At 69.3% G+C, this 56,322-nt stretch carries 52 protein-coding genes and 1 pseudogene (1 of these 53 only partly in view); 33 read left to right on the forward strand and 20 right to left on the reverse strand.

Annotated elements, in window-relative coordinates; all coding sequences use genetic code 11:
* The 11 genes and pseudogenes from F8M74_RS17940 to F8M74_RS17990 all read left to right on the forward strand — a co-directional run.
* Window positions 1–205: pseudogene (locus tag F8M74_RS17940) on the forward strand (hypothetical protein); the annotation flags it as partial.
* 15 nt (window positions 206–220) lie between these two features.
* Entirely contained in the window at window positions 221–706 is a 486-nt protein-coding gene (locus F8M74_RS17945; RefSeq protein WP_141258746.1) for an ATP-dependent helicase HrpB, read from the forward strand.
* 10 nt (window positions 707–716) lie between these two features.
* Window positions 717–1,520, forward strand: a complete 804-nt coding sequence (locus tag F8M74_RS17950; protein ID WP_141258745.1) for a flagellar M-ring protein FliF — start codon at window positions 717–719, stop codon at window positions 1,518–1,520.
* Window positions 1,521–1,635: 115 nt separating this feature from the next.
* A complete protein-coding gene (locus F8M74_RS17955) occupies window positions 1,636–2,019 on the forward strand; it encodes a hypothetical protein (protein ID WP_228559418.1) in 384 nt (127 codons plus the stop codon).
* A gap of 147 nt (window positions 2,020–2,166) precedes the next feature.
* Window positions 2,167–3,312 carry a type III secretion system cytoplasmic ring protein SctQ gene (gene sctQ, locus F8M74_RS17960; protein WP_163884477.1) on the forward strand — a complete coding sequence of 382 codons (1,146 nt, stop codon included), beginning with the start codon at window positions 2,167–2,169 and terminating at the stop codon, window positions 3,310–3,312.
* Between the two features lie 8 nt (window positions 3,313–3,320).
* Complete coding sequence (locus F8M74_RS17965) at window positions 3,321–3,743, forward strand: flagellar biosynthetic protein FliO (protein WP_216620735.1); 423 nt, start codon at window positions 3,321–3,323, stop codon at window positions 3,741–3,743.
* Window positions 3,740–4,471, forward strand: coding sequence for a type III secretion system export apparatus subunit SctR (sctR, locus tag F8M74_RS17970; protein ID WP_141258742.1), 732 nt, complete (start codon window positions 3,740–3,742; stop codon window positions 4,469–4,471). Before F8M74_RS17965 ends, sctR begins: the two co-directional genes overlap by 4 nt.
* Before the next feature lie 4 nt (window positions 4,472–4,475).
* Window positions 4,476–4,745 carry a flagellar biosynthetic protein FliQ gene (locus tag F8M74_RS17975; RefSeq protein ID WP_141258741.1) on the forward strand — a complete coding sequence of 90 codons (270 nt, stop codon included), beginning with the start codon at window positions 4,476–4,478 and terminating at the stop codon, window positions 4,743–4,745.
* Complete coding sequence (locus F8M74_RS17980; RefSeq protein WP_141258740.1) at window positions 4,742–5,536, forward strand: EscT/YscT/HrcT family type III secretion system export apparatus protein; 795 nt, start codon at window positions 4,742–4,744, stop codon at window positions 5,534–5,536. The genes F8M74_RS17975 and F8M74_RS17980 overlap by 4 nt, the downstream gene beginning before the upstream one ends.
* On the forward strand, window positions 5,533–6,582 hold the full coding sequence (locus F8M74_RS17985; protein ID WP_141258739.1) for a flagellar biosynthesis protein FlhB: 1,050 nt from the start codon (window positions 5,533–5,535) through the stop codon (window positions 6,580–6,582). Before F8M74_RS17980 ends, F8M74_RS17985 begins: the two co-directional genes overlap by 4 nt.
* On the forward strand, window positions 6,579–8,645 hold the full coding sequence (locus F8M74_RS17990) for a flagellar biosynthesis protein FlhA (RefSeq protein ID WP_141258738.1): 2,067 nt from the start codon (window positions 6,579–6,581) through the stop codon (window positions 8,643–8,645). Before F8M74_RS17985 ends, F8M74_RS17990 begins: the two co-directional genes overlap by 4 nt.
* Window positions 8,646–8,656: 11 nt before the next feature.
* On the opposite strand, the gene F8M74_RS17995 is transcribed toward F8M74_RS17990, so the two are convergent.
* From F8M74_RS17995 to ligA, 6 genes are all read right to left on the reverse strand, one after another.
* Entirely contained in the window at window positions 8,657–9,010 is a 354-nt protein-coding gene (locus tag F8M74_RS17995; RefSeq protein WP_141258737.1) for an HU family DNA-binding protein, read from the reverse strand.
* Window positions 9,011–9,135: 125 nt separating this feature from the next.
* The gene (locus F8M74_RS18000; RefSeq protein ID WP_228559416.1) at window positions 9,136–10,509 is read right to left on the reverse strand and encodes a YhjD/YihY/BrkB family envelope integrity protein; all 1,374 of its coding nucleotides are present in this window, start codon (window positions 10,507–10,509) and stop codon (window positions 9,136–9,138) included.
* A 355-nt stretch (window positions 10,510–10,864) separates the two neighbouring features.
* Window positions 10,865–13,663 (reverse strand): Rne/Rng family ribonuclease, encoded by a 2,799-nt coding sequence (locus F8M74_RS18005; protein ID WP_141607748.1) that lies wholly within the window; start codon window positions 13,661–13,663, stop codon window positions 10,865–10,867.
* Between the two features lie 551 nt (window positions 13,664–14,214).
* On the reverse strand, window positions 14,215–14,658 hold the full coding sequence (locus tag F8M74_RS18010) for a DUF3052 family protein (protein WP_141258981.1): 444 nt from the start codon (window positions 14,656–14,658) through the stop codon (window positions 14,215–14,217).
* Window positions 14,655–14,954 carry an acylphosphatase gene (locus F8M74_RS18015; RefSeq protein WP_141258980.1) on the reverse strand — a complete coding sequence of 100 codons (300 nt, stop codon included), beginning with the start codon at window positions 14,952–14,954 and terminating at the stop codon, window positions 14,655–14,657. The genes F8M74_RS18010 and F8M74_RS18015 overlap by 4 nt, the downstream gene beginning before the upstream one ends.
* 3 nt (window positions 14,955–14,957) lie before the next feature.
* Window positions 14,958–16,976 carry an NAD-dependent DNA ligase LigA gene (gene ligA / locus F8M74_RS18020; protein WP_141258979.1) on the reverse strand — a complete coding sequence of 673 codons (2,019 nt, stop codon included), beginning with the start codon at window positions 16,974–16,976 and terminating at the stop codon, window positions 14,958–14,960.
* A 530-nt stretch (window positions 16,977–17,506) separates the two neighbouring features.
* On the opposite strand from ligA, the gene rho reads away from it, so the two are divergent.
* On the forward strand, window positions 17,507–19,135 hold the full coding sequence (gene rho, locus F8M74_RS18025) for a transcription termination factor Rho (protein ID WP_194858729.1): 1,629 nt from the start codon (window positions 17,507–17,509) through the stop codon (window positions 19,133–19,135).
* 25 nt (window positions 19,136–19,160) lie between these two features.
* The gene (locus F8M74_RS18030) at window positions 19,161–19,475 is read left to right on the forward strand and encodes a hypothetical protein (RefSeq protein ID WP_141258433.1); all 315 of its coding nucleotides are present in this window, start codon (window positions 19,161–19,163) and stop codon (window positions 19,473–19,475) included.
* Between the two features lie 3 nt (window positions 19,476–19,478).
* Here F8M74_RS18030 and F8M74_RS18035 read toward each other — a convergent pair whose 3' ends face one another.
* The 4 genes from F8M74_RS18035 to F8M74_RS18050 form a co-directional block, all read right to left on the reverse strand.
* Window positions 19,479–20,705 carry an AI-2E family transporter gene (locus F8M74_RS18035; protein ID WP_141258432.1) on the reverse strand — a complete coding sequence of 409 codons (1,227 nt, stop codon included), beginning with the start codon at window positions 20,703–20,705 and terminating at the stop codon, window positions 19,479–19,481.
* Between the two features lie 119 nt (window positions 20,706–20,824).
* Window positions 20,825–21,283: a hypothetical protein gene (locus F8M74_RS18040; RefSeq protein WP_141258431.1), complete on the reverse strand. Its 459-nt coding sequence runs from the start codon at window positions 21,281–21,283 to the stop codon at window positions 20,825–20,827.
* Window positions 21,284–21,298: 15 nt separating this feature from the next.
* Window positions 21,299–21,766: a hypothetical protein gene (locus F8M74_RS18045; RefSeq protein WP_141258430.1), complete on the reverse strand. Its 468-nt coding sequence runs from the start codon at window positions 21,764–21,766 to the stop codon at window positions 21,299–21,301.
* Window positions 21,767–21,783: 17 nt separating this feature from the next.
* On the reverse strand, window positions 21,784–22,539 hold the full coding sequence (locus tag F8M74_RS18050) for a glutamine amidotransferase (RefSeq protein ID WP_141258429.1): 756 nt from the start codon (window positions 22,537–22,539) through the stop codon (window positions 21,784–21,786).
* Between the two features lie 203 nt (window positions 22,540–22,742).
* Here F8M74_RS18050 and F8M74_RS18055 point away from each other — a divergent pair, with 203 nt between their 5' ends.
* A complete protein-coding gene (locus tag F8M74_RS18055) occupies window positions 22,743–24,206 on the forward strand; it encodes a glutamine synthetase family protein (protein ID WP_216620756.1) in 1,464 nt (487 codons plus the stop codon).
* A 23-nt stretch (window positions 24,207–24,229) separates the two neighbouring features.
* Window positions 24,230–25,414 (forward strand): iron-containing alcohol dehydrogenase, encoded by a 1,185-nt coding sequence (locus F8M74_RS18060; protein WP_141258428.1) that lies wholly within the window; start codon window positions 24,230–24,232, stop codon window positions 25,412–25,414.
* A 49-nt stretch (window positions 25,415–25,463) separates the two neighbouring features.
* Here F8M74_RS18060 and F8M74_RS18065 read toward each other — a convergent pair whose 3' ends face one another.
* The 8 genes from F8M74_RS18065 to F8M74_RS18100 all read right to left on the reverse strand — a co-directional run bounded on the left by F8M74_RS18065 (window position 25,464) and on the right by F8M74_RS18100 (window position 34,332).
* Entirely contained in the window at window positions 25,464–26,039 is a 576-nt protein-coding gene (locus tag F8M74_RS18065) for a hypothetical protein (protein ID WP_140794657.1), read from the reverse strand.
* A 202-nt stretch (window positions 26,040–26,241) separates the two neighbouring features.
* A complete protein-coding gene (locus F8M74_RS18070; RefSeq protein WP_141258427.1) occupies window positions 26,242–27,120 on the reverse strand; it encodes a hypothetical protein in 879 nt (292 codons plus the stop codon).
* A 186-nt stretch (window positions 27,121–27,306) separates the two neighbouring features.
* Window positions 27,307–29,157, reverse strand: a complete 1,851-nt coding sequence (locus tag F8M74_RS18075; protein WP_141258426.1) for a glycosyltransferase family 39 protein — start codon at window positions 29,155–29,157, stop codon at window positions 27,307–27,309.
* Entirely contained in the window at window positions 29,154–30,104 is a 951-nt protein-coding gene (locus F8M74_RS18080; protein ID WP_141258425.1) for a hypothetical protein, read from the reverse strand. Before F8M74_RS18080 ends, F8M74_RS18075 begins: the two co-directional genes overlap by 4 nt.
* Entirely contained in the window at window positions 30,091–30,603 is a 513-nt protein-coding gene (locus tag F8M74_RS18085) for a hypothetical protein (protein WP_141258424.1), read from the reverse strand. The genes F8M74_RS18080 and F8M74_RS18085 overlap by 14 nt, the downstream gene beginning before the upstream one ends.
* Window positions 30,604–30,661: 58 nt before the next feature.
* Window positions 30,662–31,615, reverse strand: coding sequence for a CarD family transcriptional regulator (locus F8M74_RS18090; protein ID WP_141258423.1), 954 nt, complete (start codon window positions 31,613–31,615; stop codon window positions 30,662–30,664).
* An 82-nt stretch (window positions 31,616–31,697) separates the two neighbouring features.
* Window positions 31,698–31,904 carry a hypothetical protein gene (locus F8M74_RS18095; RefSeq protein ID WP_141258422.1) on the reverse strand — a complete coding sequence of 69 codons (207 nt, stop codon included), beginning with the start codon at window positions 31,902–31,904 and terminating at the stop codon, window positions 31,698–31,700.
* A gap of 88 nt (window positions 31,905–31,992) precedes the next feature.
* Window positions 31,993–34,332, reverse strand: a complete 2,340-nt coding sequence (locus tag F8M74_RS18100; RefSeq protein WP_141607747.1) for a serine/threonine-protein kinase — start codon at window positions 34,330–34,332, stop codon at window positions 31,993–31,995.
* Between the two features lie 324 nt (window positions 34,333–34,656).
* Between F8M74_RS18100 and F8M74_RS18105 the strand changes: the two genes are divergently transcribed.
* From F8M74_RS18105 to F8M74_RS18120, 4 genes are all read left to right on the forward strand, one after another.
* Window positions 34,657–35,481, forward strand: a complete 825-nt coding sequence (locus tag F8M74_RS18105) for a hypothetical protein (protein WP_141254416.1) — start codon at window positions 34,657–34,659, stop codon at window positions 35,479–35,481.
* Window positions 35,482–35,583: 102 nt separating this feature from the next.
* Window positions 35,584–36,243, forward strand: coding sequence for an SRPBCC family protein (locus tag F8M74_RS18110; RefSeq protein WP_141254382.1), 660 nt, complete (start codon window positions 35,584–35,586; stop codon window positions 36,241–36,243).
* Window positions 36,244–36,251: 8 nt separating this feature from the next.
* Window positions 36,252–36,605, forward strand: a complete 354-nt coding sequence (locus F8M74_RS18115) for a helix-turn-helix transcriptional regulator (RefSeq protein ID WP_141254383.1) — start codon at window positions 36,252–36,254, stop codon at window positions 36,603–36,605.
* Between the two features lie 225 nt (window positions 36,606–36,830).
* Window positions 36,831–38,636 (forward strand): acyl-CoA dehydrogenase family protein, encoded by a 1,806-nt coding sequence (locus F8M74_RS18120; protein WP_141254384.1) that lies wholly within the window; start codon window positions 36,831–36,833, stop codon window positions 38,634–38,636.
* Window positions 38,637–38,657: 21 nt separating this feature from the next.
* Here the strand turns inward: F8M74_RS18120 and F8M74_RS18125 are convergent, their stop codons facing one another.
* Complete coding sequence (locus tag F8M74_RS18125) at window positions 38,658–39,368, reverse strand: PilZ domain-containing protein (RefSeq protein WP_171410318.1); 711 nt, start codon at window positions 39,366–39,368, stop codon at window positions 38,658–38,660.
* 264 nt (window positions 39,369–39,632) lie between these two features.
* Here F8M74_RS18125 and mraZ point away from each other — a divergent pair, with 264 nt between their 5' ends.
* From mraZ to F8M74_RS18195, 14 genes are read left to right on the forward strand one after another with little or no spacing between them, the layout of a single operon-like run.
* Window positions 39,633–40,085 carry a division/cell wall cluster transcriptional repressor MraZ gene (gene mraZ, locus F8M74_RS18130; RefSeq protein ID WP_090490200.1) on the forward strand — a complete coding sequence of 151 codons (453 nt, stop codon included), beginning with the start codon at window positions 39,633–39,635 and terminating at the stop codon, window positions 40,083–40,085.
* Between the two features lie 46 nt (window positions 40,086–40,131).
* On the forward strand, window positions 40,132–40,518 hold the full coding sequence (locus F8M74_RS18135) for an STAS domain-containing protein (protein WP_011555567.1): 387 nt from the start codon (window positions 40,132–40,134) through the stop codon (window positions 40,516–40,518).
* A 6-nt stretch (window positions 40,519–40,524) separates the two neighbouring features.
* Window positions 40,525–41,439: a 16S rRNA (cytosine(1402)-N(4))-methyltransferase RsmH gene (gene rsmH / locus F8M74_RS18140; RefSeq protein ID WP_141254386.1), complete on the forward strand. Its 915-nt coding sequence runs from the start codon at window positions 40,525–40,527 to the stop codon at window positions 41,437–41,439.
* Window positions 41,436–41,855: a cell division protein FtsL gene (locus F8M74_RS18145; protein WP_140865690.1), complete on the forward strand. Its 420-nt coding sequence runs from the start codon at window positions 41,436–41,438 to the stop codon at window positions 41,853–41,855. The genes rsmH and F8M74_RS18145 overlap by 4 nt, the downstream gene beginning before the upstream one ends.
* Window positions 41,852–43,870, forward strand: a complete 2,019-nt coding sequence (locus tag F8M74_RS18150) for a penicillin-binding protein (protein WP_141254387.1) — start codon at window positions 41,852–41,854, stop codon at window positions 43,868–43,870. Before F8M74_RS18145 ends, F8M74_RS18150 begins: the two co-directional genes overlap by 4 nt.
* A gap of 51 nt (window positions 43,871–43,921) precedes the next feature.
* A complete protein-coding gene (locus F8M74_RS18155; RefSeq protein ID WP_140865686.1) occupies window positions 43,922–45,445 on the forward strand; it encodes a UDP-N-acetylmuramoyl-L-alanyl-D-glutamate--2,6-diaminopimelate ligase in 1,524 nt (507 codons plus the stop codon).
* A 48-nt stretch (window positions 45,446–45,493) separates the two neighbouring features.
* Complete coding sequence (gene murF / locus F8M74_RS18160; protein WP_141254388.1) at window positions 45,494–46,894, forward strand: UDP-N-acetylmuramoyl-tripeptide--D-alanyl-D-alanine ligase; 1,401 nt, start codon at window positions 45,494–45,496, stop codon at window positions 46,892–46,894.
* The gene (mraY, locus tag F8M74_RS18165) at window positions 46,894–48,072 is read left to right on the forward strand and encodes a phospho-N-acetylmuramoyl-pentapeptide-transferase (RefSeq protein WP_090490193.1); all 1,179 of its coding nucleotides are present in this window, start codon (window positions 46,894–46,896) and stop codon (window positions 48,070–48,072) included. Before murF ends, mraY begins: the two co-directional genes overlap by 1 nt.
* Window positions 48,073–48,091: 19 nt before the next feature.
* Window positions 48,092–49,459, forward strand: coding sequence for a UDP-N-acetylmuramoyl-L-alanine--D-glutamate ligase (gene murD / locus F8M74_RS18170; RefSeq protein ID WP_141254389.1), 1,368 nt, complete (start codon window positions 48,092–48,094; stop codon window positions 49,457–49,459).
* A 4-nt stretch (window positions 49,460–49,463) separates the two neighbouring features.
* Window positions 49,464–50,630: a putative lipid II flippase FtsW gene (gene ftsW / locus F8M74_RS18175; RefSeq protein ID WP_141254390.1), complete on the forward strand. Its 1,167-nt coding sequence runs from the start codon at window positions 49,464–49,466 to the stop codon at window positions 50,628–50,630.
* The gene (murG, locus tag F8M74_RS18180; RefSeq protein ID WP_140865674.1) at window positions 50,627–51,778 is read left to right on the forward strand and encodes an undecaprenyldiphospho-muramoylpentapeptide beta-N-acetylglucosaminyltransferase; all 1,152 of its coding nucleotides are present in this window, start codon (window positions 50,627–50,629) and stop codon (window positions 51,776–51,778) included. The genes ftsW and murG overlap by 4 nt, the downstream gene beginning before the upstream one ends.
* Entirely contained in the window at window positions 51,775–53,193 is a 1,419-nt protein-coding gene (murC, locus tag F8M74_RS18185; RefSeq protein WP_141254391.1) for a UDP-N-acetylmuramate--L-alanine ligase, read from the forward strand. The genes murG and murC overlap by 4 nt, the downstream gene beginning before the upstream one ends.
* Window positions 53,194–53,197: 4 nt before the next feature.
* Window positions 53,198–54,130, forward strand: coding sequence for a UDP-N-acetylmuramate dehydrogenase (gene murB / locus F8M74_RS18190; RefSeq protein WP_141254392.1), 933 nt, complete (start codon window positions 53,198–53,200; stop codon window positions 54,128–54,130).
* Window positions 54,127–55,083, forward strand: a complete 957-nt coding sequence (locus F8M74_RS18195; protein ID WP_141254393.1) for a D-alanine--D-alanine ligase — start codon at window positions 54,127–54,129, stop codon at window positions 55,081–55,083. Before murB ends, F8M74_RS18195 begins: the two co-directional genes overlap by 4 nt.
* A gap of 123 nt (window positions 55,084–55,206) precedes the next feature.
* Here F8M74_RS18195 and F8M74_RS18200 read toward each other — a convergent pair whose 3' ends face one another.
* Window positions 55,207–56,322, reverse strand: partial view of a hypothetical protein gene (locus F8M74_RS18200; RefSeq protein ID WP_228559414.1) — the 3' portion only. Its footprint extends 510 nt past the window's final position; only the last 1,116 of its 1,626 coding nucleotides appear in the window; its start codon lies beyond the right edge, outside the window; the stop codon is at window positions 55,207–55,209.

Genomic DNA, 56,322 nt, shown 5'->3' on the forward strand with positions numbered 1-56,322 from the left:
CGCGGGGGCCGCGGCGGGCAACCAGGAGGCGTGGGACCTGCTGGAGGCGCAGAAGGTGCTCGCCGCGGAGGGCCAGAAGTTCAACATGGCCTACCTGCAGCTCCAGAACGAGATGCAGAAGGAGAGCCGCGAGCACACCGCTGTCTCCAACATCATGAAGGTCCGCCACGACTCCGCGAAGGCGGCCATCAACAACATCCGCTGAGGAGCGACACCAGCCATGGCCATGGACACGTTGGGGCCGGTGGGGGGAGCGGGCGCGTCGCCTGCGGTGGAGCCCAGCCGGGAGCGATTCAGCAAGGTGTTGGACGAGGTGCAGGGGCCTGCGAAGGGCACTGGGGTTCCGGTAGCCACGGAGGGGCCGCCGAAGCCCGCGCCCACGGCGGCGCCGCGGGGTGTCTCCCGGGCCGAGGGGGTGGGACCCGCCGCGCCGGGCTGCGCGGATGTGAAGCCGGGCACTCGCGTGGACTCGGTGCAGGCGGCGAGAGCGCAGCAGGCGGCACAGGTGCTGGACCGGGTGGGGCAGGCGCAAAAGCGGCTGGACCACATCCTTCAGCTGGCGCAGTCCGGCCGCAGCTTCACGCCCGCGGAGTTGCTCGCGTTGCAGGCCCATGTCTACCGGGCGAGCCAGGAGCTCGACCTCGCCGGCAAGGTCGTCGAGAAGGCGACTGGCGGCGTCAAGCAGGTCCTCCAGACCCAGGTTTGAGGAGCACCCGATGCATTTGCTTTTCCGTCGCGCTTTCTTCCTCGCGCTACTCGTGAGCGTCACCGCCTGCCGCGAGCGCATCCAGCATGGTCTGGATGAGCGGCAGGCCAACGAGCTTCAATCCGTGCTCGTCGAGCGAGGGCTCGACGCGCGCAAGGTCCCCGAGGCGGGCAAGAAGCCCACATGGTCCATCGAGGTGGCGGACGAGCACGCCTCGGACGCGGTCCGCATCCTGTCGGAGCTGGGGCTGCCGAGGCTGAAGGAGGAAGTGGGGTGTGACGTCTTCGGTGGTGGCGGGCTGGTGCGCACGCCGGTGGAGGAGAGCGTCTGCCGAGTGAGGGTGATGGAGCGGAGCCTGGAGAAGACGCTCCAATCCGTGGAAGGGGTTCTGCTCGCGCGCGTCCACCTGGTGGTGCCCGCGCCGCCGAGAGTGGGACAGGCCCCGGGTCCATCGAAGGCATCGGCCATGCTTCGCGTGGCGCCGGGCAATGCGGCACGGGTGCGGCAATCCTCTGAGACGTTGAAGGTCCTCCTCGCGGGTGGTGTGGAGGGCCTGTCGCCGGAAGCCGTCTCGCTGTTGGTGGACGAGGTCTCCACCCGAGTGGAGGCTCCGACGGTGGTGGGCGTGTCTCCGCTGACCCGACTGCGTGCCCTCTTGGCGGTGTTGGGCCTCATGGTGACGGGGCTGTCGGTGGCGTTGGTGCTGGTGACGCTCCGGATGCGGCACTACCGCGACCGGACACCGACTCCGTCCGCGCCGCCTGGACCCGCGCGGCCCGTGTTGTCACCAGGACCGGCGCGCAAGGTGGCGTGAGTTGTCCATGGAGAGCGAACGCATGGATGCGACACGCGTAGGGCGCAAGCCTCGGCCAGGCCGGAGCTCCGCGTCCGTCAGGGCCGCTGCACCGACCGAGGAGGTGCCCCGTCTCGTGGGCCCCTTGCCGATTCCATTCGAACGCCTCGCGCTCGTCGCGTGGGTGCTGGGGCGGGAGCGGGCGGGCCCCCTTCTGGGCGAACTGGGCGAGGAATCGGCGGTGCGTGCGCGGGAGCACCTCCAGCGTCTGTCCGCGCTGCCCTCCGCGCAGCGACAGGCGAAGGTGGCGGTGGAGTTCGGGGAGCGAGCTGATGCCGCTGCTCGGCTGAGGCTCCTCATGAGTGACGCGCCTCCCATGCTTCGCCGGGAAATCTTTCGGCGTCTGCCTCCGTACCACCGGACCTTGTTTCCCGACGGAAGTCTGGCGCCTCCGGCGTCAGAGGTGCCTCCCGCGCTGGGGGCACTGGCCGAGCGCCTGATTCGCGAGGCCACGCGCTGAGTCTGAAAGCGGCGCCGTCCCGGCCCGCGTACCCGGCGTCCCGCGCCCGGATGCCATGCCTTCCCAACCCCGCGACTCCACGAGCCCGGCCACTGGCGGGGGGCCTGCACGGGAGGAGTGCGTCTCGATGCAGCAGCGGAGCCACCGATGAATACCCGTATCGAACACGCCGCCAGCCGGAAGGTCCGCCCCCTGCGCCGCTTGGGGGCGCGCCGGCTGACCCGGGCGCACCTCGTGCTCGCGGAGCGGCCCCATGCCGGGGGCCTCGGAAGGGAGGCGCTGGACGCGGTGATGGCGGCCCTGACTCGGGAACTCGGCTGTTCGGTGAACGCGGAGGCCCGTTTCCTGGAGTCCGTCATCTCGCCTTCGGTCGGACTGGGCGAGCCCGCGATTTTCGCGCTGCTGGAGCTGTCGGCGGTGGGGGGCACGGCGGTGCTGGAGCTGGAGCCCGCGCTCGCCTTCATGGGGTTGGAGCGCATCGCTGGCGCGGGGCAGCGGCCCGGCGTGGTGACGGAGTTGGCCCGGTTGGAAGAGGCGACGTTGGCCTATGTCCTGCTGGTCGCGCTCTCCGCGGTGAGGGCGGCGGGCGGGGCATACCCGTGGCTCGGTCCACGACTCGCGGGCGTGACGATGTCCAGGTCGGACGTGGTGGCGCGCTTGGACCCTCGCGAACCCTTGGTTGGCATTGAGTTGATGGTGACCGTGGGCGAGTCGCGCGCGGGCGCGCGGTTGCTGCTGCCGTCACAGGTGGTCCAGACGGTGTTCCAAGCGCTTCCGGTGGAGCGTGCGCCGGGCATCGCGCCAGAGGTGCTGGCCGCCTCGCTGGATGCCCGGTGCCTCGTAGGCCAGACGCCGCTGTCCGCGAACGCGCTGGACGCGCTCGTGGTGGGGGACGTCGTCGTCTTCGAAGGCGTGCGTAAGCAGGCCGGCCAGCTCTTCGGGCCGGGGCGGCTGGTGACGCGCGGATTCGCGCTCTCGGGAGACTTCCTCGCCGAGGGCTTTTCACTGACCCGCGCGCAGGGGCGCGGGATTCCCCAGGAGTCGGACATGGTGGCCGTGAACAAGCAGGAGGAGGGCATGCCTCCGCTGCCCGTGGATGTGGAAATCGAGCTGACGCGGGTGATGATTCCCCTGTCGGAGCTCGCGGCGCTCAAGCCGGGCGCGTTGCTTCCCCTGCACATCAACGCCAGTGAGCCGGTGGTGCTGCGCGTGGGAGACCGCGCGGTGGCCCGCGCCGAGTTGGTGGAAATCGAGGGCGAGGTTGGAGCCCGCGTCCTGGCGCTGCTGCCGTGAGTCCCGTCATGAATGCACAGCGTTTCGTTCATTCGCCGCGCTCGCGCTTGCTGTTGGCGGGGGCTCTGGTGCTGGGGTTGGCGGTGATGGGCCCGGTGGCTGGGGTGTCCACCACGGTGGCCGCGCGGTGGCTGCTGGGCATCGTGGCGCTAGCCGTACTGGGGTGGTGGTTGCACCGGCGTGGCGCTGTCGTCACGGGCGCACCCACGGCGCCACGGCTGAACGTCGTATCGCGAGCGGGGCTCTCGCAACGGTGCGGTGTTGCGCTCGTGGAGGTGGATGGGCGCAGCTACCTGGTGGCCTTCGGTGACGCGTTCGCGGAGATTCGCGAGACGGCAACGCCTGCGCCGGAGTTCGGTCATGTCCTGGCTCAGGCCCGGCGGCCCATGCCCAGGTCCCGCACGATTCGGGGCCGGCGGGAGGGGCAATGAGCCACGGCTTGTTGGGAGCGCTCCTGCTGGTTCCTGCCGCGGCCGCCGCGGCGGAGAAATCACTGTCGCGGATGTCGTACGCGGGCAGCCCGCTGTCGATGATGGGCATGCTCGCGGTGATGTCGCTGCTGCCGTTCGCGGTGCTGATGCTGACGAGCTTCTCGAAGATTGCCGTCGTGTTGTCGCTGGCCCGCTCGGCCATGGGCACGCAGCAGGCGCCGCCTACCATCGTGCTCACGGGCCTGGCGGCGGTGCTCACCGGGCACATCATGGCCCCGGTGATGGAGCGCATGTACGACGCGGGGCAGGTGGCCTACGCGGAGGTGGCGTCGGGCTCCGGCGCGGAGATGCTCTCCGCCGCGAGCCGCGTGTCGGAGCCGCTGCGCGCCTTCCTGGTCAAGCACGGGAGCGCTGAGGAGCGCGCGCGCTTCGTGGACCTGGCGCGCGAGCTACGTCCGGTGGAGGAGATGGACGCGGTGCGGGAGACGGACCTCTTCGTCGTCATTCCGGCCTTCGTCATCACCGAGCTGAAGGAAGCCTTTCAGATTGGCTTCCTCGTCTTCCTCCCGTTCCTCGTGCTGGACATGGTGATTGCCAACGTGCTGCTCGCGCTGGGCATGCAGACGTTGTCACCCAGCCAGGTGAGTCTGCCCTTCAAGATTCTCCTCTTCGTCGCCGTGGATGGCTGGTCGCTGCTCGCGCGGGGCCTCATCCTCGGCTACCGGTGACGCCATGACCCAGGACTTCTTCCTCACCCTGGGACGTGAGGCCCTGCTGTTGATGGTGATGGCGTCGCTGCCGCCCATTGGCGCGAGCCTGGTGGTGGGGTTCTTGTCGAGCCTCTTCCAGGCCACCACCCAGCTTCAGGAGTCCACGTTGTCGGTGGTGCCCAAGCTGTGCGCGGCCGTCCTGGCACTGGTCCTCGCCGGGCCCTGGATTGCCGGGCAGCTCACGCGCTTCACCCACCAGCTCCTGATGCTCATCTCCGAGGTCGCGGCATGAATCTGGAGCCGCTCCGCGCCTGGCTCGAGTCACTGGGTCCGGACATCGTCGTGGTGGCGCTGTGTGCCGCGCGGCTGCTGCCCATGACGTTCCTGTGTCCGCTACTGGGAGGGCAGGCCACGCCGACGATGGTTCGCCTGGCATTGGTGCTGTCCCTGTCGCTCTTCCTCCGGGTGGAGGCGGGCGTGGTGCTGGATGCGCCTGTCACGTCCGCGGTGGCCCTGGGCGGATTGGTGATTCGCGAGCTGCTCTTCGGGACGTCCGTGGGGTTGGTCGCGGTACTCCCCTTCGATGCCGCGCGCATGGGCGGCCGCTTCATCGACCTGCTTCGTGGAACCTCCGCCGAGGCGAGTCTGCCCCTTGCGGGGAGCCGTGAGTCCGCGGCAGGGGAGGGGCTCTACCATCTGCTGGTGGCGCTGGTGGTCTCCGGTGGCATGTGGCCGCTCGTCATCTCCAGCGTGCTGCGTGGGTTCGGCGTGGTGAAGCTCGGCGCCTTCGTTCCAACCGAGGCGGCCACGCTGCATGTCGTCCTGCTGGCGGGCGCGGCCATGGCCACGGGGCTGGCGGTGGGGGCGCCGATCGCCGCGGCGGTGCTGACCGTGGACTGTTTCCTGGGCCTGGCTTCGCGAGCGGCACCGCAGGTGAATCTTCAGGAGGTGGGGACGCCGCTGAAGATTCTGGGTGGGGGCGCCTTGTTGTGGCTGGGGACGGGCGTGTTGTGTGAGCGGCTGTTGGCGGGCGTGTTGTCCGTGGAAGGCGCGCTGGCGCTGTTGGGTGAGGTGGCGCGGTGAGTGGGGAGAAGACAGAGAAGCCCAGCGCGAAGCGCCTTCGTGAAGCACGGCGCAAAGGACAGATTCCCCGCAGCCGCTTGCTCAACGCCAGCGCGGTGACGGCGGGTGGCTTGTTCGGGCTCACGGAGGCCGCGCCAGTGGGCATGGCGAGGCTCCAGGCATGGACGGAGCACCTCTTCCTGGGACAGCAGGACCTTGGGGCGTGGCAGGAAGGGCTCTGGATTGCCGCGCGTTTTTGTGGCCCGGTGCTGGGGGGCGCGTTCGCCGCGGCGCTGCTCGTGTCCGTGGCTACGGTGGGCCTGGAAGCCGACCTCCTGCATGTCGAGCCGAAGCTGGAGCGCATCAGTCTCGTGGCGGGCATGCAGCGGCTCTTCAGCTGGCGCCCCTGGGTGGAACTGGCGAAGACGCTGCTGATTGTCTGCCTGGTGGGGGCGCTCGTCTGGAGCGATGCGGAGGAGGTCGCTCCGGATGCGATGAAGACCGCGTGGCTGGGCGGTACGGAGGGCTTGAGCCTGGTGGTCGCGCACGTGTCCGGGCTCGCGAGCCGCCTGGCCTGTTTGCTGGTGGTGCTGGGCGTGGGGGACTACGCGCTGGCCTGGCGGCGCCACATCAAGGATTTGATGATGACTCGCGAGGAGATGAAGCGCGAGTACAAGGAGAGTGAGGGCGACCCCCGGCACAAGGGGCAGCGGAAGGCCCTGCATCGCCAGCTTTCGCAGGGCGGTGCGGCACGCGGGGTGCAAAAGGCGACCGCCGTGGTCGTCAACCCCACGCACATCGCGGTCGCGCTTCGCTACGACGTCGACGAATGTGAGGCGCCCTATCTCGTGGCCAAGGCCCGGGAAGGGGATGCGCTCGCCATGCGGGAGCAGGCACGCCGACTGGGCATTCCGGTGGTGCGGGACATCCCGCTGGCACGCAGCCTCATCCACTACGACGTGGGCGAGCCCATTCCAGAGGAGCTGTACCAGGCGGCGGCGGTCGTCCTGCGCACGGCGATGGATGCGCGGGAGTTGGACGGCCATCCACGGAGACAGACGTCATGAACCCCCTCATGAAGGTATTGCTGAAGGCCCGAAACTCCTCGGACGTGGTGTTGGCGATCGCCATGGCCGCGGTCCTGGGCGCGCTCATCATCCCCTTACCCGCATGGCTCTTGGACGCGGGGCTCGCCGTCAATCTGGCGGCGTCGGTGGCCCTGCTGGTGGCCGCGCTGCGTGCCCGGGACGCCTTGAAGGTGACGTCGTTCCCCACGCTGTTGCTGTTCACCACGCTGTTCCGGTTGGCGCTCAACGTGTCCTCCACGCGGCTCGCGCTCGCGGAGGGGCACGCGGGAGACGTCATCCAGGCCTTCGGTGAGTTCGTCGTCCGGGGCGACTACGTTGTGGGCGCGGTGGTGTTCGCCATCCTCACGCTGGTGCAGTTGCTGGTCGTCACCAAGGGCGCGGAGCGGGTGGCGGAGGTGTCCGCGAGGTTCACGCTGGACGCGATGCCCGGCAAGCAGATGTCCATCGACGCGGACCTGCGCGCGGGTGCCATCGACCAGGCGCAAGCCCGGCGCCGACGGCGTGACCTGGAGCGCGAGTCACAGATGTTCGGCGCCATGGACGGCGCGATGAAGTTCGTGAAGGGGGACGTGATTGCGGGCCTGGTCATCGTCGCCGTGAACCTGCTTGGAGGAACCGTCATTGGTGTGCTGCAGGGAGGCATGCCCCTGGCCGAGGCGGCGTCGACATTCGCGCTCATCGCCATTGGTGACGGGCTGGTGTCCCAAGTTCCCTCGCTGTGCATCGCCGTGGCCGCGGGCCTCGTCGTCACGCGCGTCGCCTCGGAGAAGGAAGAGGACACGCTGGGGGCGGAGATTGGGGCCCAGTTCTTCGGAGAGGCGCGGACGCTCTGGGTGGTGGCGGGCCTGTGCGTCGCGCTGGCCCTCATGCCGGGAATGCCGCACGTGACGTTCCTTCTGCTGGCGGGAGGCCTGGGCGGGCTTGGCCATGTGCTGAGCCGCGCGGGTGTTTCGACGGTCGAAGAGAAAGCAGGCGCGCCCGCGGAAGGCGTGGCGCCTGGCGCGGCTGGAGCCCCACCGGAAAGTGCCGCGTCGCCCGTGGGTGTCTCTCCGCTCACGCTGGACCTTGCGCCCGACCTGACGGTGCTGGCGGAAGCGGATGGCGCCGCCTTCGTCCACAAGACGTTGAACGGCGTGCGGGACGAGCTGTTCTTCGAACTGGGGGTTCGGGTGCCCGGCATCCGGGTGCGCACGCAGGCCGCCTACCTGGGCGCGGGCGAGTACCGCGTCCTGGTGGACGAAGTCCCGGCGGGTGGAGGGCAGGTGCTGCCGGGGGCGCTCTACGCGCTGGCGCCTCCGGACGAACTGGCGTTCCTCCAGGTGAGCGCGGAGGCCGCGACGGAGCCCTCGAGCGGGAAGGTCATCAGCCGCATTCCAGAGTCGGCTCGGGTCCTGCTGGAGACAGCGCAAGTGCCGCTGCGGCGTCCGGGAGAGCTGGTCTCGGACCACGTGCGCGCCATCCTGCGTATCCGCGCCGCGGACCTGCTGGGGCTGCAGGACGTCCAGGGACTGCTGGAGGGACTGGAGGCGCAGGCGCCCGTGCTCGTGAAGGAGGCGCTGCAGAAGGTGCCGCTGCCGCTGCTCACGGATGTGCTTCGCAAGCTGCTCCAAGAGGGCGTCAGCATCCGGGACTTGCGAGCCATCCTGGAGGCGCTTGTGTCGCCGACGACGGAAGGGGATGCCGTCGCGCTCGCGGAGCGCTGTCGGCAAGCGCTGCGGCGGTACCTCAGCCACAAGTTCGCGCCCACCGGGCCGCTGTACGCGTACCTCGTGGACCCGGAGGTGGAAGAGGTGCTGCGCGGCATGGGCCCGCGAGGGCTGGCGCCTGACCCGGAGCGGGTGGCGGAAATCCTCGAAGGGGTGCGGCAGGTGGCCACCGAGGGACGGGCCGTGCTGCTCACCGCTCCGGATGTCCGGCGGCCTCTGCGCAGACTGTGCGAGGGCGCGTTCCCGGACGTCGCGGTGCTCACCTATGGCGAGCTGGATGGGGCCCTCCAGATTCGCCCCATCGGCCGGCTGTCGCCGGTGGCGGTGGGGCGCTGACGGAGGTGGGCTTAGAGCCCCGTGCCCGTGTTGCCCGGCCCCTTGCTTTCAGGAAGCGGGGGCAGCTCCGCCTGGGCCTGCTGGGGCGCCGGACGGTTCACGCGGTCGCGCAGCTCCTTGCCCGTGCGGAAGAGCAGGCCGCGCTTGGGCTTCACCGGGATGACCTGTCCCGTCTTCGGGTTGCGGCCCTGGTAGCCCTGGTAGTTCTTCACGTGAAAGGCACCGAGTCCGCGAATCTCGATGTTCTCGCCGCGGCAGAGGGCATCCTTCATCGACTCGAAAATCGTCTCGATGGTGGCCTCAGCCTGCTTCTGCGTCACGCCCCTCTTGGCCACGAGGATGTTGATCAGATCGGACTTGAGCATCGGACGCTCCCGCAAACCCGGTGACCCCTTGGAAACAGGGCGCTCTGGCCCGTGGTCGAATCCTGAAAACATAACAGAACGCATCCTTCGTGCAAGCAGGGTGAGCTTCCAACCACCCAGAACCTCTACGGATTTCCCCCTGCGGCCACCCTGGGTGGTGGGGCGGGAGCAGGCTCCGCCAGTCCTGGGCGGAGCGGCACCACCAGGTCCAGCCAGCGGGTGCGACGTAGCAGGTCGACGCCGGCGCAGTCAGCTGCCTGGAAGATGGGCTCCATCTGTTCGAATCCAGGCGCCCGGGGCCCGTTCCCTCCCTCCGCGCCGCCGGTGAGCATCACACCGTGCACGGCGAGCGTGGTGTCCGCCAGCGTGAGGGCAGCCGGGTCCTTCGCGGGACGCAGGCCCCCTTTGCGGAGGCGCTCCAGCAACTCGGCGGCCACCATGCGGTCGACGACCTCGTGGACCAGCGACTCGGGGACGCGCAGCCGCGTCGCCAGCTCGCGCGGCGAGGGAGGCGGCAGCCCGTCCACCCAGGCCAGGGTGGTCTCCTGGGCGACACGGGCGGCGACCAGTTCGTGCGCGCGCGGGTGGCTTCCAAAAGCGAAGAGGGAGTGCCGGAAGGCGGTGTGTTCCACTGCATAGGAGAGCCGGGCGCCAAAGAGCACCAACAGCCAGCTCACGTAGACCCACGCCAGGAACAACGGGAGCGCGCCGAGCGAGCCGTAGAGGGGGTTGTACTGGAAGCTGCGCTCCGCGAATGCGGCGTACACCTGCTTGGCGAAAGTCCACCCCAGGCCGGCCACCAGTCCTCCGGCGAGCGCGGACCGGACGCGGACATGCGCGTAGGGCGTCCAGTAGTAGAGCAGGGTGAGGCTGGCCACGGTGACGAGCGTGGTGCCCAGCAGGATGAAGGCGCTGGCGTAGGGCGCGTGGCTCTGTAGGAAGACGCGGACCTTGCCCGTCCCGGAGAAGGACAGCGCGAGGAAGAAGGGGCCCACGAGCAGGAGGCCCGAGTAGATGAGCAGCCGGATGCGCCATGGCCGCTGCCGCCGGATGCCCCACAGCTCGTTGACGGCGCCGTCGAGCTGCCGCAGCAGCGAGCCGGCGGACAGGAGCACCGCCAGGAAGCCCACGCTGCCAATGGCGACGGTGTGCGTGGGGTTCAGGAACCGGTCGAGGAACTGGGATGACTTGCCGCGCACCCCGGGGTTGAGCACCTCGCTGACGACGAAGCGCAGCTTCTCCTTGAACTCGTCCTGGTGGAAGGCGGTCAGCAGCACGAGCGCCACCGTCAGGAGGGGCACCAGGGAGAACATGCTGACGTAGGTCAGCGCGGCGGCCCGAAGCCGGAGATTCTCCCCGCGAAAGCCCTGGGCCACCGTCTTCGCGGCCAGGAGGGTGTCTGTCGCGAACAGCCCCACGGGCGTGTGCTGCAGGGGCGCCCAGAGCCGAGTGGCTCGCTCGCGGAATTGACGGAGCCACGGCAGGGGCGTCAGCTTCACCGATTCCCTCAAGAGGCCCGGCCGCGCCAGGCGCGGGCCTGACGGAGGCGGAGGGAACGTGGCCCCAGACGGGGCGATACGTGCTCGGAGCGCGAGGACATCATCCGTGTGACATGGCCGGCCGCGCGAGGCGGGAACCGCCTTGGGGCATGGACGCTCACGCTAGCCAATCCGCGGCCGCCAGTGCCAGCCCACCCCTGTTTGAGGTGGCCTGCCAGCGTACACAGGCCGACACGATGCGGGGCTTCGTGTGCACTGGCCAGCGACTTCCGCCTCGCCAGCGCCGCCGGCTCCCAGCCCCGGCCTTGAAACCACCGGCAGGGCAGGGCGCCGACGACTGACCGGCGGAAAGAACTCAGGTCGTGCCGCCCGAAGGCTCCGACCCACCACCCGAGGCTGGGGGCGGAGGCGGCGTCGAGCCACCCGCGTTCTCGCCTCCACCAGACGTGTTCTGCGAACCGCCGCGCTCTCCACGCTCGCCGCGGTCGCCACGCCGTTCGCCGCGCTCGGGACGTTCGCCGCGCTCGGAGCGTTCACCACGCTCACTCCGTTCGCCGCCGCGCTCGGAGCGTTCGCCCCGTTCGCCGCCGCGCTCGGAACGGTCGCCACGCTCGCCACCCCGGTCACCCCGAGGACGGTCTCCGCCACTCCGGCCCTCGCGGCGGCCTTCGCGACGGTCTCCGCCCCGCTCACCGCGCTCGGAGCGCTCGTTGCCCCGCTCACCACCCCGGTCCCTGCCACCACCGCCGCCGCCACCACCACCGCCGCGCCGGCCCTGCTCCTGGCGGCCGTAGCCCCCGCCATTGCTGTCGGGCTTGCGCTGCTGCATGGCCAGCTCGCCATCACCCGAGCCAGGCGACGAGGCCACCTTGTGCTCCGGTCCCGACGCCGAGCGTCCGTAGATGTCGTACTGCTCGCGGTGGTAGTTCTGCTGCGCCTTGACCTGGATGGACTTGTTGTACCGGTCCATCAGGTGCCGCAGCTCGTTGCGCTCCTCGCCCTGGAGCAGGCGCGCCACTTCCGCGTTGCAGTTGATGACCAGCGTGGAGTCCTTGTAGCCCGGCGCTTCGCGGCGAATCTCCCGGAAGATTTCGTAGGCCACGGTGGTGGCCGTCTTCACGAAGCCGTTGCCGTCGCAGTACGGGCAGTCCTCGTGGAGCATGCGGCCAATGGACTCGCGCACGCGCTTGCGCGTCATCTCCACGAGGCCCAGCTCGGAGATGCGCAGCACGTTCGTCTTGGCCTTGTCGCGGCCCAGCGCTTCCTGCAGCGCCTTGAAGACCTTGTCGCGGTTCTGCGCCTTCTCCATGTCGATGAAGTCGCAGATGATGATGCCGCCGATGTTGCGCAGCCGGAGCTGGTAGACAATCTCCTTGGCCGCCTCGACGTTGATCTTGGTGATGGTCTCCTCGAGGCTCTTCTTGCCGACGTAGCGGCCCGAGTTGACGTCGATGGCGGTGAGCGCCTCGGCCTGGTCGATGATGAGGTAGCCGCCGCTCTTCAGCCACACCTTGCGCTGGGTGGCGCGCTGGAGCTCCTGCTCGATGCCGTACGCGTCGAAGACGGTGTCGTCGCCCTCGTGCAGGGCCACCCTGTCTCGCAGCGCCGGGTCCTGCGCGGTGACGAAGCCGAGGATGCGCTCGTACTCCTCGCGGTCATCGACGACGAGCTTCTCCACGTCGTGCGCGAAGAGGTCGCGCGTGGCGCGCAGGATGAGGTCCAGGTCGGGGTGCAGCAGGCCGGGGCCGCCGCGCTTCTCGTTCTTGCGCACCACCTGGTTCCACACCTCGATGAGGAACCGGATGTCGCTCTCGAGCTTCTCCTGCGGCACGTTCTCCGCGACGGTGCGGACGATGAAGCCCGTTCCGGGCGGGCGCAGGCGGTCCACGATGTCACGCAGACGCCGGCGCTCCTTCTCGTTGGAGATGCGGCGGCTGATGCCCACGTGGTCCACCGTGGGCATGAACACCAGGTGACGGCCGGGGATGGAGATGTGTGAGGTGAGCCGCGCGCCCTTGGTGCCGATGGGGTCCTTGGAAATCTGGACGACGACTTCCTGGCCCACCTTCAGCAGGTCCTCAATCTTGTCGGTGCGGCGCGGCTTGGCCTTCTCCTTGTCCTCGTCGCGCTTGTCGCCCCGGCGCTTCTCCTCCTGCGGCCGGCGGCCCTTGTCCTTCTCGCCGCGCTCCTTCTCCCGGCTCCGGGGCTCACGCGCCTCACGGGCCTCGCGCGGCGTGCGGCGCTCGCCGGAGACCTCGGACGGCTTCGCAGCCTGCGCGCCCTCCTCAGCGGGCGAGGGGATGATGTCTCCCAGCGCGGCGGCCGCGGGGGGAGGGGGCTCGACGGAAAGACCGGTGGCCTCGCCCTCGGCCGCTTCCACGGCCGATTCAGCGGGCGTCGCCACCCCGGCCGCGTCGGGCTCGGACGCTGCGGCAACGGCCAGCGCCGCCTCGGGCGACTCCACGTTCGCGGCGGGCTCCACGGTGGCCTCGGCCACCTGAGGCTCGGAGGAGGGCGCGACCTCGGCCTCACCACCCGCCGGAGCAGGCGCGGCCTCCACGGGCGCTGCCGTGGACGGCTCGACCGCGACAATCTGCTCGGGCGTGACGGGCTGAACGGCCACCTCGGCGGCCACCACCATCTCCGACCCGGCGGCCGGCGCTTCCTCCGCGGTCGCCACCGGCGTCTCCGCGCCCGGCGGCGTCACCGTCGGGGCGTTGGCGGCCAGCTCCAGGGCGGTGTCGCGCGGCAGGGACTCAATGGGCGCCGTGACAGGCTCGAAATGGGCGTCCTCCGGCTCCACGTGACGGGGGGGCGCGTGCCGGGCGGCGGCCTCCGCGGCCTCGGCCTCGGACTCGTCCGGGACGTCCGGCGCATCCTCGTGCTCACCTTCGGTCAGCTCGAACTGCGCGCGCGCGAAGTCAGGGTCGTAGACGACGTCACTGACATAGAGGAACGCGGCCTTCTCCAGGCCAATGTCCACGAAGGCGGCCTGCATGCCCGGGAGCACCCGGACGACGCGGCCCTTGTAGATGTTCCCGACGACGCCCTTGTCCTTCTTACGCTCGAGGTAGAACTCCGCGATGTGTCCGCCCTCGACGAGCGCGACGCGCGTCTCTCGACCCGCGGCGTTGATGACCAGGATGCTGCTCATGGATGAATCCTGCTGGCGCGCGCGGTAGGGCGGACCTCACCGGACGGGCGGCGGCGAGACGCCGCGCCTCCGAGCGCGCTGCGAAGGGAGAGGCGGCCTCCGGCGGGCCTACAGCGAGCGACGCCGGCCCGGGCATGCCGGGTGCGGCTGGGGGCTCGTTGTCGAGGACCGAGGGGACCACCGCCTGCTCCTCCGAGTTCATTGGCGCCCCGCATTGCGACCGGCACCGTGCCGGGCGAGGCCTTGTCTTCACAACGCGTTCGAGCTTCCCCACGACGCGCGTGCCGCCCGCTCTTCTATCCACACCCGGTCGGTGCCCATCGTGGGCCACCTTGGGGGGGCGACTGGAGCCTCGGTGCAGCTGACGCGCCCGGAGGAGCCGGGAACGCAACCCGTCAAAATCCCTACCAGACGTCGACCCCCGACAACGCGGGGCGTCACACAACCGTCCAGAAACACGGGGAGTTTTTCACGGCCCCCCAGGTGTGTAAAGCCGAGAAACGGCTTCCATCCACTGTCAGGCAGATGCCGGGCGGCTACCCGGCAGGGCATCAGGCCTGGGCAGGGGCTCGCTTGCGCTCCCCTGGCTTGTCCAGTCGCCCTCGGGGCCGCCTCACCAGCCGGAGGCCTGTCCAGGTGGCATCGATGATGCAGATTTTGTTGTCCACCAGACCGATGTCCAGGGCCGCGTGGCGGACGAAGTCCTCGGAGAGGCCCCGGCGGGCACTCTCGCCCCCCGGCCAGCACACCCAGATGCCGCCAGTGAGGGCCATGGCGCGGGCCAGGGCCGGCAGCCGCTGCACCAGCTCCTGCGGGTCCTCGGTGAAGAAGAGGATGACATCCAGGCCCGTCACCGCGGTGATGAGGAACTCCACCCCATCCGGCAGCGGGTTGAGCTTCTGCACGAAGCCCCGCGGCGGGTTGATGACGGAGACCTTGGATCCGGCCCGGATACCCAGCATTGCCGGGAGGGAGGCCAGCGCGTAGGGCGTCATGACGTGCGCTCCACGTTGAATTGAATGAACTCGCCGGTGGCCTCGCTGTCCGCGCGCTGAACGCCCGAAACCCGGGCCTGCGTCGGACCGCGATGACACCAACGGATGAACTCCTCGAGCACGGCGGGCTCCCCTTCCACGACGGCCTCCACGGCCCCGTCCGGCCGGTTGCGCACCCAGCCTGTCAGACCCAGGCGTGTGGCCTCAACGCGGGCGCTCTCCCGGAAGAAGACGCCCTGCACCTTGCCTTCGATGCGCAGCGAGGCTCGCCGCGTGCCACTCATGGACCGCCCCATCCTCTAGGCGTTCGTCTGCAACATCTGCAGGAACGCGTGCTCGTCCAGGATTCTTACCCCGAGTTCCTGGGCCTTCTTCAGCTTGCTGCCCGCATCCTCACCGGCCACGACGAAATCGGTCTTGCGCGAGACACTTCCGGCGACCTTGCCGCCCCGGCGCTCGACCTCTTCCTTGGCCTGCTCCCGCGTCATACCCGTCATCGCGCCGGTGAGCACCACCGACTTGCCCACGAAGGGGCCTCCCGTGGCGACCTGGGGCGCCGCGGGCTGGACACCCGCCGCCAGCAGCGCGCGGATGGCCTCCTGGTTCTGGGGCTCCTGGAAGAAGGTGTGGATGACCTGGGCCATGATGGGGCCCACGTCCTTCACGCGGGAGATGTCCTCCAGGCTGGCCGTAAAGAGCATCTCCGACTGGGGGAAGGCCTCCGCCAGCGCCTTGGCGGTGGCGTCACCCACGTGGCGGATGCCCAGGGAATAGAGGAAGCGGCGCTGCGTGGTCTGCTTGGAGCGCTCCAGCGACGCGATGAGGTTATCCGCGCTCTTGTCGCCCATGCGCTCCAACGTCAGCAGGTTTTCCTTGGTGAGCGCGTAGAGGTCCGCGAACGCCTTCACCCTGCCGGTGGACACCAGCTGCGCGGCCAGCTTGTCGCCCAGCCCTTCGATGTCCATGGCCAGGCGGCTGGCGAAGTGGCGGATCTTCTCCACCAACTGTGCGGGGCAGGAGGCGCCCGTGCAGCGGATGATGGCGCCGTCCTCGTCCTTGGTCGCCACCGCATCGCAGACGGGGCAGTGCTTGGGGAACTCGAAGGGCGCGGAGTCCGCGGGGCGCTTGGACAGCACCACGGAGACGATTTCCGGAATCACGTCACCGGCGCGGCGCACGAAGACGGTGTCGCCCTTGCGCACGTCCTTGCGGCGCAGCTCGTCCTCGTTGTGCAGCGTGGCGCGCGCCACCGTGACGCCGCCCACCTTCACCGGCTTGAGGTGCGCCACCGGCGTCAGCGCGCCCGTGCGGCCCACCTGGATGCCGATGTCCATCACCTCCGTGGACTCCTCCTCTGGAGGGAACTTGTACGCCACCGCCCAGCGGGGGCTCTTGGAGACCTGGCCCAGGCGCTTGCGCTGGTCCTCGTCATCCACCTTCACCACCATGCCGTCCACTTCGAAGGGCAGCTCGTGGCGGCCCTTGAGGGAGGCGTCATAGGCCTGGCGTACGCCCTCCAGGCCCTCGGCGCGGCGATACTGGTTGATGGGCAGGCCCAGCGTCTTGAGGTACTCCAGCTTCTCGATGTGCGTCTTGAAGACGGGCACGCCTTCGCCCGGGACGCATTCGTAGAGGAACACGGAGAGGGGCCGGGCGGCCGTCATCCGCGGGTCCAACTGGCGCAGGCTGCCGGCGGCGGCGTTGCGCGGGTTGGCGAAGAGCGGCTCGCCTTCCTCCTCGCGCTTCTCGTTGAGCTTCTGGAAGTCCTTCTTGCGGATGAAGACCTCACCGCGGACCTCCAGCACGTCCGGCACCTTCACGCCGTCCTGGGGGAACAGCGACATGGGCAGGCTGCGGATGGTGCGCAGGTTCGAGGTGACGTCCTCGCCGGTGGTGCCGTCGCCCCGGGTGGCGCCCTGGACGAACGCGCCCTTTTCGTAACGCAACGCGATGGCGAGTCCGTCCAGCTTGGGCTCGCAGACGTAGGCGATACCCGGCAGGCCGACCAGCTTGCGGATTCGCTCGTCGAACTCAATGAGGCCCTGGTCCTCGAAGATGTTGGCCAGCGAGAGCATGGGCGCCCGGTGCACCACCTCGCCAAACTCCTCGGCCGCCGCGCCGCCCACGCGCTGGGTGGGCGAGTCCGGCGTCTGGAGGCTCGGGTGCTTCGCCTCCAGGTCCTGCAGCTCGCGCATCAGCTTGTCGTATTGCGCGTCGCTGACCTCGGGCGAGTCGAGGACGTAGTAACGGTAGTTGTGGTGCGCCAGCTCACGGTGGAGCTCACGGGCTCGGGCTGCGGCTTTCTGGAAGTCGTCCACGGTTCGCGGTCCTTACTCCAAAACACGGCGCGTCGGCGCGTGCCTCGAAAGGCGGCCACTCTACGGTTCCCGACTGACAAGGTCCGGTCGTCGTCTCCGCGTGAACCGTGTCCTGAGGGGAAGCGGACCTGGAGGGCCGGGTGTTGTCGCTGGCAGTGGCGATGTCCGCGCGCCGACCCGCCGGGTCCTCAGGTCCGGGGCAGGGGACTCCGGAAGGCCCGTACGGCCGGCTGGAAATGAGGGCCCCGGGGGCGCGTGTTGCTCTTCTGGAAGCGACGCAACCGTGGCCCTCAAGATGCCTTGACAGGCCAGAAGGGGGTCAATAACGTCCCTCGCGGTTCATGGCGCAGGTGTATTCCGACGGCGCCGACTCTTCTCCCAACCACAAGGCTCACGCCCGCGCAGTCCCTTCCTGGGATTCCGGCGGGGCCGTCCTCCTGGAAGGTGCTTCCGAGGGCCGCGCGGACGTCTCCCCGCCATTTCACCCGTCCGAGTCCTCGGGCGCTTCATTCCTCCCAAGCGTTACAGACATGCGTAAAGCCCGTACTTCGAGAGAGAAGGCTGCCGACACCGATGTCGCCGTCGAGGCCGACACGGAGAAGCCACGCCGCAAGCGCGCCGCGAAGACGGTGGAGCGAGACGAGGCCGAGAAGCCCGCCCCGCGCGCCCGCCGCAGCGCCGCCCGCCGCGACGAAGAGCCCGGCGCCGAGGTCGAGGAGGCCCCCGCCGAGCCGCCCCGTCCGGTGCTCACCCCCATCTCCCGCCCGGTGCGGGACGACGACCTCCAGGAGGCTCGTATCTCCGGCGAGTCCGAAGAGCCGGCTGCCTCCCTGCCGCCTCCTCCGGAGCCCCCTGAGACTCCCGCCATCACGGAAGTCACCCGGGATGGCGAGCCCATGCAGGTCATCAAGCTCAATGACCTGAAGCGGATGAAGATCACCGACCTCTCGAAGATGGCCCACGACGTGGGCATCGAGGGGTACCAGGGCCTGAAGAAGCAGGACCTCATCTTCGCGCTGCTGGGCGGCATCGCCGACAAGCGCTTCGAGGTCCACGCGGAGGGCGTGCTGGAGCTGCTCAGCGACGGCTTCGGCTTCCTGCGCAGCGCGGACAGCGACTACCAGCCCAGCCCGGACGACATCTACGTGTCCCCGTCGCAGGTGCGCCGCTTCAACCTGCGCCCCGGCGACACGGTGACGGGCCCCATCCGCCAGCCCCGCGAGGGCGAGCGCTTCTTCGCGCTCCAGAAGGTGGACAAGGTCAACTTCGCGGACCCGATGTCGGACGCGGCGCGCGAGCGCATCCTGTTCGACAACCTCACGCCGCTCTATCCGACGCGCAAGCTCAAGCTGGAGCATGAGTCGTCGGAGATGACCACGCGCATCATCGACATGTTCTGCCCCATCGGTCTGGGCCAGCGCTGCCTCATCGTGGCGCCGCCGAAGGCCGGTAAGACGGTGCTGCTGCAGAACATCGCGCACGCCATCAGCCGCAACCACCCGGACGTGTACCTCATCGTGCTGCTCGTGGACGAGCGCCCGGAAGAGGTGACGGACATGGAGCGCAGCGTGCGCGGCGAGGTGGTGTCCTCCACCTTCGACGAGCCCGCCACGCGTCACGTGCAGGTGGCGGAGATGGTCATCGACAAGGCCAAGCGCCTGGTCGAGCAGAAGTACGACGTCTGCATCCTGCTGGACTCCATCACCCGTCTGGCGCGCGCCTACAACACGGTGGTGCCCGCGTCCGGCAAGATTCTGTCCGGTGGCGTGGACGCCAACGCGCTCCACAAGCCCAAGCGCTTCTTCGGCGCCGCGCGCAACATCGAAGAGGGTGGCTCGCTGACCATCATCGGCACCGCGCTCATCGACACCGGCAGCCGCATGGACGAAGTCATCTTCGAGGAGTTCAAGGGCACGGGTAACTCCGAAATCGTCCTGGACCGGAAGCTGATGGAGAAGCGCATCTTCCCGACGCTGGACATCAACAAGTCCGGTACGCGCAAGGAGGAGCTGCTGCTCGGCCCGGGCGACCTGGTGCGCATCACCGCCCTGCGGCAGGTGCTCCACCCGTTCACCCCCATCGACGCGATGGAGTTCGTGCTCAAACACATGCGGCCCACCGCGTCGAATGCGGACTTCCTCGGGTCGATGAACCGGTAGAGATTGTCTGAGCAAGGAGTGTCCATTGCTCAGACACGGACGTTTCCGCCTGCTCACCCTCGTGCTGGGGGTGACGCTGGGCGGTGGTGGAGTGGGGTGTGACGGTTTGGGAGACCTGCCGCTGGAGGACGTGCCCCCGGTGCTGTCCGACCAGACCTGTTACACGGACGACGACTGCGTGGCCAACGCGTGCTGTGGGCTGGGAACCGCCGTCACGCACGCGGACGAAGGCCCGACGTGTAGCGGCCCCTGTACCAGTGGCTGCCCGGAGGGCTCCATCGACTGCGGGCGTTGCATCCCCACCTGCCGTGAAGCGCGCTGCGCCGCCGCCTGCCAGTAGGGCTCAGGCGGCGGGCGGCTGACGTTCAGCGGGCAGCGGTCCGGGCGTGGCCAGGGCCACCGCGGGCGCGGGCTGGGCCTTGAGCCGTGCGTAGTCGAAGCACGCCACCAGGACGGACGCCACGGGCACCGCGAAGAGGGCGCCCACCAGCCCGAAGAGCCGCTCTCCGGCGATGAGGGAGAAGGCGACGATGACGGGGTGCAGGTGCGCCGCCTGCCCCATGATTTTGGGGTTGAGGAAGTACGCCTCTACCGCGTGGATGCCGATGATCCACGCGAGAATCGCCAGCCCCTTCTGGAAGCCGTCCGCCAGCGCGATGAGGACGATGGGCACTGAGCTGAGGATGGTGCCGAAAATCGGGATGAGGCTGAAGAAGGTGGCGATGGTCGCCAGCAGGAACGCGAACTTCACGCCGAACAGCAGCAGCCCCATGAACGTCAGGATGCCGTTGACGATGCAGATGGTGACCTGCCCGCGCACCACGCCGGACAACGAGCGGTCGATGCGCTCCAGCAGTTGCCGCGCGTCGGTGGCGTACTCCGGCGGAATCAGCGTGCCGAAGTAGTTGCGGATGGCGTGCGCGTCGATGGAGAAGAACGCGGCCACCATCAGCACGAAGAAGAGCATGAAGACGCCCGCGGCCACGCTGGTGACGATGCTGCGGGACACGTTGACGATGTCGCCCAGGTTCTCCTGCACCAGGATGGACACGCGCTTCACCGCGTCCCCCAGGAACTGCTCCAAATCCAGCGCGAAGCCGAAGGTGCCGTTGTTGCTCCCCGCGTCCGCGCCCTCCAGCGCGCGGTTGGAGAGCGCCACCGGAATGCCTCGTGTGCTGAGCCACGTCTCCGCGCGCTGCGCGAGCTCCTGGACGTGCTCCGGGGTGAGCGTGTTGGCGAACGTCACCGCCTCACGGCTGACGCGGGACAGCTCGCGGTAGAGCTGCGGCACCAGCGCGACGATGAAGAGGTACACGCCCACGAAGAAGCCGGCGTAGATGAGCAGCAGCGCCGCCCAGCGCGGCACCGGCCGGCCGGCCACCTTCACCCGGGAGATGCGCCCCACCAGCGGCTGCACCAGGTAGGCGATGAGCGCGGCGCCCGCGAAGGGCATGACCACCGAGCGGAAGGCCAACAGGACCAGTGCCAGGCTCAGCCACAACACTCCCAAGAGGAGCAGGCGCTTGCGTCGGTTGGCGGAGGCGGTGGAGTCCGAAGGCTGCTGCGACATGCCGTCTGGCTTACGGCAGTGCCTTCCCGGTGACAAGGGCCGCCACGTGAGCGCCCCGCCCGCGTCCTGGGAGGGGGATGGTGCCTGTTCAACATTTCACCGGGTCACCCGGCGGCGGCTCAGGCGCTGGGCACCTGGAATGCGCCGAGCTTTGACTGGAGCCGCTCCAGGCAGTCGCGCATGTGCTTGCGCTTGACGCGGCCCTCGGTGGCCTCGCCCAGGCCCAGCATCTGCTCGGTGAGCCAGCGGCTGAGGAGCAGCAGGGGCAGCCGGTCGCCCGGCACCAGGCCTCGCTCCAGGTAGCGCTTGTTGCGCATGTAGTCGTCGTAGGCGTCCGTTTCGCGCGCCAGCTCCCACTGCGCCAGCCGGAACGCCTCCGTGTAGACGGCCCGGGACGGCCGGGGCCGGGGCTCCGTGAAGAGCGGCGCGAAGTGGCCACCGGTGTCCAGGTCCAGCTCCTCGACGGGCGGTGGCCACTGCAGCAGGTCCTTGTGCAGCAGCTTCGCCACCTCCTCCAGGAGGTGCTCCAGCAGGGAAATCGGTTTGAGGTCGAAGAGGTGGTCCCAGCGCGACGCCATGGCTTCTTCTCTACCTCAAATGCCGGCGTCGGCCGTGCCCGCGTCGGGGACGCCCGCGTCGGTGCCGCCGTCGTCCGTGCCCAGGCCCTGGCAGCAGGGGGGCACCTGCGCGAAGTAGAGCGCCGACTGGGAGCAGGACACGCGGATGTCGCGGCGGTAGGCGCTGCAGCCGGTGACGAAGCGGTCGCTCCCGCAGGTGGGCGGGGCCGCGGTCGCTGGGTCGCAGGCCTCCAGGGTGACGGCGCACACGGCGCGGGAGCGGTAGAAGCGAGCGTCGTTGCGGTCTCCGGGGACGACGGTGCACGTCGTGCGCTCGGTGCACGCCTGGAGGATGGGGCCGCTGGAGCACGGGCCCACCGTGCACTCCGGCTCGCAGTTGAGCGCTTCCGAGTCGTCACAGCGGGGCGCCTGGGTGCACAGGTCTTCCGAGCACGCGGTGGTGAGCAGGGCGAGGAGCAGGGTCGGCAGGGCAAGACGGGACACGGAGGGCCTCTGTCAGGTCAGGTGAAGCGCTCGAGGAAGTTCAGCAGGATTCTGCGGCCCGCGGGAGAGGGCGTGAGGCCCGTCAGCAGCTGACGGACGTATTCGCCGGGCGCGGCGCCTCGCGCCACGGAGTCCCGCTCCAGGTCCTCCCGGCGGGCCTCGATGACGGCGCGAAGGGTGTCCACGCCGGCCTCTGGATGGAACTGAACGCCGCGCACGTTGGGGCGGAAGGCCAGTGCCTGCGCGGCTGTGTTCGCGTTGCCCGCAAGCACCTGCGCGCCGTCGGGAATGTGCGAGACGATGTCCTCGTGCGTCGCCTGCGCGATGAAGCGCTCCGGCACGCCGTCGAAGAGTGGGTCCTGCTTGCCGGCCTCGGTGAGCGTCACCTCGACGCTGCCCGTCTCCCGCCCCTGGGGATTGCGCGAGACGCGGCCGCCATACGCATGCGCCAGGAGCTGCTGGCCGAAGCACACGCCCAGCACGGGCGTGCCTCGCTCACCGGCCTCCACCATGAAGTCCACGGCGCGCTTCATCCACGGCTCGAGCGCCGTCACCGACAGCGGCGAGCCCGTCATCATCACCGCGTCGTAGCCATCCGCGCGCGTGGGCAAGGGGGCGCCCCGGTGCGCCAGCACGATGTCGAAGCGGTAGCCGGACAGTCCAATGGCTTGCAGAAACCACCGGTCGTAGTCGCCGACGGAGACGCGCACGGCCTCGGCCGCGTCACCGGCTTTCAGCAAGAGGACGTTCTTCACCGCCGTAGGTTGCCGCATTGCGTCCCCATTCCTACCGTGTCGTGCCCCGCGTGTCCGTTCCTGGCCAGTCGCAGTGGAACGCGCCCGTGTGCTTCGAGGTACCCAAATGATCGGCGCCCGTTGGCTCACCTTCTCATTCATCGTCCCCAGTCTGGGCATGGCCGGGCGGCGGGTGGAGCCCCAGGTGTCGGGCGTTTCCAGCAAGAGAGGGGATTGAACCGATGCCGACCCGACCCAAGGCGAAGGTCCTGACACACCCTGCCATGGCTCGCCGGGTTCGCGGCAAGGCATCGCGTGCACCGGCGCGAGGCTCGGCGGTGCGGGACGCGGCGAGCGTGGACTCGCTGCGCCGGTGGCTGGACGAAAAGGGCATCCAGAAGGTGAAGGTGGGCGCGGTGGACGTCGATGGCGTCTGGCGCGGCAAGTACATCTCCCTGGAGAAGTTCCTCAGCGCCGCCAAGGGCGGCCTGGGCTTCTGTGACGTCGTCTTCGGCTGGGACTTGAGCGATGATCTGCTCGACAACACCCAGGTGACGGGCTGGCACACTGGATACCCGGATGCCCACGCGAAGGTGGACCTGTCCACTGGCCGCGTCATTCCCTGGGAGCCGGACACCGCGGCGTTCCTGCTCGACTTCGAAAACCCCGACGGCACGCCTTTCGAGGCGAGCCCCCGGCAGTTGCTCCAGAAGGTGGCCGCCCGCGCGCGCTCGTTGGGGTACCTGCCGCGCTTCGGCGCGGAGTACGAGTTCTTCATCTTCAAGGAGCAGCCGCAGAGCCTGCGCGACAAGGACTTCCAGGGGCTGACGCCGCTGACGCCGGGCATGTTCGGCTATTCGTGGCTGCGCACGTCGCTCAACGCGCCGCTGGTGCATGCGCTCATCGACGGGTGCAACGCCTTCGGCCTGGGCATCGAGGGCTTCCACACGGAGACGGGGCCGGGCGTCTTCGAGGCGGCCATCTGCTACGACGACATCGAGAAGTCGGCGGACAAGGCTGCGCTCTTCAAGACGGTGGTGAAGGAGATTTGCGCCCGCCACGGCGTCACCGCGTGCTTCATGGCGAAGGTGAACGCGAAGCTGCCGGGGTGCTCGGGGCACGTCCACCAGTCGCTGTGGGATTTGGACGGGGAGCAGAACCTCTTCCACGACGCGAAGGCGCCACACGGCATGAGCACGTTGCTGCGCCACTACATCGGCGGGCAGGTGGCGCTGATGCCGGAGCTCACCGCGCTCTACTGGCCCACCATCAACAGCTACAAGCGCAGCGTGGAGAACACCTGGGCGCCCACCACGGTGACGTGGGGCCTGGAGAACCGCACCACCGCCATCCGCGTCATCGGTGAGAACGCCAAGGCGATGCGCCTGGAGTACCGGCAACTGGGCGCGGACATGAACGCGTACATCGGCATGGCGGTCAGTCTGGCCGCGGGCCTGTGGGGCATCGAGAACGAGGTGGAGCCGCCCGCGCCCTGCGAGGCCAACGCCTACGCGAAGAACGACGCGCCGCCCTTGCCCCGCAACCTCAAGGACGCGGTGGCGCTGCTGAAGGGCAGCGAGCGCGCGCGGGAGTTGCTGGGCGACGGCTTCGTGGACCACTTCGTGCGCACGCGCGAGTGGGAGGTGCGTCAGTACGAGCGCGCCGTCACCAACTGGGAGTTGGAGCGTTACCTGGAGCTCATCTGATGAGCACAAATGAGGCAGCCGCCATGAAGCCGTTCGACATTCCCTCCGAGCCGCGCGTCACCGAGATGGCGTGGCCCACGCGCATCGTCTTCGGCGCCGGCGCGCTGCTGCGCCTGCCCGCGCAGGCCCAGCGTCTGGGCATCCAGCGCCCGCTGCTGGTGACGGACGCGGGCGTGGTGAAGGCGGGGCTGGCCGCGCGCGTGGCGGACGTGCTCAAGACGGCGGGACTGGCCTGTGAAGTCTTCGATCGCGTGGAGCCCAACCCCACCGAGCGTGACGTCTTCGCGGGCCTGGAGGCGTACCGGAGCCACGCCTGCGACGGCATCGTCGCGCTGGGGGGCGGCAGCGCCCTGGACGCGGGCAAGCTGATTCAGCTCCTCACCACGCACGAGCCGCCGCTCAGCCGCTACGACGACGCGAAGGGCGGCGACCAGTACGTGCGCGACGACCTGCCGCCGCTCATCGCGATTCCCACCACCGCGGGCACCGGCTCCGAGGTGGGGCGCTCGGGCGTGGTGACGCTGGAGGACACGGGCCGCAAGACGGTCATCTTCAGCCCGCACCTGTTGCCGCGCGCCGCCATCTGCGACCCGGAGCTGACGCTGGGGCTGCCGCCGGGCATCACCGCGGCCACGGGCATGGATGCCTTCACCCATTGCCTGGAGGCCTACCTGGCCAATGGCTTCCACCCGCTGGCGGACGCGGTGGCCATTGACGGCATCTACCGCGTGGGCCGCTCGCTGGAGACGGCGGTGCGCGAGGGCAAGGACCTGGCCGCACGCACGGACATGATGGTGGCGGCGATGGAGGGCGCCATGGCCTTCCAGAAGGGCCTGGGGGCCTGCCACGCGCTGGCCCACGCGCTCACGCCCGTGTCCAACGTGCACCACGGCCTGGCGAATGCCATCGTCCTGCCCGTGGTGATGGAGTTCAACCGCGCCGTCTGTACGGCGCGGCTGGCCCGGGTCGCGGTGGCGCTGGGGGACACGACGCAGGCGAGTGAAGAGGTGCTCGCGGGCAACGCCATCGACCGGGTGCGCAAGCTCAATGCGGCTGTGGGCATTCCCTCGCGGCTGCGCGACGCGGGCGTCCAGGAGAAGGACCTGGAGCGGATTGCCGAGAAGGCCTTCCAGGATGCCTCGCACCTGAGCAACCCGCGGAAGGTGTCGCAGGCGGACCTGCTGGCCATGGCGCGCGAGGCTTACTGAGCCGCCGTCCGCCGGGGGAGGGGATTCCCCCGGCGCGCCGCTTCATGGCTCAGGGCGCTTCGTCCATGGCGCCCATGCCGCCGCCCTCGGTGCCACCATCCGACAGCACCGGGGCACCCGTGCCCTCCGGTTCGGTGTCGCCTCCCGCGCCCACCACGGTGCCCGTCACGGGCGTGCCGCCTTCCTCGGGGGTGAACTCCAACGTCTCCACGAACACGCGGCCGGGCAGGCGCAGGTCCATGGCGTTGATGCGCTCCTGGCTTCGAAGCTCGTAGAGCTGCTGCGCCACCGGGCCCGCGGGGATGCGGTCGTCGGAGAAGAAGATGTACATGCGGACCTTCCCCTCCTGCACGGGGATGCGGAAGCTCGTGTGCGCCACGGGCTTGTTCGCATCACAGCGGATGGAGCGGTTCTCCCGCGTCAGCGTGAGCTGCCGGATGACGCCCTTCTCCGACACTGTGTACAGCATGCAGTAAGGAAGCTGGCCGTCGGAGGGGATGACCTCCACCGTGGCCCCGCCCGTCTTCCGCAGCTGGGCCCGCGTGGGCCTGTCCGTCGACTTCTTCCCGTCACAAGCCGCGCCACACAGCGCGGCCACCGCCAACAACCCAGTCCAGCGCCTCATGTGTCCCTCCCGGGATGTGGAAGAGCCTTCACCTGCCCCCCCCAGCCTACTTCGGAGCTTCGTCCTGAGGGGAGGTCAGGGGTTGTCCTGTGGCAGGTCGCGCCAACTGCAACGACCGCCAGTGCACACCGCGACCGGGCGGGCGCGCGCATGCACGGCGTCATGTCCTCCGCGCGCGACGTGGGCGCGCTCCTGACGGGGCTCAGGGACAGCCGGAGCTGACCTGGAGGGCGTCATAGGCCATCCACCCGTTACGCTTCGTTCCCGTGGCGGCGATGACGTAGCCGTAGAGGAATTTCATGGTGCCGGACTGCTGACGGTAGCGTCCCGCGCTGTCCTGGACCCACAGGGGAATGTCGATGGACGGCACGCCGTGCTCGGTGGGGACGTCCAGGCGCTGGAACTTCGTCCCCGCAGGGAAGTGGTCCACCGCGGGCCCGCCCAGCGCGAAGCCCGGCACGTTGAAGACCAGGTTCGCCGAGCGCAGGCCGTTGGCGCGCACCAACGGCAGGTAGTCCCCCGCGCGCTCGTGCGTCGCCGTGCTGTCGTAGACGACCTTCTTGAATTCGAGCGTGGTGTCGTGCCAGTCGCGCACGGCGTAGCAGCCCAGGTTGCCCAGGCCCGCGCCCAGCGCGGAGACGTGGCCGACCTTCTGCTCGAAGGAAGTACTCCCCAGGATGCTGGAGATGGGCAGCCACCCGGCGCTGGAGTTGGACGTCGACACCGCGAAGGCGTGCTTCTCACCCGCGAAGGTGCGCGTCTGGCCGTAGTTGAAGGCCGCGCTCGTCCGCGTGTTGGTGCCTACCACCGTGCCATGACCGTCCCGGATGGGAACGCCTGTCACCAGACCCCAGTTGTCGTCCTCGGGCGCGTTGGTGGGGACGCGGTTTCCACCAGACGCTTGCAGCTTGCAGTTGTAGGGGCTGACCAGACAGTAGGTGCCATTCACACCGGAGAACGCCGACTGCTCCCGTGAAGCGAGGGCTTCGTCCGGACTGGAATCGGCGGGGGACGGTGCCTCGCCTCCACAAGCCGAGGCCACGAGCGTTGCTGCGATGAAGGCATGGAGTGGGATTCGCATCGTGGGATAGGAGTTCGACAGGATTTGAGAAATCAAGCGAGCGGTTGTGCGGGCCTGTCGGAGGGAGGGGAAATGGTCAATGATAGACACATTCCTCTCGCCGCCGCCCGCTGATCAGCCTTTCTGGGGGACGGGCTCACGGCGCCAGGGATTTGGATTCAATTGAGCAGCGGCGGCTTCGAGGGGCTACCGCGTCTCCGGCCGGACGTAGACGACCACCTGGGGCGTCTCATCCAGGTAGAGGCCCGTCACCGGCGTGCGCGTGCCGAAGGCCTGCCACGTGAGGAACTCGTGCTCGCGGAACTCCTGGTGGTACTGGTACGCGACGATGTCCGCGTCCGCCGGGCTGCCCACCGCGCGCAGGTCCTTTCGCAGCATGCCGTTGCGCTGGTAGTCGCGGAACGAGCCGCCGTGCACCTCGTGCAGGAACAGGCGTGCGCCCTGCTTCGCGTTCGCGTTGATCCATGGCAGCACGCCGGTGACGTGGCTGGACCAGAACTGGCGCTGCATGCCCAGCGTGGCCGCGCCCGGCAGTCCTCCCGCCAGCTCCGAGTACGCCGCCGTCCCGTAGGGGAACACGCGCACCGAGTACACCAGCGCGGGGGCCAGCAGCATGGCGAACACCGGCACGGCCACCACGGCCTGCGGCAATGAGGGCCACTTCATCTGCAGCCGCTCCCAAAGCGCCGTGCAGCCCCGGGCTACCGCGGCGCCCGCGAGGATGCCCAGGAACACCATGGACGGGAACCAGTGCTTCACCCCGCCGAAGTGTGGCACCTGCGGGTGGCTGATGATGAGGATGGACGCCACCGCGTTCACGCACACCAGCGCCTCCGTCATCGTCACCGGGCGCTCTACCCACGCGCGCGTCCGCGCGAAGGCCCCCAGCACCATGCGCGTCACCAGCGCCGCCAGGCCCGTCACCATGGGGACGAAGATGCTGGTGGGCACCGTCAGCGCCGTCTTCACGACGACGTAGGCGAGCGGGAAGGGCGGCTCGCGCAGCAGTTGGTTCAGATAGAACCAGGCGTAGTGGTTGTGCTTGGCGTGGAAGGCCAGGTACCACGCGGTGCGGTCCACCGGCTGGTGCCACAGGTAGGGCCAGTGCAGGTAGAAGATGACGGGCCCCAGCACCGCCATGGCGGCGATGGGCACCAGCGCGCGCGTCACCTGCGCGTTCACCTTGTCCACGCCCTTGAGCACCCAGGCGCCGCCCACCGCGAGACCGGCGAACAGCAGCGTGTGCGGACTGAGCAGCAGGAACTTCCGCTGGAAGCCCTCACCGCCACCCAGCGACAGCACCAGCAGGCCGTAGAACACGGCCACCGCCGTGAACACGCCCACGAAGCGGCCCAGCCAGGCGCGGGCCTCCGGCTGACCCTCGCTGGCGCTGAAGGCGCGCCACAGCGCGAAGGGCGTGAGCACGAAGGGGAGGAACAGCGCGTTGTGCTTGGTTGCCAGCGTCAGGCCGAAGGCCACGCCGCACCACAGGCCCCAGCGCACGTCCTCCATGGCGCGCCAGAAGCAGTACACGACGAGCAGCCACATGGCGGCCACGGGGACGTCGAAGCATGCCATCTCCGCGTTGAAGTACTGCCGCGGCACCAGCATGAAGGCGAAGGCGGCGAACAGCCCCGCGAGGCGGCCGTACATGGCGCTGCCCAGCAGGAAGGACAGCGCGGGAATCAGCGCCGCCATGGCGAAGGCGGGGATGCGGAACGCCGTCGCCGAGCGCACCCATCCCAGCTCCGTGTGGAAGATCAGGTGGCTCAGGCCGAACAGCGTCTTCATCAGCACCGGGTGCTCGTGGTTGTAGTCCCACGCGCGCACGATGGCCGCGTCCGTCAGCGCCCGGGCCGGTGCGTTGAAGAGCTGCCGGAACCAGCTCGAGTAGCCCTCCGCCGCGATGAAGTAGACGCTTTCGTCGCGCGTGTAGCCCACCGCGGACTCCGTCAGCCACAGCGCAGCGAAGGCCAGCACCCACAGGGCCCAGGCCAGGGACTTCTCGTCGCGCGTGGGGGCGCGTCCTTGCATCATCCCCGCACTCCCACTTCGGGCTCCACGGCCAACACGTCCAGGCACACCTGCCGCCGGTCCGCGTTGTCCGCCTGCACCCAGACTTTCACCGTGTGTGGCGCGCCTTCGGGGAGCCGGACCTCGGCCTTCTGCACGCCCTCCAGGCCCGGCGGTATCGCCAGCGACAGCAGCCGCGCGCCGTTCGCCGCGTCGTCCACGCCCAGGTGCGTGGTGGAGAAGCGCGAGTCCTTGGGGAAGGCGTGCTCGAAGATGATGCCGCCCTCCAGGCGCAGGCCCAGGCCACCGGGCACGCCGTCCAGCTCCGCCACCAGCCGCTGCTTGCCGCCCGGCGCGTGCATCCACAGGCAGCGCCGCGGCTCGTAGAGGATTTCGTGCCACTCCGGCGCCACGTACAGGTGCGCGGGCCCGGGGCAGCGGTGCACCTTGCCGTCGAAGGGACAGTCGCGGCGCGTGCCATCCGGCTGCTCCAGGTACACGCGGGCGCGCGAATAGGCCTCCGTGGCGGTGAAGCGTCGGGGCCGGTGCCGGCCGTTCTCATAGAGCGCCAGCGTCAGCGTGCCATGCCTCGACGTGGCGCCCACCGCGCGGCGGCCACGCAGGAAGGTGTCGAGGAAGCCCGTCTCGTCCGAGCGGGGCAGCTCCGGCTGGCCCAGCACCCAGACCCGTGGGTGCGCGGACAAGTCATCCTGGTCCGAGCCCAGGTAGCCGTACACCGGCAGCGTGGAGGGGACGAAGATGCGGGCGCGCTCCGTCCACCATGGGAAGAGCAGCACCGCGTCGCCGGGCTGGGCTTCCGCCTGGAGGCGCTCCGCCACCGCGCGGTAGTCCGCCTCCGACGGGAGGCGGCCCGGCAGGCGCAGGTGGAAGAGCAGGCACAGGAGCGCGACCAGGAGCAGGCCCCCCAGCTCCACGAGGGGCAGCGCGCGCGTGATGCTAGGACTTCGCAAGGCGAATCTTCTGCTCGCTCTTTTCGCGGCAGAAGGTGCAGAAGATGGCTTCACCCTGGGCGAAGGACGGCGTCCAGGGCGGGTACATCGAGCAGCGCGGGTCCAGGCAGTGGTGCAGCTCCCAGAGGTGCCCCAGTTGGTGGAGCGCGTGGCGGGAGACGGCCTTGAAGGCGCTCTCCAAATCCTTGTGCGGCGCGATGGTGAGGATGGCGCGGTCCTTCCCCTGGCGCGCGAAGCCCGCCGTGGGCGCCACGCCGCTGGGAAGCTCGCGGTCCTTCAGCTTGCGCGTGGTGAGGAGCAGCACCTTGTCGTCCTTGTAGGAACGGATGCCCTTCAGCTCATCAACCAGCTTCTCCGCATCCAGCGGTTCGGACATGCCCGCGGGCACCTCCACGCTGCCGGAGTGCTCACTGCCAACGCCGAACGCCGTGTAGAGCGTGCGGTTGAACTTCGCGAGCTGCTTGTCGTCGAAGGGGTCCAGCGTCACGACGCGAATCACGGGGCGTCACCTCGGCGGAAGGGCCCCATGTGCAGGGGCCCGTCGGTCCATGGGGCTGTCAGCTCTCACCCTCGGGCGGCTTGACCTTGGGCGGACGGCCGCGCTTCTTCGGCGCGGCGGGTGCGGCGCCTTCCACCTCGGGCGGCTTGGGCTTGGGCGGACGGCCGCGCTTCTTCGGTGCAGGGGGCTCGGCGCCCTCGGCGGTGGCTTCCGGCTTGGGCTTGGGCGGACGGCCGCGCTTCTTCGGCGCCGCGGGCTCGGCGCCCTCGGTTGCCTCCGTCTTGGCCTTGGGCGGACGGCCGCGCTTCTTGGGGGCGCCCTCCTCGGAGGACGCGGCCTCCTCGGACTCGCCTTCCTCGCTGGCCTCCTCCTCCTCGGACGGCTCGGAGGGCTCCTCGTCGGACGGCAGGTCCAGGTCGCTGTCCAGGCCCAGCAGGTCGCTGTCCAGGTCCAGGTCCCCCTCCTCGCGCTGGAACTCGGCGGCGGTGCGCTTGGGGCGCTCGCGTCCGGGCGGGAAGAGGACGATGTCGATGGCGTCCTCGGCGTTGACCTCGGCGGTGCCCAGCGCGGCGGCGACCTCCGTCACCAGCAGGTGCCGGGCATTGTCGTAGAGCTCGCGCTCCTTGGTCGGCAACGGGCGCAGCTCACTGAGAACCTGGAGCCCCTTCACCACCTCGGCCAGACCCATGATGCCGCCTTGGGTCATCCGGTCCAGGTTGGTGCGGGCTCGCTGCTTCCAGTCGAGGTCGGCCTTGTCGCTGTCCGAGCGGAGGAAGGCGAAGATGGCCTCCACGTCCTCGGCGGATGCGACCTTGCGCACGCCGATGGCGAGCACCTTGCCCTCGGGGACCATCACGACGGCGCCATCTTCTTCGCGGCGCATCGTGACGAAGGTGAGCTTCTGTCCCGCCACTTCCTTCACATCGATGGCGGAGACGCGGCAGACCCCCTGGTTCGGATAGACGACCCGGTCGCCAACCGCGAGCTGGAGTGACGCGGACCCTTCAGGCATGTCCCCCTCACGGGTGAGGTTGGTGGGCTGAACGTCGGAACAGGCCTGGGCTTAGCACCGAGCCACGTCGGACGCCACGAGTTTACCGGTGGAGTGCCGCCGTACGTGCGTCCGTTTGCTGAACCCGGAGGAGGTTGCCCAGCACCAGCTTCTGCCGCGCGTCCAGCGCCGCCTCGACCTGTGCATCCGTCGGCTCCATCCCGTCCACTCCCGGCCGGGCGTCCACACGCGCGGCCATCCCCAGGGTTCCCATCAGGCCGAACACGGCCACTGCCACCAGCTTCTTCATGGTGAGTCCTCCGTGGCGCCCAGGGTAGGGGGCAGCCTCCGGTGATCAACTTTTCGGCAACAGGTCGCTGCACCGCTGTAGCGGCCCGTTACCGGTTGGGAGCGGGAGAGGGAGGCCCTGGTGGGGGAGCGGGCGAGGCGCCGGGCGCCGCCACGGGCGATACCTCAAGCACCAGGCTGCCGGTGTTGTCGGCCAGGTGGTCGTCGGGGAACGCGAGCTGCAACCAGGTGGCGCCCCGCAGGCGCAGGGGGCGGCCCACCTCCAGCAGCGTCAGCAGGCCGGACACGGTCTCCGGCCCCTCGCCAGCGCCGTACAGGCCCAGCACGCGGCCCACCGGTCCCCCGTCGAAGCCCCGTGTGCGCGCGGACTCAGCGGTGTCCCGCAGCACGACGTCGTAGTACGTGTCCGGCTCCAGCCCGCGCAGCAGGAAGCGGTCGACGCGCGACAGCTTCACCGCGTGCGTCCGGGCGTCCACCCGCAGCGTGGTGACGACGCCGTCGTTGTCCCATTCGCGCACGCGGACCATCAGCGTGCCGTGGTTGTCCGTGCGGTTCGCGTCCAGCAGGAAGACGTGGAGGCGCGAGGCGTGGCGCACCAACCGCTCCTCGCCGTCCAGCACGCCGAAGGACTCGCGTGCCGCCAGACGCGCGTCTCCCTCCAGGAAGTACCCGGCGTGCTCCACCCTGCTGGCATGTCCCAGCGAGGCCCAACCCTCCACCCGGACGCTGTAGGTGCGCGACGGGTCCAGCCGCATCTGCGCGGTGGAGAGGTAGGGCACGCGGAATGCGTGCACCACGCTGGACAGGGACATCCGCTCGGCGGGCATCCGCACCTCATGAGGAGGCGGGGCGTGGTGTGGCTGCTGGGCGGGGCCTTGAATCCGCTTGGGGAGCAGGCGGGCATGGACGGCCAGGGTGGTGCCGCGCTCGGCGCGCACCGTCTGACTCCACGCCACCATGCCCGGGACCTGGACCTCCAGCAGGTGCTCCGCGTCCGCGGGGAGCTGCGTGAGCAGGGCGGGGGTGCGCGCGGTCTGTTGCTGGCCGTTCACCCGGATGGCGGCGCCTGGAGGGGAGGAACTCAGCTCCACGGAGAAGGTGCCCGTGCTGTTCGACACCAGCAGGGCCAGCGTGGCTGTCAGCGCCAAGATGATGGGTGCGCCCAGGGTGACGGCCCGGGGCATGCCCATCGTCCGTGATGCCGCCGCGTCCAGGGGCGGGACACCGGGCTCGGGCGGCGCTCCGGGGCCGGGCAGCGCGGGGAGCGGCAGCGTGGTGCGCTCCATCCGCCCTTCGACGGGCGCGGGGGCCTGGGAGGGGGGCAGCTCGAACTCGGCGATGGGGGTCCGCTCCTCCTCCTCATCCCCGGCCGGCTCGCGGACGGGCGGCGCCATCTCCCGGAGGGCGCGGCGCTCCAAGGGGGACTGGGTCCACCGGGCCATCTGCGCCAGGAACTCGCGGGGCAGCAGGACGGGGCGGCCTTCGCCCACCAGCTCCGCCTCGAAGAGGTAGCCCATGAAGTGGGCGCGCGCGCTGGAGGACACGTCGGGCGCGGCCGTGTGGAGGTGGCGTGTGAGGGCCTCGGCGAAGGCCTCCGCGGTGGCGTAGCGCTGCTCGCGCTCCACGGCCAGCGCAGTGAGCAGGATGCGCTCCAGCGCGGTGGGGATGCCTGGGTTGAGGTCGCGGGGCCGCGGGAAGTCGCCCAGGGCGAGCTTGCGCAGCACGTCCGGCATCTTCCCTTCGAAGGGGAGGCGGCCGCACAGCATCTCGTAGATGACGATGCCCGCGGCGAAGATGTCCGAGCGCGCGTCGGGCTCGCGCCCGCGGACCTGCTCCGGCGCGAAGTAGGTGTACTTGCCCTTGAGGTCGTGCTCCACCGGCTCGGCGCTGCCGGCCAGCCGCGCCCGCGCGATGCCGAAGTCGACCAGCTTCACCTGGCCTTCGTAGCTGAGCAGGACGTTCTGCGGGCTGACGTCGCGGTGGACGATGTGGAGCGGTCGGCCGCGTTCATCCAGCCGCGTATGCGCGTAGGCCAGCCCTTCCAGCATCTCCACGGCGATGAGCAGCGCCAGCGGCTGGGGCAGGGTGTACATGCCCTTCTCCCGCGCGCGCCGCATGACGCTCGACAGGGTGCGGCCGTCCACCCACTCCATGGCGATGAAGTACTCGCCGTCCACCTCGCCGAAGTCGAAGACCTGGGCGATGTTGCCGTGGCTCAGCCCCGCGGCGATGCGGGCCTCGTTGACGAACATCGACTGGAAGGCGCTGTTGCCCGCGTAGCCTGGGAGGATTTTCTTGATGACCACCGGTTTGGTGACACCCGCCGCCGCTGTCATCCGCGCGCGGTAGATCTCCGCCATCCCGCCCGTCGCGATGCGCTCGAGCAGCTTGTATTTACCGAAATGAAGCCCTTCGGAAAACTGCTGCACGTTCGTTCCGGCTCCTTCGGGTGCAGGTGGCCGCTGCGCCAAGGGGGCCCGTGCTGTCTTGGCAGGGGCACCTGAATGTATCATGGGGTAGGTAAAACGCCATTACGGGAAAAATCCGTTGACTGTGATTCAGTGGTGGGTGTGCCTCTTCCTACGTCTCGCGACATCCACCGCCATGGCGGTGCCCGAGGTGGTCTGGGGGCCGGGGGGCAGGGCCGGGCGTCGAAGGATGCCCGCTTGGCGCGCCACGTACCGATGCGTCATCACCAGCGACGTTGGATGGCGGCCACTTGGGTGGAGCGCCACGTGAGGACGGTGCGGGGCATGTATGCGGCCATCCAGGTGCTTGCCGTGGTGCTGCTCGTCGTGGTGGGCGCCGGCTGTCGTGAGGAGAAGCAGGCCGAGCCGCTCAAGTCATTGAAGCCCGAGCCCTTGCCCTCGCTCGCCGTGCCGGGAGAAGCGGCTCCGGAAGCACCGCGACCCGCGTCGCCGTCCGAAGTGGAGGTGGCGGGCCCCATCCATGGCGAGCCGCTTCCAACCTCCGCGCTCCGGGTGGCGCTGGCGGGGGAGCGCGTGCGCGTGGGCGAGGAGACCTTCGAGCCGGCGCGCCCGGATGACGCCGCGCGGCTGGCGCAGCGCGTGAAAGGGCACTCCGTGTTGGTGGTTCCGGACGCGGACACGTTCCTGGTGCAGGCGTCGGAGCTGTTCGCCGTGCTGCGGGACTCGGCGGAGTCCGTGTGGCTGGCGCACCCGGATGGGCCCGTGGCCTATCCCGTGGTGCTGCGGGACGAAGCGGGCTTCCGCGCGTGGCTGGAGGAGGTCGCGCCGGGCAAGCTGCGCATCATCATGCGCGCGGACGGCTTCGAGTTGACCACCAGCGTGGGCAAGTTGCCGGGGCCGGATCCGAATGGTCCCTCGGTGCCGGTGCGGGCGGGGCGGCAGGACATCGTCACGCTCCGCCGGGGCCTGGGCTTGCTCAAGGGGCGCTTCAAGACGTCCGAGGACATCTGCCTCGTGCCCTCGTTCGGCACGGAGGTGGCGCAGGCGGCGCGGGCGCTCGGCGGAAACTTCGCCGCGCCGGGTGAGCCGCTGTTCGACACCCTGTGCTTCGTCTACCCCACGCCGCACAAGGCCCCGGACGGAGGGTGAACCAACTGTGTGGAATCCACCGTGCTCGCGTCATCGCCTCGAGCATTGACATCTTCGATAAGTCGCCGTTTATATAAGCGCACGCTTATTCGTGGAGGCGACATGATTGATGTGAAGCGGTACCTGGGGGCCGTCGTGCGGGAGGTGGAGAGCCGTGAGCATGAGGGCAAGCCCGCACGCGTCGTCGTCGCCACGCGCGATTACGACACGACGGTGGAGGACCTCTGGGACGCGCTGACCAACCCCGAGCGCATCCCCCGCTGGTTCCTCCCGGTGTCCGGCGACCTGAAGCTGGGTGGGCGTTATGAGCTCAAGGGCAATGCCAGCGGCACGGTCACCCGTTGCGATGCTCCGCGGCACCTGGGGTTGACGTGGGAGTTCGGAGGGGCCGTGAGCTGGTTGGAGGTCATCCTGGCCAACGCGCCTGGCGGTGGCACCCGGCTGCGGCTGGAGCACATGGCCCATGTGAGCCCCTTCTGGGACGACTACGGCCCTGGCGCGACCGGAGTCGGCTGGGAGCTGGGGCTGATGGGCCTGGGCATGCACTTGGAGTCCGGCGGCGCCGCTGTTGACAGCGCGGCGGTGGAATCCTGGACGACCTCGGATGAAGGCAAGGCGTTCATCACGGCCAGCAGCGAGGGCTGGGGGCAAGCGGATGTGACGCGGGGAGAGGACGCCGCGGCGGCGAAGGCTCGCGCGGCGCGGACGACGGCTTTCTATACTGGTGCGCCGCCGCCCGACGTGCGGCATCCGGGGATCTGATAGCCACGATGCATGCCTTCGACGTCCTGGGTGAGCCGGTGCGCAGACGGATCCTCGAGCTCCTGGCCGAGGGGGAACGCCCCTCTGGCGAGGTGACCGAGTCCATCCAGGCGGAGTTCGGCATCAGTCAGCCGGCGGTCAGTCAACACCTGAAGGTGCTGCGCGACAGCGGCTTCGCGGAGGTTCGCGCGGAAGGGACCCGCCGCCTCTATCGCGTCGACCCGGCGCCGTTGCAGCAGGTCGACGCGTGGCTGGAACAGTTCCGCGTGTTCTGGACACCGCGCCTGGAGGCGCTCGCCACCGAGGTGGCGCGGGGCAAGCGGGCTCGGGCCAAGGCCGACACTGAAGGCGGCGGTCCGTAGCGTGGCGCGCGCGGTGTCCAGCATCGCCTGCTTCGGCTGACTTGAAGGGCACCGCTCGCCCCTTCGCTTACGGGAAGGCGCTGCCTACCGGACAGCGGACCTCATCTGAAGCGAAGCAGGGCAGTGGACTGGCGATGACTCGCCGGGCCTTCGCGGGCGACTTCCAGCCGGAGGATTAGATTCAGGTCCCAGGGCGGGGTGCGCTCGCCCGCTGGAGGGATACTCATGGATGCCGCATCCAAGGTCGCTTCGCAGCAGGGGCTTGCTCCCGGGGGCGCGTTCCTCTTCGAGGAGGTGGGCTCGGCCCGAATCCTCACCCCGGAGACCTTCACGGAGGAGCAGCGCCTCTTTTTCAAGACGGCGCTCCAGTTCTCCCGCGAGCAGGTCCTCCCCCTGTCCGAGCGAATCGAGGCCAAGGACAACGCGCTCCTTCGCCAGTTGCTGCGACAGGCCGGCGAGCTGGGCCTGCTGAGCGTGGACATCCCCGAGTCCTACGGCGGAACCGGCCTGGACAAGACGACGTCGCTGCTTTTGGCGGAGGCCATGAGCCTCAACGGCTCATGGTCGGTGACGTTCGGCGCGCACACTGGCATCGGTACGTTGCCCATCGTCTGGTTCGGCAGCGCCGCGCAGAAGGCGAAGTACCTGCCGAAGCTGGCCACGGGGGAGTGGGTGGCGGCCTACGCGCTCACGGAGCAGGGAAGCGGCAGTGACGCGCTGGGCGCGAAGACGAAGGCGGTCCGGTCCCCCGACGGCAAGCACTGGATTCTCAACGGCTCCAAGCTCTACATCACCAACGCGGCCTTCGCGGACGTGTTCGTCGTCTTCGCCAAGGTAGACGGGGACAAGTTCACCGGCTTCATCGTGGAGAAGGACACGCCCGGCCTCACCGTGGGGCCGGAGGAGCACAAGATGGGCATCCGCGGCTCCTCCACGTGCCCGCTCTACTTCGAGGACGCGCGCGTCCCGGTGGAGAACCAGTTGGGCGAGGTGGGCAAGGGCCACAAGATCGCCTTCAACATCCTCAACTACGGCCGCCTCAAGCTGGGCGCGGGCGTGCTGGGGGGCATGAAGCTCCAGCTCCAGAACGCGCTGCGCTTCACGCAGGAGCGCAAGCAGTTCAACGCGCCCATCGTCCAGTTCCCGCTGTCGCGCGAGAAGCTGGCCCGCATGGCCGCGCTCGTCTACGCGGTGGAGAGCATGACGTACCGCACCGCCGGGCTCGTGGACGCGCGCCTGGGGCAGGGGGACAAGGACGCCCCGGACTACGAGGCGCGCCTCCTGGAGGCGGTGGAGGAGTACGCCATCGAGTCCTCCATCATGAAGGTGCACGGCTCGGAGTCCTTCGGGCACCTCGTGGATGACGCCGTCCAGCTCCACGGCGGCGCGGGCTACATCGAGGAGTATCCGGTGGAGCGCTCGTACCGCGACGCGCGCATCAACCGCATCTTCGAGGGCACCAACGAAATCAACCGCATGCTCATCACCGGCATGCTCCTCAAGCGCGCGGTGAAGGGCGACCTGCCGCTGTTCGCCATGGCCGGCAACGTGGCGGAGGAGCTGTCCCGGGGCGAGCGGCCCCGCGCGCGCGTGCAGGATGCACTGGCCCCTCAGGAGGTCGCCGCCGAGGCCGCCAAGCACCTGGCGCTCCACGGCCTGCGCGTGGCGGCGGAGACGTTCGGCACGGAGCTGGAGCAGCACCAGGAGGTGCTCGCGGCCCTGTCGGACGTGGTGATGGACGCCTTCGCTCTGGACTCCATGGTGACGCGCACGCGCCAGGCCGCCACGCCCGGTGCGTTGGACCCGGTGCGGGTGGCAATGACGCAGCTCTACGCGCTGGACGCCATCCCTCGCGCCTACGACAGGACGCGCCGCGCGCTGTGCGCCACGTTGAAGGGGGACGCGCTCGACCAGGAGCTCAAGCGCCTGGGCGCGCTGGACGTCTTCACGCCGTATGACCCGGCGGCGCTGCGGGAGACGGTGGTGGCGGCCCTGGAGTCCGCAGGCGGCTACTCCCTGGGCGCGGTGTAGCCCGCAGGGGCCTCCGGGCCGTCACGGCATCCGCGCGACGGCCTCCATGCCGAAGCTCACCCGGGCCTTCCAGGGGACGGGCGGCAGCGTGGCCAGGGACAACAGCCCCTCCAGCCGCTGCTGCATGTCCGGCCGGAGCCGGCCGAAGGTGGCGCCGAAGCCCGGCGCCACCGTCCCCGAGTTCTTCCGGGGCACCGTGGAGGTCCACACCACCTCGCCGTGCAGCATCATGGGCCCCTCCCGGAAGTCCATCTCCAGCAGGAAGGGCGTGCCCACCTTCACCTGGCGCGGCAGGGAAGGGGCCTGCACCTCCAGGCCCACGCCGCCCCGGGAGATGTCCCGGACGACGAAGCCCGGGGACAGGGGGGCCGCCTCGACGGCGCGCAGGTACAGGGGCAGCCGTGGGAAGCGGCGCAGGCCGGAGCGTTCATCCGCGGAGTAGATGCGCTGGAGGATGGCGTCCAACGCGCTGCGGTCTTCTCCGACCCCATAGCGGACGGTGAGGAGGAAGCGCTGGGACTCCTCGTGTGGGACGACCTGGATCACTTCCCCCAGCACTTCCACGGGCCGAGGCACACCGCCCGCATGGAGTTCGAAGGTGAAGCGGGTCCCCAGCGGCAGGCTGCGGCGCGTCTCCAGGGTGACGCCCCCCAGTCCGACACTGCGCGTGTACTCCCCCACCAGGGACTGCGGCGTCTTGTAGGCCACCTTCAGCCGAACGTTCGTGTTCACGCGACTGACACTTTGCGCCTGGGTCAGGGAGGAACTCAAGTTTACCCCAGCGCAATAGGTAGGGCGTCGTGCGGCGCCAACCACTGGACCTTCCAGGTGTGACGGCCTTTCCGGACGTCCGGCGCGGACAAACCGCTGTTTCAACCTGTTGCGGTTTCTTGACCCCCCCAGGTGGGGCGCGTATGTATGCCGCCCGGAAGTGGCAAGGAGTGGGAAGGAGTGGAGGTTCATCCCTCAGCGGGCTGAAAAGGTGGATCGTCCCGAGTGTTCCGAGGCGTCTATGAGCACCAGATCGACGCGAAGGGGCGGACGAGCCTCCCGGCGAAGCTCCGGGACACGCTGGTGGGCGCCTACGACGAGAGGCTCATCCTCACGACGGCGCTCGACCGATGCCTCCACGCCTACCCGGTGCGGGAGTGGGAAGCGCTGGAGCTGTCGTTGGCCAAGCGCAACCCGATGGAGCCTGGGGTGAAGACGCTGATGCGCTTGTACGTGGCCAGCGCGCAGGAGTGCCCGTTGGACAAGCTGGGGCGCCTGCTCATCCCTCCGACGCTCCGCTCCTATGCGGGGCTGGAGAAGGACGTGGTGTGGGCGGGGATGGTGAAGGTCATCGAGCTGTGGAGCCGGGAGGGGTGGGCGAAGGCGCAGGAAGAAGCGCGCCAGGAAGCGACCTCCGCGGATGTGATGAAGGTGCTCGCCGAGCTGCGGCAAGCGTGACGGGAAAGTCGACAGGACCCCGAAGTACCGGGAGGGTGGCAAGCGTATGAACCAGGTTCTGGAGGTTCGGCCAGGGTTGGCGGGCGCGGCGATTGCCGCCGGCCGTGTCGAGACGCTCATGCTGGAGGGCGAGCTGAGCGAGCAGGACCTGCTCGAGCTGTGCGACGACCTGGGCCGCAAGCTGCAGCGCGGCACGCGTCAGGTGGTGCTGGACTTCGGAGACGTGGGGCACCTGAACTACCGCGGCGTCAAGCCGCTGATGGCGCGCACGGATGCCTTCCGCCGCGCCGGCGGGGACGTGAAGCTGTCCGGACTGTCGCCGTACCTGGCCGCCATCTTCCGCGCGGCCGGCGCGCACGACTGTTTCGAAATCTACCCGCACATGAACGATGCCCGAGCCGCCTTCGCGCTGGCACGGGCACCCTTTGTCTGACGGCCCGTGACGGCTTCGGACTTCCAGCACCAGACCGTCCTCCTGCGGGAAGCAGTGGAACTGCTCCGGCCGGCGGATGGGCGGGTCATCATTGACGGGACGCTGGGTGGTGGTGGCCACTCGGAGGCGCTGCTGGCCTCGGGCGCCACGGTGGTCGGCGTGGACCGGGATCCGGTGGCGCTCGCCGCGGCCACCGCGCGCCTGGGCGCGAACCCGCGCTTCCAGGGCCGTGCCGGCAATTTCGCCGAGCTGCCCCGCGTCGCCGCGGACCTGCTGCCCGTGGATGGCGTGCTGGTGGACCTGGGCGTGTCGTCGCCGCAGCTGGACGTGGCCGAGCGTGGCTTCTCCTTCTCCAAGGACGGCCCGCTGGACATGCGCATGGGGCCGGACGGCCCGACGGCGGCGGAGCTGATCGCCACCACGGATGAGCGCGAGCTGGTCCGCATCCTCAAGGACTACGGTGAAGAGCCGTTCGCCCGGCCCATTGCCCGTGAGCTGAAGAAGGCCCTGCCCACGCGCACGCTGGAGGCCGCGGAGGTCGTGAAGCGGGCGGTGCCGCGCAAGGCGTGGCCCAACCGCATCCACGTGGCCACCCGGACCTTCCAGGCGCTGCGCATGGCCGTCAACGGCGAGTTGGAGGCGCTGGACGCGCTGCTGGCCGCCATCCCCGGGCTCCTCAAGGTGGGGGGGCGCGCCGCCGTCATCGCCTTCCACTCCCTGGAGGACCGGAAGGTGAAGGAGGCGTTCCGCGCGCTCGCGGGGCGCTGCACCTGTCCGCCGGGCCTGCCCGTGTGCGTATGCAGCGGGGTGGGTGATTTCGCCCTGGTGACGAAGAAGGCCGTGGCCGCCTCCGAGGCGGAGGTCGAGGCCAATCCCCGTTCACGCAGCGCGCATCTGCGCGTGGTGGAGAAACTCCGATGAGCAAGGTGCACTCCCGGGTATCGGCGTTGCGTTCTTCCGTGACGGTGGGCGGCGTGCTGCTGCACCTGCTGCCGGCCGTGTGCCTCTTCGCCCTCTTCGCGGCGGTGGGCATCCTGCACGTCACCAGCCGGGTGCTGGTGGTGGACATGGGCTACCGCCTGTCGCGCGAGGAGGCGGAGAGCCGCATCCTCACGCGCGAGAATGACCGGCTGAAGCTGGAACTGGCCACGCTCAAGGCGCCGGGCCGGCTGGAGCGCGTGGCGCGTGAGCAGTTGAACATGGCCATGCCGCGCGGCGGCGCCGTGGTGTCGCTGTCGGCGGAGAAGCCGGCGCGTGACAGCGGGGCGCGCGCGGAGGTCCCGGACGCCACGCAGCCCACCGTCCGCGTGGCGGGCCGCGCCGGAGCCGGTCGGTGAGGGATTTCAAGGCGGCGCGGGCTCCCGAGCCCAACGCGAAGTGGCTGAAGCTGCGGGTCCGGCTGCTGTTCGGGCTGTTCCTGATGCTGCTCGGCGTCGCCTTTGGTCGTGCAGTGCAGCTCCAGGTCTTCGAGCAGGAGAAGCTGCGCGGCATGGCGCAGGACCAGTACGTTCGGCACATCGAGATTCCGGCCCGCCGCGGCGACATCTTCGACCGGCGCGGCACGCCGCTGGCCCAGAGCGTGGAGGTGGACTCCATCTGGGTGGACCCCTCCATGTTGCCCGACGTGAAGGCCGCGTCCCGGGCGCTGGCCAAGGCGCTGAAGCTGGACCCGGACGAGCTGGGCGCGCGCCTGGCCCGGGCCAGGCGCTTCGCCTGGGTGAAGCGCCAGGCCAAGCCCGCAGAGGTCGCCGCGGTGAAGGCGCTGGCGCTGCCGGGCATGGGCTTCTCCAAGGAGCCCAAGCGCTTCTACCCCCAGCGCGAGCTGGGCGCCCACGTGGTGGGCACGGTGGGCATGGACGGCCGCGGCCTGGAGGGCCTGGAGCTGGCCTTCCAGGACGAGCTGTCCGGGCAGAACTCCTCCACGTCCGGCTTCCGTGACGCCAAGGGCCGCAAGCTGCTGGTGCAGGGCGCGTTGGATCCGCTCCAGCGCCAGGGCGCCGCCGTCACCCTCACGTTGGACCGCCACCTCCAGTACGTCGCGGAGAAGGCGCTCAGCCGCGCGGTGGAGGACGCCAAGGCCGTGGCCGGCATGGCGGTGGTGTTGGATCCGCGCACGGGCGAGCTGCTCGCCGTCGCCAACCACCCGCGCTTCAACCCCAATACGCCGGAGTCCAGCTCGCGCTCGGGCATGCGCAACCGCGCCGCCCTGGACACCTTCGAGCCGGGCTCCACGCTGAAGGCCTTCGTGGTGGCCGCGGCGATGGAAGAGAAGGCCATCACCGCCGACAGCCTCTTCTTCTGTGAGAACGGCGCCTGGCGGGTGGGCCGCCACACCATCAACGACACCCATTCCTACGGCTGGCTCACCCCGCAGGTCATCCTCCAGAAGTCCTCCAACATCTGCATGGCGAAGATTGCCCAGGCCATGGGACGGGAGAAGTTCGTGAAGGGCTACCAGGCCTTCGGCTTCGCCGAGCGCACCGGCCTGTCCCTGCCCGGCGAGGGGCGCGGCGTCCTGCCGTTCCCGAAGGCGGAAGTCTCCCTGGCCACCCAGTCCTTCGGACAGGGGATGACGGCCACGGCGGTGCAGATTGCGGCCGCCTATGGTGCGCTGGCCAACGATGGGGTGCTGATGCGGCCCTATCTGGTGTCGAAGGTGGTGGACCCGGACGGTGTCGTTCTGCTGGAAAACCGTCCCACGGAGCTGCGCAGGGCGGTTTCCGCGAAGGTGGCCCGGCAGGTCGTGGGCATGCTCGAAAGCGTGGTGGCCAAGGGAGGGACGGCCCTCAAGGCCGCCATGGAGGACTACCGGGTGGCCGGAAAGACGGGCACCGCGCAGAAGGCAGACCCGGTGGCGCGGGGGTATTCGGACAAGCGGATCGCCTCCTTTGTTGGGGTGGTACCGGCCGAGTCTCCGCGAGCAGTGATTCTTGTCGTAGTGGACGAACCCAAGACGGACGTATACGGGGGGACCGTGGCTGCCCCTGCTTTCAAGGAGATTGCGACCGCCGCCATGGCTCACCTGGCCGTGCCCCCGTCCCGGACGGTGGCACCCGAGGTGGCCGTGGCCGCCGAGTCCCCCGCGCCTGCCGCGGCGAAGCCGGGGGCGAATGCCTCCGGCGCCGCCCGGACGGCACTGGCGGACGCGGTGACGGAGACCCCTGAACCCGGCACGGTGCGTGTGCCGGACCTTCAGGGAGAAGTAGGACGTGAGGCCGTGGTGAAGCTGCTCGCCGCGGCGCTGGAGCCACAGGTATTGGGCAGTGGACGCGTGGTATCTCAAACCCCCGCCGCCGGTTCACTGGTGGAGAAGGGGGCCCGGGTGACGCTGGAGCTCGCCGCGCGGCAATAAGGCCGCGTCCGCTCCAGGCCCCGCTCTTGCAATGCGTGTGAAGGGGAAGAGATGAAGCTGACGGATGTCCTCGCAGGATGTGGTGCCGAGCAGACCTCGGGCGGCCGTTCCGCGGTTGACGTCACCGGTGTGACGCAGGACTCGCGGCGCGTGAAGCCGGGAGACCTGTTCGTCGCCATTCCTGGCACAAAGGAGGATGGGGCCCAGTTCATCGGTGAGGCCGTGTCCCGTGGCGCCGTGGCGGTGGTGTCGGAGAAGCCGGTGCCGTCCTCTCAGGTGCCCTTCTTCAAGGTGAGCAGCGCTCGCAAGGCGCTGGCACTCATCGCGGCCAACTTCTACGGCCGCCCGGCGGACCAGCTGACGTTGCTGGGCATCACCGGTACGAACGGGAAGACGACCACCAGCTACCTGCTGGAGGCCATGAGCACCGCGGCGTACGCGTCCACCGGTGTCATCGGGACGCTGGGCTACAAGTTCGCTGGCCGCACGGTGGAGTGCGCCAACACCACGCCGGATCCGCTGGAGCTGCACCGCATCCTCCGGGAGATGGTGGAGGCGGGCGTGGAGACGGTCATCATGGAGGTGTCCAGCCATGCGCTCGCGCAGGAGCGCGTGCACGGGCTGACCTTCAAGGCCGCGGGCTTCTCCAACCTGAGCCGCGACCACCTCGACTACCACAAGGACATGGAGGACTACTTCCAGGCCAAGCGGAAGCTCTTCGCGGAGAACCTGTCCGCCACGGGCGTGGCGGTGGTGAACGGCGACGACACCTACGCCAGCCGCATCTACAACGAGCAGCGCGGCCAGAAGCGCATGGCGTGGAAGTTCAGCCGTCAGGGCTCCGGGGAGATTTCCGCGGCCGACGTGAGCTTCTCGCTCCAGGGCATCAAGGGCGTGCTGAAGACGCCCGCTGGTGACATCCCGCTCAAGAGCAAGCTCCTGGGGCCCCACAACCTGGAGAACATCCTCCTGGCGGTGGGCATTGGCCTGGGCGCGGGCTTCGCGCGGCGCGACGTGCAGGAAGGCATCGAGCGGATGATGCCGGTGGCCGGCCGCATGGAGCGCGTGGAGAACTACGGTCCGTCTGGCGCCCCCGCGGTGCTGGTGGACTACGCGCACACGGATGACGCGCTCAAGCGCTCCATCGAGGCGGCGCGCTCGCTGGCCAAGGGCCGCGTCATCGCGGTGTTCGGCTGCGGCGGGGACCGCGACAAGGGCAAGCGTCCGCTGATGGGCGCGGTGGCCGGTGAGGGCGCCGACCTGGCCGTCATCACCAGCGACAACCCCCGCACCGAGGACCCGGAGGAGATCATCTCGCAGGTGACCGCGGGCATCGAGAAGAGCGGCCTGCGCCGCATCTCCGCCGGCAAGGCGAAGAGCGGTGAGAAGGGCTACCTGGTCGACGCGGACCGCCGCGCGGCCATCGAGCAGGCCATCAGCCTGGCGTCCGCGGACGACGTCGTCCTCATCGCGGGCAAGGGCCACGAGACGTACCAGCAGGTCGGCGAGGAGAAGCTCGTGTTCGACGACCGGCAGGTGGCCGCGAAGGCGCTGGCCAACCGCACCGCTGGCTGAGCCCGAGCCTCCCAAGCCCCGTCGACCCGCCCGCCCATCTCTCACACCATGGCAGCTTCCTTCAGCGACGAAGAGGTGGTGCAGGCGACCGGGGCGACCCGGCGTGGCGGCCCGGCCCCGGCCGCCTACGCTACCGTCTGTACCGACACGCGGGCACTCACCCCCGGGTGCCTCTTCGTGGCCCTGGTGGGTGAGCGCTTCGACGCCCACGCTTTCGTGGACGCCGCGGCGAAGGGCGGGGCGGCTGGCGCGGTGGTGGCACGCGGGCGCCCGTTGCCCGCGCTGCCCGACGGGCTGACGCTCTATGAAGTGGATGACACCCTGCGTGCCCTGGGCGCGCTGGGACGGCACCACCGTCAGCGCTTCCGGATTCCGGTGTGCGCGGTGGGTGGCTCCAACGGGAAGACGACCACCAAGGAGATGGTGGGCGCCATCCTGGCCACGCGCGGGCCGGCGCTGAAGACCGAGGGCAACCTCAACAACGAGATTGGCGTCCCGCTGACGCTCTTCCGGCTGGAGCCGCGCCACGTCGCGGCGGTCATCGAAGTGGGGATGAACCAGCCGGGGGAAATCGAGCGGCTGGCGCGCGTCGTCCAGCCGGACGCGGGCGTCATCACGGTGGTCCAGCCCGAGCACCTGGAAGGGCTGGGCAGCATCGAGGGCGTGGCGGCGGCGGAGGGTGAGCTGTTCCAGGAGATGGGACACGGCACCACCATCGTGGTGAACGTGGACGACGCGCTCATCCCCGCGCAGGCGGAGCGCAGCGGAGCGCAGCGGCTGACGTTCGGCCGGGCGGAGCACGCGGACGTGCGGCTCGCGGACGTGAAGACGCTGGGCCGCGAGGGCATGGTGGCCACGGTGCGGCACCTGGGCCGCGAGTGGCCGGTGCGGCTGCACTTCGTGGGGCCACACAACGCGCAGAACGCGACGGCGGCCTTCGCGGTGGCGCTGGCGCTGGGCTACACGCCGGAGGAGTGCGTGCGCGGCCTGGAGTCGGCGCGGCCGTACTCGCGGCGCCTCAACGTGGTGGACGGGCAGCACGGCGTGACGGTCATCGACGACTGCTACAACGCCAACCCGGCCTCCATGGGCGCCGCGCTGGAGACGCTGGGCACGCTGGTGCCCGCGAGTGGCCGGGCCGTGGTGGTGCTGGGGGACATGCTGGAGCTGGGGCCGGGCGAGCTCGAGGAGCACGCGCGCCTGGGTGGCCAGATTCCCTCGCACGCGGCGCTGGCGGCATTTTTCGGTCCCCGCTCCTTGAAGGGGTGGGAGGCCGCTTCCATGGGTGAATCCGCCGCCCACTTCACCGACGTGGAGCCGCTGATGGCGTGGTTGGCGCCGCGGCTTCGCGAAGGTGACGTGGTGCTGGTGAAGGGCAGCCGCGGCATGCGGCTGGAGCGGGTGGTGGCCGCCCTGACGGGCACGGCCGCCCCCGGAGGAAACCACTAGTGCTGTACCTCCTCTACGAGGTCATCCAGAACTCCGAGGCGGGGCGCGTTCTCAACTTCCTGCGCTACCCCACCTTCCGCATCATCGCCGCGGGCGTCTTCGCGCTCCTCCTGGGCATGCTCATCGGGCCCAAGCTCATCGCCCGGCTGCGGCTGAAGCAGCACGGGCAGAGCAACGTGCGCGAGGACACGCCGGACTCGCACCAGAAGAAGAAGGGCACGCCCACCATGGGCGGCGCGCTCATCCTGCTGTGCATCGCGGCGGGCACGCTGCTGTTCGCGGACCTGAAGAGCCGCGCCGTCTGGGTGATGCTGCTGCTGACGCTGGGCTACGGCTTCATCGGCTTCCTGGATGACTGGCTCAAGCTGTCCAAGCGCAACTCCAAGGGCCTGGCCGGGCGCAAGAAGATGGTGCTGCAGACCTTCTTCTTCCTCGTCGCCGTGTTCGGTCTGCTGACGACGTGGACGCTGCCGGACGGCTCCTTCGGGCCCACGCTGCTCATCAACACCAAGCTGACGCTGCCCTTCATCCCCACGCGCTGGTTCAACCCGGACCTGGGCTGGTTCTACGTCTTCTTCGCGTGGATTGTCGTCGTGGGCACGTCCAACGCGGTGAACCTCACGGACGGCCTGGACGGTCTGGCCATCGTCCCCACCATCGTGTCCGCCATCACCTTCGCGGTGCTCTGCTACGTGGCGGGCACCACGCTGAGCATCGCGGACGCGGAGGTGGTGGGCGGCGTGTCGAAGCTGGTGGCCACGCCGCTGTACCAGTACCTGGGCGTCCTCCAGGTGCCGGGCGGCGCGGAGCTGGCGGTGTTCTGCGCGGCCATCGTCGGCGCGGGCATCTCGTTCCTGTGGTTCAACACCTACCCGGCCTCCGTCTTCATGGGCGACATCGGCTCGCTGGCCCTGGGCGGCGCGCTGGGCGGGCTGGCGATGCTGTCCAAGAACGAGGTGGTGTCCGCCATCATCCACGGCATCTTCTTCGCCGAAATCCTGAGCGTGATGATTCAAGTCACCTCCTTCAAGATGACGGGCAAGCGCGTCTTCAAGATGGCGCCGGTGCACCATCACTTCGAGCTCAAAGGAATGGCCGAGCCGAAGATCATCGTCCGTTTCTGGATCGTCTCCATCCTCTGTGGTGGCGTGGCGCTCCTGTCCCTGAAGCTCCGCTGAACCCGGAGGTGGCACGGCCATGACGTTGGCGCTGTCGGGTCAGAAGGTGCTGGTGTTCGGGCTCGCGAAGAGCGGCGTGGCCGCGCTGCGCCTGCTGCGTCAACAGGGCGCGGACGTCACGGCGCTGGACGCGCGTGGCGAGGACGCGCTGGGCGCGGTGGCCCACGAGGTGAAGGCGCTGGGTGCCACGCTGGTGTCCGGACCCACGCCGCCGGGGGTGCTCGCGTCGCAGGACCTGGTGGTGGTGAGCCCGGGCGTGCCGCTGGCGCTGCCGGAAATCCAGGCCGCGCGCGCGGCGGGTGTGGCGGTGTGGGGCGAGGTCGAACTGGCGGGCCGGCTGCTGTCCGGCGTGCCGCTGTTCGGCATCACCGGCACCAACGGCAAGAGCACCACCACGGCGCTCACGGGCACGCTCTTCGCCAGCGGTGGCAAGCGCACCTTCGTGGGTGGAAACCTGGGCCGGCCCTTCAGCGAGGCGGCCATGTCCCCGGACGACTGGGACGCGCTGGTGGTGGAGCTGTCCAGCTACCAGTTGGAGGGCATCCGCACGCTGCGCCCCCGGGGCGCGGCCATCCTCAACCTGACGCCGGACCACATCGACCGGTACCCCAGCCACGCGGCGTACGGCGAGGCGAAGGCGCGCATCTTCCAGCAGCAGCAGGCCGGTGACTTCGCGGTGGTCAACGCGGACGACGCGGACGTGCTGGGCCTGGCTCGCGCCGCGAAGGCGCCGGTCTACGGCTTCAGCCTTACGGGCAAGCCGGTGGCGGACGCCCCGGCGCTGGCGGGCCTGGCCGTGGCGGAGCCGGGCGGCTTCCGGCTGGCCTTCCTGGGGGAGCACTACACGCTGACGAACCGCGCGCTGCGCGGCGCCCACAACGCGCAGAACGCGATGGCGGCAGCACTGCTGGCGCGCCTGGGCGGCGTCACTTCGGGCGAAGTGCAGGCGGGGCTGGACGGCTACCCGGGCCTGCCGCACCGGCTGGAGAGCGTGCGCGTGCTGGATGGCGTCGAGTGGGTGAATGACTCGAAGGCCACCAACGTGGATTCGGTGCTGGTGGCGCTGCGCGCGTTTTCCAGCGGCGTGTGGCTGATTGCCGGCGGCAAGGGCAAGGGCGCGCCGTACGCGCCCATGGTGGAGGCGGGGCAGGGCAAGGTGAAGGGCGTGCTCACCATCGGCGACGACGCGGACACGCTGGCCCGGGCCTATGCCGGCGCGGTGCAGGTCCACGCGTGCGGCACCCTGGCCCAGGCGGTGGCGCGGGCGCGGGAGTTGGCGGAGCGGGGTGACAAGGTGCTGCTGTCGCCCGCGTGCGCATCCTTCGATCAGTTCAAGAACTTCGAGGACCGGGGCGATTCGTTCAAGCGCCTGGTGGAGGCGCTGTGACGGCATGAAGAACCCTTCTCCTCCGTCCTCCTCCCTTGTGCGCTTCGACCCGGTGCTGCTTTGCGCGGTGCTCGGGCTCGTGAGCTTCGGGCTGGTGATGGTGTACTCGGCCAGCGCGGTGCTGGCGCAGGACAAGCAGGGCGACAGCCTCTACTTCCTCAAGCGTCAGCTCGTCGCCGCGGGCCTGGGGCTGGGCGCCATGGCCGTGGCCATGAAGGTCGGCTGGCGCCGGCTGGCGCGCTGGGCCTATCCGCTGCTGCTGGCGGCCATCGTCCTGTTGGTGCTGGTGAACATCCCCGGCATCGGCAGCACGGCGGGTGGCGCGCGGCGGTGGATCCGCCTGCCGGGCTTTGGTCTGCAGCCGGCGGAGGTGGCGAAGTTCGCCTGGGTCGTCTACCTGTCCTACTCGCTGGCGAAGAAGCGGGAGAAGGTGGCGAAGTTCTCCGTGGGCTTCGTTCCGCACCTCGCGCTGTGCGGCATCCTGGTGTTGCTTTGTATGATGCAGCCCGACTTCGGCAGCAGCGTGCTGCTGGTGTTCATGCTCTTCGTGCTGCTGTTCGCGGCGGGCGCGAAGCTGAGCTATCTGGTCGGCATGGTGCTGCTGGCGTTGCCCATGGCCTACGTGGCCATTGCCTCCAGTCCGTACCGCATGAAGCGCATCCTGGCCTTCATGGACCCGTGGGCGCACCGGCATGACGTGGGCTACCAGGTGGCCGAGTCGCTGATGTCCATCGGTTCGGGCGGCGTGGTCGGCCTGGGCCTGGGCGACGGACGGCAGAAGCTCTTCTTCCTGCCGGAAGCCCACACTGACTTCATCTTCTCCATCATCGCCGAGGAGACGGGCCTCATTGGCGTGGGCCTGCTGGTGGTGCTGTACGGCGTCGTGCTGTGGCGCGGCGTCCGGGCCAGCCTGGCGGCGGGGGAGACGTTCGGAACGTACCTGGGGCTGGGCATCAGCTCCATCATCGCGTTCCAGGCCGCGGTCAACATGTGCGTGGCCATGGGGTTGCTGCCGACGAAGGGGCTGACGCTGCCCTTCGTGTCGTACGGAGGTTCGTCACTGGTGGTGTTGATGGGTGCGGCTGGAGTGCTGTTGTCGTTGAGCGCGAACACCCAGGGGGCCGCGAGGCCCAGCCGGGTGGGAACCGACATGCGGGAGGTGGCGGCATGATGAAGGTGCTCATCGCGGGTGGGGGCACGGGCGGACATCTCTTTCCGGGCATCGCCCTGGCGGAAGAGGTGGTGACACGGCATCACCGCAACGAGGTCGTCTTCGTGGGCACCGAGCGCGGCATCGAGTCGCGCGTGGTGCCAAAGGAAGGTTATCCGCTGGAGTTGGTGAAGGTGCAGGGCCTCAAGGGCAAGGGCTTCTTGTCCCTGCTCAAGGCGCTCTTCGCGCTGCCGCTGGCCTTCATCGAGTCCTTTCGCATCCTCGCCCGGCAGAAGCCGGACGTGGTGGTGGGCGTGGGTGGCTACGCCAGCGGGCCGGTGGTGCTGGCCGCGTGGCTGATGGGCATCCCCACCGCCATCCAGGAGCAGAACGCGCTGCCCGGCTTCACCAACAAGGTGCTGGGCCGCATCGTGCGCGTCGTGTTCATCGCCTTCGAGGAGGCGCGCGCCTTCTTCCCGGAGAAGAAGGTCCAGCTCATCGGCAACCCCATCCGCCGCAAGCTGATGGACAACTACCTGCGCAGCCACGTCGCGCACGAGCGCTTCTCCGTGCTCGTCTTCGGCGGCAGCCTGGGCGCGCGGGGCATCAACCAGCGGATGACGGAAGCGCTGGACTCGCTGGGCGACCTGAAGGACAGCCTGCACTTCGTCCACCAGACGGGGAAGAACGACCTGGAGTCGGTGCGCAAGGGCTACGCGGACAAGGGCTTCCAGGCGGAGGTGGTGGAGTTCATCGACGACATGTCCAGCGCCTATGCCCGCGCGGACCTCGTCGTATGTCGCGCCGGCGCGACGACCCTCGCGGAGCTGACCGTCTGTAAGAAGGCCAGCATCCTGATTCCCTTCCCGCACGCCACGGACGACCACCAGGCCGTCAACGCGCGGGCGTTGGTGGATGCTGGCGCGGCGCTGATGTTTCGCGAGTCGGAGCTCACCGGGGAGAAGCTGGCGCAGACGGTGCGTGAGCTGAAGAGCCACCCCGAGCGCCTCAAGAGCATGGAGAAGAAGGCGGGCCTGTTGGGCCGTCCCGAGGCCGCCAAGGAACTGGCGGACGTGTGCGTGGACCTGATGGTCCAGACGTGGGGCCCCAACGGCCGCGAGCGCACCCCCATCGAAGCCGAGAAGAAGGCCCCCAGGAGCCATTCGTGACGCGTAACAAGCCCCCCAGCCTCTTCAAGACGCGCCATGCGGCGCAGGTCCACTTCGTGGGGCTCGGTGGTATCGGCATGAGTGGCATCGCCGAGGTGCTGCTGAACCTGGGCTACCGGGTGTCCGGCTCCGACTTGCGCGAGAGCGACATCACCCGGCGCCTGGCGCGCATGGGCGCGACCTTCTTCGAAGGCCACCGCGCGCAGAACCTGATCCAGGCGGACGTGGTGGTGATTTCCTCCGCGGTGCGCAAGGACAACCCGGAGGTGGTCGCCGCCCGGCAGCGGAAGATTCCCGTCATCCCCCGTGCGGAGATGCTCGCGGAGTTGATGCGCCTGAAGTACGCGGTCGCCGTGGCTGGCAGCCACGGGAAGACGACGACGACGTCCATGGTGGCCACCGTGCTGAGCGCGGCGGGGCTGGACCCGACGGCGGTGGTGGGCGGCAAGGTGAACGTGCTCGACTCCAACGCCAAGCTGGGCAAGAGCGAGCTGATGGTGGTGGAGGCCGACGAGAGCGACGGCAGCTTCCTCCACCTGCATCCGTCCATTGCCATCGTCACTAACATCGACCCGGAGCACATGGACCACTACGGCGACCTGGACACGCTCCAGTCCGCCTTCGTGGAGTTCTGCAACCGGGTGCCGTTCTACGGCCTCAACGTGCTGTGCCTGGACAACCCCAACGTCCAGGCGCTGCTTCCGCGCATCGAGAAGCGCTTCGTCACCTACGGCAGCTCGCACATGGCGGATTACCGGCTGGAGAACATCCAACTGGACGGCTTCACCACGCGCTTCCACGCCTACCGCCGGGAGGAGTCGCTGGGTGAGTTCCGCGTGCGGATGGTGGGCGCGCACAACGCATTCAACGCGCTGGCCGTCATCGCCGTGGCGGAGGAGATGGACATCCCGCTGGAGACGGTCCGCGAGTCGCTGGCCGAGTTCGGCGGCGTGCAGCGGCGCTTCACCGTGCGCGGCGAAGCCCAGGGCATCACCGTGGTGGACGACTACGGGCACCACCCCACGGAAGTGCTGGCCACGCTGGCTGGCGCGCGGCGAGCCTTCGGACGCCGGGTGGTGGTGGCCTTCCAGCCGCACCGCTACACGCGCACGCATGACCTGATGAAGGAGTTCACCACCTCCTTCAATGATTCGGACGTGCTCTTCGTCACCAGCGTCTACGCGGCGGGTGAGGAGCGCATCAATGGCGCCACGGGCGACGCGCTGGCGGACGCCGTCCGCGCCCACGGCCACCGCGACGTCACGTTCGTGGAGAAGCGCACCGACCTGCCGGCGGCGCTGCTGCCGCGTCTGCGCGAGGGTGACCTGGTGCTGACGCTGGGCGCGGGTGACATCACCCACGTGGGGCCGGAGTTGCTCGAGCTGCTGCGCACCACCCCCCTGTCGAAGGACTAGCGCCATGGTGGAAGCGGGCGTGAAGACGGCGCTGGCGGCGCGCGTGGAGTCGCTGGGCGGCTGTGAGGTGAAGGCGGGCGAACCGCTGGCGCCTCTCACCAGCGTCCGGGCCGGCGGCGCCGCGGAAGCCCTGGTGCGCCCGCGCTCGCCAGACGCCCTGGTGGCGCTGCTGAAGCTGGCGCGCGAAGAGGGTGTCCCCGTTTCGATTCTGGGCGGCGGCGCCAACACGCTGGTGGGGGACGGCGGGGTGCCCGGCCTGACGCTGAAGCTGCCTGGAGACCTCTTTCCGGAGGTGGCCGACGTGGGCCCCGAGGAAGGGCGGCTCACCCTGGGCGCGGGGGCGGCCATCGTCCGCCTCATCAACATCATGCGGGCCCACGCGCTGGTGGGGGCGGAGTTCCTGGCCGGCATCCCCGGCACGCTGGGCGGCGCGGTGTCGATGAACGCCGGCACCAAGAACGGCGAGGCCTTCCGCGTCATCGAAGCGGTGGAAGTGGCCACGGCGGACGGGGTGGGGTGGCTGACGAAGGCGCAGGTGCCGCATTCCTACCGTCACTCCGAATTGCCGCCGGGCGGCGTCGTCACCCGGGTGCGTTTCGCGCTGCGCAAGGGGGACGTGGTGGCCTCCAAGGCCGTCATGGACGCTGACCTGGGTTACCGGAAACGGACACAGCCGCTCAGTCAGCCCAACTTCGGCAGCGTCTTCACCAACCCGCCGGGCGACCATGCCGGACGGCTCATTGAACTGGCGGGCCTGAAAGGGTACTCGCTGGGGCGCGCGCAGGTGTCCACCCTGCACGCCAACTGGATTGTGAACCTGGGCGGTGCCACTGCCCGCGACGTGCTGGGACTCGTCACCCTCATGCAGCAGCGGGTGCTCGAGCAGTCCGGCGTCGACATGAAACCCGAAGTCAAGCGCCTGGGAGACTTCCTGTGACTCCGAATCGCGGTCCCTTCACGAAGGACGAGCTCAAGCAGAAGCGTGTCGGCGTGCTGTTGGGCGGAATGTCCGCGGAGCGCGACGTGTCCCTGCGTACCGGTGAGGCCGTCTCCGGGGCGCTGCGCGGGCTGGGCTACGACGTGGTGGAGATTGACGTGGGCCGGGATTTGCCCGCGCGCCTGGCGGCGGAGAAGGTGGACGTGGCGTGGCTGGCCGTCCACGGGCGTTATGGCGAGGACGGCTGTCTCCAGGGACTGCTGGAGTCGCTCTTCATTCCTTATACCGGCAGCGGCGTGCTGGCCTCCGCGCTGGGCATGGACAAGGTGTACGCCAAGCAGGTCTTCGTGGCCCATGGCATCCCCACGCCCGCATACCGTTCCTTCCGGGACGCCGCGTCGGCGCTGGCGGCGGCGGACAGCCTGCCCTTCCCGTTTCCAGTGGTGGTGAAGCCCAGCCGCGAAGGCAGCAGCGTGGGCGTGCACATCTGCAAGACGCGGGACGCCTACGAGGCCGCCGTGACGGACGCGGCGAAGTACGCGGGCACCCTGCTGGTGGAGCAGTTCGTCAAGGGACGCGAAGTGCAGGGTGGCGTGCTGGACGATGAGGCCCTGGGCGTCATCGAGGTCCGCGCCGCGCGCGAGTTCTACGACTATGACGCGAAGTACAAGGCGGGCACCGGCACGCAGTACCTCTTCCCCGCGCCCCTGCCTCCGGATCAGTATGCGCGGGTGAACGAGGTGTGCCTGGCCGCGCACCAGGCCCTGGGGTGTAGCGGGGGCTCGCGATCGGACGTCATCGTCACCGACGGGGGCGAGGTGTTCCTTCTGGAAACCAACACGCTGCCGGGCATGACGGCCTCGAGCCTCTTGCCCAAGATTGCCGCGGGGCGCGGTATCGACTTTCCCGCCCTGTGTGAGCGCCTGCTGCTGGGCGCGTGTCTCAAGGCCTGAGCGTCTTGGGGGACTGCGAGCGTTGCGCTCACCTGCGAGACGCGCCCATGGCACCGCGACCGGGTTTCGGGAAGGTGCCGCGGCGGATGAAGACGCCGCGGCGCTTTGGGCGGGCGGGCCTCTTTACTTCCGGATTTGCACCGTGACGGAGGTGAACACCTCGATGGTCTGCCCGTTCTCCTGGACGTGGGTGCTCTCGAAGCTCACCGGCTTGATGTAGAGGGCGTTCGCCCGGTGCTCATTGGTGGACCTGGGGCCAAATCTCGCCAACTGCGTCGTGTGCATGGCCATGCCCGTGCAGTTTTGGCAGATGGGTGCGAGGTGCACGAACACCGTGCCGCCCTCAATCTGGTTCGTCCCATTGGTCTTCCGCTTCGGTACCGAGATGAACAACTGCTGAGGCTTCTCATCCGGCTTGCCACTAAGGGGAATCTCCCAGACTGCCCCCAGCGGGAGGGGGCTGGTGCTGTCCTCGTTGTTGTCCAGCGGACGGAGCGTGACAGTGGTGAAGCCCGTGTTGTCGAGGGCCGAGTTGACCTTGAAGAGATCCTCCTTCTTCGTCCACCCGAGCCAGTGGAGCTGCGCGAGGCTGTAGTTGTCCGACGCGAAGATGCTCATGTACGAGCTCGCGTCGCCGGACGAGTTGATCTTGCCGGTCGCGGAGTTGAGCACGCTGCTGTGCGCGAGGCCGAGGACGTGCCCGACCTCGTGGATGAAGTCCCGGGGCAGGGTGCTGATGAGGTTGGCCCTGTTCGAGCCGGCATTCGAGGAAGGGCACACCCCTTTGGGCAGCACGAAGATGGTCAGGAAGTCGCTCGATTTATGTCCGGCTCGCAGCGCGGCATCGTTCTTCACCGCGCTGCAGGTAGTCCTGGTCACGGTCACGTTCTGCCTGATGAAGCCCAGGTGCAGCCGGTTTCGAGACATGACGGATGTCTTGGCTTGCAGGACGTCCAGGGCATTCTGGATGGACACCCAACTGGGCGTCGTCTTGCCAGCGAGCGAGACGCGGACGACCTTGACGTTGTGCGCCTGGTTGACATCGCCCACCCTGGCGTTGAAGTTCTTGACGCAGGTCAACTCGTTGGGGGCGCAGTCGTAGTCGAACGGAGAGGGGCGCGCCGCGAAGCCCTGAATCTGGAACGAGCGCACGTTGTCGTTCGCGCTGGCGCCGCTCGCGAACGAGGTCTCGCAGAGGTTCGTGTCGCTAGCGACGAAGACGGAGTCTCCGGTGCAGTT

The organism is Myxococcus sp. CA023, from assembly GCF_010998615.1.
Classification (GTDB): Bacteria; Myxococcota; Myxococcia; order Myxococcales; family Myxococcaceae; genus Myxococcus.

What these genes read in the sequence shown, in the direction of transcription:
- F8M74_RS18135 (WP_011555567.1), top strand. Translation starts at nt 40,132, where the DNA reads ATGAACCAGGTTCTGGAGGTTCGGCCAGGGTTGGCGGGCGCGGCGATT.
- murG (WP_140865674.1), top strand. Translation starts at nt 50,627, where the DNA reads ATGATGAAGGTGCTCATCGCGGGTGGGGGCACGGGCGGACATCTCTTT.
- F8M74_RS18005 (WP_141607748.1), bottom strand. Translation starts at nt 13,663, where the DNA reads ATGAGCAGCATCCTGGTCATCAACGCCGCGGGTCGAGAGACGCGCGTC.
- F8M74_RS18120 (WP_141254384.1), top strand. Translation starts at nt 36,831, where the DNA reads ATGGATGCCGCATCCAAGGTCGCTTCGCAGCAGGGGCTTGCTCCCGGG.
- F8M74_RS18050 (WP_141258429.1), bottom strand. Translation starts at nt 22,539, where the DNA reads ATGCGGCAACCTACGGCGGTGAAGAACGTCCTCTTGCTGAAAGCCGGT.
- murD (WP_141254389.1), top strand. Translation starts at nt 48,092, where the DNA reads ATGACGTTGGCGCTGTCGGGTCAGAAGGTGCTGGTGTTCGGGCTCGCG.
- F8M74_RS18055 (WP_216620756.1), top strand. Translation starts at nt 22,743, where the DNA reads ATGCCGACCCGACCCAAGGCGAAGGTCCTGACACACCCTGCCATGGCT.
- sctR (WP_141258742.1), top strand. Translation starts at nt 3,740, where the DNA reads ATGAGCCACGGCTTGTTGGGAGCGCTCCTGCTGGTTCCTGCCGCGGCC.
- ftsW (WP_141254390.1), top strand. Translation starts at nt 49,464, where the DNA reads ATGAAGAACCCTTCTCCTCCGTCCTCCTCCCTTGTGCGCTTCGACCCG.
- F8M74_RS18095 (WP_141258422.1), bottom strand. Translation starts at nt 31,904, where the DNA reads ATGAAGAAGCTGGTGGCAGTGGCCGTGTTCGGCCTGATGGGAACCCTG.
- F8M74_RS18040 (WP_141258431.1), bottom strand. Translation starts at nt 21,283, where the DNA reads ATGGCGTCGCGCTGGGACCACCTCTTCGACCTCAAACCGATTTCCCTG.
- F8M74_RS18155 (WP_140865686.1), top strand. Translation starts at nt 43,922, where the DNA reads ATGAAGCTGACGGATGTCCTCGCAGGATGTGGTGCCGAGCAGACCTCG.
- F8M74_RS18070 (WP_141258427.1), bottom strand. Translation starts at nt 27,120, where the DNA reads ATGCGAATCCCACTCCATGCCTTCATCGCAGCAACGCTCGTGGCCTCG.
- F8M74_RS18145 (WP_140865690.1), top strand. Translation starts at nt 41,436, where the DNA reads ATGAGCAAGGTGCACTCCCGGGTATCGGCGTTGCGTTCTTCCGTGACG.
- F8M74_RS17950 (WP_141258745.1), top strand. Translation starts at nt 717, where the DNA reads ATGCATTTGCTTTTCCGTCGCGCTTTCTTCCTCGCGCTACTCGTGAGC.
- F8M74_RS17980 (WP_141258740.1), top strand. Translation starts at nt 4,742, where the DNA reads ATGAATCTGGAGCCGCTCCGCGCCTGGCTCGAGTCACTGGGTCCGGAC.
- F8M74_RS18075 (WP_141258426.1), bottom strand. Translation starts at nt 29,157, where the DNA reads ATGATGCAAGGACGCGCCCCCACGCGCGACGAGAAGTCCCTGGCCTGG.
- rho (WP_194858729.1), top strand. Translation starts at nt 17,507, where the DNA reads ATGCGTAAAGCCCGTACTTCGAGAGAGAAGGCTGCCGACACCGATGTC.
- F8M74_RS17990 (WP_141258738.1), top strand. Translation starts at nt 6,579, where the DNA reads ATGAACCCCCTCATGAAGGTATTGCTGAAGGCCCGAAACTCCTCGGAC.
- sctQ (WP_163884477.1), top strand. Translation starts at nt 2,167, where the DNA reads ATGAATACCCGTATCGAACACGCCGCCAGCCGGAAGGTCCGCCCCCTG.
- F8M74_RS18115 (WP_141254383.1), top strand. Translation starts at nt 36,252, where the DNA reads ATGCATGCCTTCGACGTCCTGGGTGAGCCGGTGCGCAGACGGATCCTC.
- F8M74_RS17995 (WP_141258737.1), bottom strand. Translation starts at nt 9,010, where the DNA reads ATGCTCAAGTCCGATCTGATCAACATCCTCGTGGCCAAGAGGGGCGTG.
- F8M74_RS18015 (WP_141258980.1), bottom strand. Translation starts at nt 14,954, where the DNA reads ATGGGGCGGTCCATGAGTGGCACGCGGCGAGCCTCGCTGCGCATCGAA.
- F8M74_RS18035 (WP_141258432.1), bottom strand. Translation starts at nt 20,705, where the DNA reads ATGTCGCAGCAGCCTTCGGACTCCACCGCCTCCGCCAACCGACGCAAG.
- F8M74_RS18110 (WP_141254382.1), top strand. Translation starts at nt 35,584, where the DNA reads ATGATTGATGTGAAGCGGTACCTGGGGGCCGTCGTGCGGGAGGTGGAG.
- F8M74_RS17975 (WP_141258741.1), top strand. Translation starts at nt 4,476, where the DNA reads ATGACCCAGGACTTCTTCCTCACCCTGGGACGTGAGGCCCTGCTGTTG.
- F8M74_RS17965 (WP_216620735.1), top strand. Translation starts at nt 3,321, where the DNA reads ATGAATGCACAGCGTTTCGTTCATTCGCCGCGCTCGCGCTTGCTGTTG.
- murB (WP_141254392.1), top strand. Translation starts at nt 53,198, where the DNA reads ATGGTGGAAGCGGGCGTGAAGACGGCGCTGGCGGCGCGCGTGGAGTCG.
- F8M74_RS18065 (WP_140794657.1), bottom strand. Translation starts at nt 26,039, where the DNA reads ATGAGGCGCTGGACTGGGTTGTTGGCGGTGGCCGCGCTGTGTGGCGCG.
- F8M74_RS18090 (WP_141258423.1), bottom strand. Translation starts at nt 31,615, where the DNA reads ATGCCTGAAGGGTCCGCGTCACTCCAGCTCGCGGTTGGCGACCGGGTC.
- F8M74_RS18060 (WP_141258428.1), top strand. Translation starts at nt 24,230, where the DNA reads ATGAAGCCGTTCGACATTCCCTCCGAGCCGCGCGTCACCGAGATGGCG.
- F8M74_RS18105 (WP_141254416.1), top strand. Translation starts at nt 34,657, where the DNA reads ATGTATGCGGCCATCCAGGTGCTTGCCGTGGTGCTGCTCGTCGTGGTG.
- F8M74_RS18010 (WP_141258981.1), bottom strand. Translation starts at nt 14,658, where the DNA reads ATGACGCCCTACGCGCTGGCCTCCCTCCCGGCAATGCTGGGTATCCGG.
- F8M74_RS17945 (WP_141258746.1), top strand. Translation starts at nt 221, where the DNA reads ATGGCCATGGACACGTTGGGGCCGGTGGGGGGAGCGGGCGCGTCGCCT.
- murF (WP_141254388.1), top strand. Translation starts at nt 45,494, where the DNA reads ATGGCAGCTTCCTTCAGCGACGAAGAGGTGGTGCAGGCGACCGGGGCG.